Here is a 55,716-nt window from a genome sequence, read left to right on the forward strand (position 1 = left end):
GCGCGGACCGGAAAAGGGCATGGCGAAGAGGGCCGCTGACGGCCATATTCATCAACCTCCCTGCACCGGAGTCGTGTTCGCGCGGGCTCGCGCCGAGGCGACCGTAACAGACCGAACACCGAACCCTCCCGCCCGCCCCCGGCAAACAGCCGCCCGCCGGCACCGGGCCCCTGAGTCAAGGTCACCTCTCGTTGATCGCCCCGCCTGTACCAGAGCGCGTGCGGCCCAGATGATGGCCTCCTGCTCGGCCTGCGGGTCCAGGCCGCGGACATCGCGCAGGGCGATCTGCGCCTCCCGGCCGAACACGAGGGTCAGGGCGGAGATCAGGCGCGCGAAGGACTCCTCGCTCAGGGTGCTGGGCAGCGGTTCGCGCCTGCCCTCCGCGGCACGCGATCAACTCCTCGCGGCGTTGCGCAGCAGGCCGCGCGACTGACCTCGGCGGCTGCCGGAGCGGTTGTGACGGTTCTCGTCGGGAGATGAACGAACGCGCCCCGCGGATGGACGCACCGCCCGACTGTCCTAGGCTGGCCCTTCCAGTTGACGTCCGGCAAGGAGAGAAAATGGCGGGCCCACGCGAACTACCCCCGGACGAGGTTCTGGTGCAGCGCCTCCGCGACGGTGACGAGGAGACGTTCGCCCTGGTCCTGGACTCCTGGTCGGGCGGCATGCTGCGGCTCGCCATGTCGTTCGTGTCGACCAGGGACTCCGCCGAGGAGGCCGTCCAGGACACCTGGCTGGCGGTCATCAGGGGCATCGACGGCTTCGAGGGCCGCGCGTCACTGAAGACGTGGGTGTACCGGATCCTCGTCAACACCGCCAAGGCGCGGGGCACGAAGGAGAGCAGGACCGTTCCCTTCGCCAGCCTGCTGCCGGAGGAGGAAGGACCGACGGTCGACGCCGAGCGCTTCCGCGCCCCCGGCGAGCCGTACGCCGGACACTGGGTCGCCGGGCAGGAGCCGCGTTCCTGGCACGTCCCCGAGGACCACGTGCTGCGCGGCGAGGTCCGCTCGGTGATCGCGGAGGCGATCGACGACCTCCCGCCCCGCCTGCGTACCGTGATCACCCTGCGCGACGTGGCCGGGTACGGATCCGACGAGGTGTGCTCGCTCCTTGAGATCTCGCCCGGGAACCAGCGCGTCCTTCTCCATCGGGGCAGGGCTTTGCTGCGCCGTAAGCTGGAGTCGTACTTGTTCGATGCCTATGGCGTCGCGGGCGGGAGGGAACTCGCGTGAACTGCAACGACTTCGTGGAGCTGGTGACCGAGTTCCTCGACGGCGCGTTGTCCGAAGGGGACGAGCGGCGCTTCATCGAGCACCTGGCGGAGTGCTCCGGGTGCGAGAACTACCTCGACCAGTTCCGTCAGACGATTGCCGCCACGGGCGAACTGACCCCGGACAGCATCTCGTCGGACGCCAGGCAGCACCTCCTCTCCGCCTTCCGGGACTGGCAGCAGGGCGTGTGACGCTCGTGCGGTGGGTCCGCTCGGAACGTCCATGACTCCGCTCAGCAGACTCTTGTTCGGGGCTGGTGACGACCCACCGTCGCCCACCGCGCCCCTCTCCTTGAGGGGGACACGCCATGGGCCTGGTTCCCGGCGCGCCCGGCACCCCGGCGTGCCGCCGCGGCGCGGGCGGCGGGCGCCTCACGAGCAAACGCTGCGCGCGGCGCCCGGGCTGTCGAGCCCGACCCCGTCAGGTGCGCTGCTTCAGCCCGGCCGCACCGAAGGAGACACTGAAGCGCTCGCACCAGATGGTCACCGTTGAGAACGTGTTCAGGTCGGTGCCGGCGGGGATCGCGTAGTTCTGGTTGCCCTCGTTGCCCTTCAGGCCGCCGAGGTCGATGTGCTTGCCGTCGTCGAGGTTGCCGCCGTTGCCCTTCTTGACCGGCTGATCGCTGAGCCACACGTGCAGGGCCGGTCCGTCAGAGGTGCGCAGGTTCGTCAGGCGCAGGGTCGCCTTGCCGTCTGCGAGCTGCTGGACCTCGACCGAGCCGCTGGTCTCGTGCTCGTGCGAGACGAACGCCCCGTTCGCCACCTGCTTGACCGCTCCCGCCTGCCGGACGGCGGCCGCGGGAGCCGCTTCGTCCACGCGGTCAGTGGTGAAAAGCTTCCAGGGCTGGAAGAGGTACAGCCCGACGGCTGCCACGACGACAACGGCGGCGGTGGTGATCCAGAAGGCGTTGCGGCGCTTGCTGCGGCACATGAGGGTTCTTCCGTTTCTTCTCGCATGTTCGTGGGCGCGGTGCGCAGGCGGCACTGGCCCCTGCCCCGGCGCCCTGGGCACTGGTCATTCAGAGACGACAAGAGCGGCGAACGTTACGGATGAACGTCCGCCGCTCCGGTCCGGCTACGACCTTCAGCAGTTCTCGGCGAGGTGTGCCTGCTCAGCGGGGGCGGTCGGGGAGCTCGCGGCCACGGCAGCGGCCACCCGGGAGCGGCGCAGCTCGTCGGCCTCGTCACGAACGGCGTCGAGCCGGACTTCGAGCATCCCGACGCGCTCGCGGTAGCGCTCCAGCTCGGCCCGGACGAACTCGGCGTCGGCGACCTTGTGCGCGGCCTCCTCGCGGATGGCGGTGGTCTCCTGGGCGAACCTCTCGGTCGCGGCGTCGAGCGCGGCGACAGCCATGTCGGCCGCCTCCTCGGCGAGCGTGGCGCGCTCCTCGGCGGCGAGGATGCGCTGGGCGGAGGCGCGGGTGACCGTCTCGATGCGCGCCTCGGCCGCCGCGGAGTCGGTGATGATTGCCAACTCCTCTATGTAGGCCGGGAGGTCGGCCGAGAGCTGCTTGATGAGTGCGACGACGGTGTCGCGGGACTGGGCTCCGTCACCGGAATCGGCCACGGCCATGGAAGCCGCGGCCTCCACCGCCTCCATGCCCTCCTCCACCGAGCCCGTCTCACCCTGCACGGCCGCCGTCCGCGCCTGGGCGGACTCGGCCGTCCCGGCGGCGGGGGCCTGTCCATGCTCCTGGGACACGACCTCGGCCCCGGGTACGGCGGAGGCGGCCCACGAGTGCCCGGCCACCGGTGCCGCCTGAGCGGCTCCCCTCGCCTGCTCCTCGGCCGCCTTCCTGACCGCGGCCGCCGCGCGCTTGTCCTCCTTGCGCTGCTGCCGCTTCGCGCGGAACTTCCGGAACGCGCCGAGGGCGTTGTGGTCGGGGTGGTCGCAGTAGCGGGAGGCCGGGCCCTCCGCGTCGGGAGCCTTCGGCTCGGGCGCGTGGGTGCAGCCAGGGTAGGCGCAGGTGGGAACGGTCTCGATCGTCTCGGCAGTCATGCTTGTCAGCCTTTCCTCGCTGATGTTCTCGCTGATCGGGGAGCCGAGTTCGACCAGGCCCTGCGCATGGCTCTGCTCCGGGCTCTTCGTCAGCGTGCGGTCGGGGAACGGCGCACGCCGGTCGTCATGGCTCATACCCGTCAGTGCCGCCGAACGCCGGAACGTTACAAGGGGCTCGGCAGCCCGGCAGAGCAACCCGGCTCCCAGCAGGCCGCCGGTACGCCGTAGGCCAGGCGGTCTTCTGAACGCTTCGGGCGTGCTCCGGTTCGAGGTCACAGGCCGGGACCCTGCTTGCACCGCGCAGCGCAGCTGTCCGCAGTGGGGGAATGGGGCACGGAAGCGGCGCTCTTTCGTGCGTGCCACACCACTGCCGTACGACAACGGCCGCTACGCGGCCTACACGGCGGCCCGGCATGTCGACACCGGCGAGTGCGTCCCTCACGGTTCGATCACCAGCGCCGTAGCCGACGCCGCAGCGAGCGGACGGTTCGGGCTCTTACGCCTCCGAGGTGCCGCCCACGGCTCCCGGTGCGCCGCGGCCCTCCGTACGGGAACTGCCGCGGGAGGCGTGTGCGACGCACCCGGCCACGCCCTCGCCCGGATCCACTCGCCCGGATCCCCCGAGCACGTAGCGGAACCGGGCGGTCCGCCCCTCAGGCCGCTCCCTCCGCAGGGCCGGCCTGCGCCCGGTACCGGGCGGCGGCGGAGAGGAAGGCGTCGTTCTCCTCCGGCAGCCCGACCGTCACGCGTACCCCGTCCCCCGGGAACGCCCGCACCAGCACACCGTGGCGGGCGCAGAAGTCCGCGAAGTCCGCGGCCCGTCCCGCCAGCGGCATCCACACGAAGTTGGCCTGCGAGGGCGTCGCCGGATGCCCGCCCCGGGTGAGCCGGGCGTACAAGCGGTTCCGCTCCCGGACCACCGCCGCAGCGCGCTGCCGCGCTTCCTCGGGGCGGTCGAGGGCGGCGAGCGCGGCGGCCTGCGCGAGCCTGCTGACCGCGAACGGCACGGACACCTTGTGGACGGCGGACACCACCGAGGGCGCGGCCACGCAGTACCCGATGCGGACTCCGGCCAGCCCGTACGCCTTGGAGAAGGTCCGCACCACCGCCACGTTGGGGCGGTCCCGGACCAGCCCGAGCCCGTCCGGGACCTCGGGGTCGTCGACGAACTCCCGGTACGCCTCGTCCAGGACCACCAGGACCCGCTCCGGCAGGCGGTCGAGGAAGTCGAGCAGTTCGCGGCGGCGCACCGCCGTCCCGGTGGGGTTGTTCGGGTTGCAGACGAAGACGACCCGGGTGGCAGGGGTGACGGCGTCGAGCATCGCCCGCAGGTCGTGCCGGTGCTCCGCGTCGAGGGGAACGGTGCGCACGCCGACCCCCGCGACCCGGGCGAACACGGGGTAGGCGTCGAAGGAGCGCCAGGCGCAGACGACTTCGTCCCCCGGCCCGCAGAAGGCCTGGATCAGGTCCCTGCACAGGCTGGTCGATCCGCAGCCGACGGCGATCCGGGACTCGGGGACGGCGAGGTCGGCCGCCAGCCTGCCGACCAGTGTGTCGGAGAACCACTGGGGATAGCGGTGGCCGTCGAGGGCGGCGCGTGCGATGGCCTCCACCACGCCGGGCGGCGGGGGCAGCGGCCCCTCGTTGGAGTTGAGCAGGACGGCGTCGGGTGCGGTGGCGGGGATGTTGAGGTCGGGGACGGTGACCAGGTCGGCGCGGATCGGTACGGCCACGGGGCTCCTCGGAACGAAAGCGGGGTGGGGTGGGACGGGCAGGGGCGGGGCGGTCGGGACGCGGCGCCGGTCGGCGGTGTCGCTCGGTGGTGGCGCTCGGTGGTGCCGGCCGGTCAGCCGGGCGCCAGTCGGAACACGTCCTCGGCCATCAGCCGGATCCGGCGGTGGTCGGCGAGGAGCTCCTCCCGGCTGTCCCCGGTCAGGAAGACCCGCAGCGGACTCGACAGCAGATCCGTGGTCGGCCGCATCCGGTCCCCGGGGGCCAGCCGCGGCACGGCGAGGTGCACCGTGCCGAGCGCACTGATCCGCGCGAGGGCGTCCTCGTCCACGGCCTCGACCACACCGCCCCGGGTGGTCTGCACGTGCACGACCATCCCTTCCCGGTGCTTGCCGTAGAGGGTGTTGCCGGGGTACCTGCGCGCGAACTCCTCCGGCCGTACGCACACCAGGGCGAGCAGGTCGGCCTGGTTCCCGTCGAGGCAGGAGTCGTGGTGGCCCGGGTCCATCAGGCCGTCCAGCCGGGCGCCCACCTCGACGAGCACGGGCCCGTCGGCCGTCAGCATGATCTCGGCGTGGGCGGCGCCGAACCGGATGTCCAGGGCGTCGAGGACGGTGTCCAGGTACGCGACGAGGGGCGCGACCTGCGGCGCATCGGGGTCGAGCAGCACATCACGGTCGTACACCGGCCGGGACCCTATGAGGGTCTTCTCGTAGCGCCAGACGCCGCACACGCGCCGCCCTCCGCCCGGGCCCCTGACCACGTCCACGATGTACTCGGTCCCGGCCAGGAACGACTGCACGAGGACCTCGGTGTTGTGACGTCCGAAGATGTCGTGGCTGCCGAGGATCTCCGCGACCGCGGCGCGCACCTGGTGCGGGCCGCGGCAGACGGACACCTTGTCGGTCGACGCAGAGCTCAGCGGTTTGACGACCACGGGGTACCCGGTGGCCGCCGCCCAGGCGAGCACCTCGCCGGCGTCGTCCGACTTGAGCTGGTCGGCGCACCGGATGCCCGCGGCGCGCAGCGCCTCGATCATGCGGTACTTGTCGCGGCGCACGGCGGAGGTGGCGGACGGGTTGCCGGGCAGGTCCAGCAGTTCGGCCATCCGGTCGGCCGGCGGGACGCCGGTCTCCTGCCCGGGCAGCACGCCGCAGGGAGCGTAGGAGGCCAATCGGGCCGCGGTGCGCCCCGGGTCGGCGGTGTCCTGCACCACGTTGGCGAGGTAGGGGCGCAGGTCCGGCGGCGGTACGGAGTCCAGGAACGCGGGCGTGCTCTGCAGATGGACGACGTCGGCGCCGAGCTTGCGGAAGGCGGCCGGCAGGTACTTGCCGACCGAGTAGCCGTCGACGATCACGCCGACGGGCGGCCGGCTCGGGCCGGTGGGGGCCGGTGAGGGCATGGAGTGTTCCTTGGTAGGGCGGGGGAGAGGGGAGGGGGACCGGGGTGGTCTCAGGCGGCGGCGACGCTGACCCGGTGGACGGTGCGGGAGACGCCGGCCGGCAGGTCCGTGGCCACGTGGTACGTGGTGGCCGTCTTCCACAGCAGGAGGTCCTGCGGGGTCCAGCGGTGGGTGTAGGTGCGGTCGGGATCGGCCAGGAGGATGTCGACCAGGTCGAAGAACGCCTCGTTCTGGTTGGCGTCGAGGCCGAGGACCCGGTCAGTGTAGGCCCGGGCCGCGTACAGGAAGCGGCGGCCCGTGTGCGGGTCGCGGCGGACCACGGGATGCTCGACGGCCGGGTACTGCCGGGCCACCAGGGCGCGCACCTCGGCGATGGACAGTCCCACGTGCTCGGGTGCGATGCGCTGCTGCTTGGTGAGGGTGTGCAGTGCGGTGCGGTCTTCGAGGAGCGCCTTCCACTCCTGCGGCAGCCGGTCGTACACGTCGGAGGCGGAGGCGAAGACGGTGTGCCCGCAGTCCTGGGGCACGTTGACGCCGTGCAGCACGGTGTAGGCGGACGGGTCGGCTTCGAAGGAGGAGTCCTGGTGCCAGAAGTGGCCGACCCGCTCGATCCCGACGGGGCGGCCGGCCCTGCGTTCGTTCGACGAGACGAGGATCTCGGCGAACTCGGGGTGGCGCCAGTCGGCCAGCAGGAAGGGGATGGGGCGCCCGATGCGGGCGGCGAGGCCGATCTGCTGCTGCGGGGTGAGGTCGATGCCCCGGACGACGACCAGGTCGCGCCGGTGCAGGGAGGCGACGACGTCCTCGAAGACCTCCGGCCGGGCCAGCTCCGCGTGGGAGAGCCCGGTGTACTCGACGCCGATGAAAGGGGTCAGGTCACGCTTGTGCACGGTTCCTCCTTGTGCCAGGTGTACGGGTGGGTGCTGGCTGCGAGCAGGAGCAGGCAGGCGACGCAGACCGCCGCTCCGGCAGCCGCCCACGGGGTGCCCGGGTGCCCGGGGCCCGAGAGGTGCAGGGCGAGCTGCGGGGCCGTGATGAAGGCGAGGTTGACACCGCCGGAATACAGGCCCATGTTGCGGTCGGCCGCAGGACCGGAGACGCGGCTGACGTAGTCGAGCAGGCCGGGGAAGACCACGATCTCCCCGGCGGTCCAGACGAGGGTGGCGAGGACCAGCTCCGGCCCCGTGTCGGCCAGGGCCATGAGCAGGAACCCCGCGCCGGCCAACGCGTATCCGGTCAGCAGGGTGGCCAGGTCCCCGACCCGGGCCATCCGGACGTTCAGCGGGACCTCGAACAGGACGATCCCGAGGGCGTTGACCGTGAAGACGACGCCGGCCCAGTAGCCCGGCAGGCCGAGCCCGACGATGACGTACGCGCCGGCGAAGACCGAGGGCAGGGCGTACGCCAGCTGGACGGGCAGGGACAGGCCGAACACCGTCCAGAAGCGGATCCGTTCGGGCCGCTGGGGCCTCCGCCGGACCCGCGCCCGCCCCTCCGTCCCCCCACCCGGCCCGCCGTCCGGGCCACCGTCCGGGCCGACCGGAACACGGCCGGCCCGGCGGTCGCGGCGGTCGCGGTCGTGCAGGAAGGCGCCCGCGGCCAGGACGCACAGCGCGTTGGCCCAGAACACGGTGTACGGGCCGAGCCCGAAGAGCAGCGCGCCGAACAGGGGTCCTGCCGCCAGGCCGAGGTTGATCGCGAGACGGTGGCAGGAGAAGGCGACCTTGCGCTCCTCGGGCCGCGACCCGGCGATGGTCGCCGCGTACGAGGCGGGCGTCACGATCTCGTACGCGAACCCCCACACCAGCACCCCCGCGACGAGCGCGGGCAGACCGTGCAGCAGCGGTACCACCGCAACGGCGGCGGCGCCCAGCAGGAAGCCGCCCTTCATCAGCGCGTGCGGGTGCAGCCGCCCGAGGAGCCGGCCGGCGGCGAGGTCGGCGACGAGGGCGCCCACGCCGAAGGCGGTGACGGTCAGACCCGCCGAGCCCGCGTCCAGCCCCCCGCCCCGCAGCAGGTGGGGGGTGAGGAAGGGATAGGCCATGGTGCCGGTCCGGAAGACCAGCGTGGTGAGGAAGAGCGTCCGCAGGGAGGGCGGGAGCCCGGCCACGGTCCGCCAGGTCTCAGCGATCACGGTGGATCCCGGGCGCCCGCCGGACGAGCATGCCGCCCGGGTTGAACAGTCCGCCCGGGTCGAGGGCGTCCTTGAGGGCGCGGTGCACGCGCACACCCACCGGGCCCAGCTCCCGCTCCAGCCAGTCCTGCTTGAGCCTGCCCACGCCGTGCTCCCCGGTGATGGTGCCGCCGAGGGAGAGGGCGAGAGCCAGGATCGCGTCGAACGCCGTGCGTGCGCGCGCATACTGGTCGGTGCTGGAGCGGTCGTAGAGGATGGTGGGGTGCATGTTGCCGTCGCCGGCATGGCCCACGACTGCGACGGTCAGCCCCGCGTCGTCGCCTATCCGCGCACAGCCTTCGATGAGTTCGGCGATGCGCGTCCGGGGCACCGCGACGTCCTCGGTCATGCAGGCGCCCCGGGCCTCCAGCGCGGCGAGGCTGACCCGGCGCGCCCGCAGCAGCAGGGCGCCCTCCGCCGCATCCGCAGTGGCGTGCGTGTACACCGCACCCGCCTCCCGGAACAGGCGCTCCAGCGCCTCGAGTTCGGCCTCGCGGGCGGCCCCCGCCGCATCGGAACGGCACAGCAGCAGGGCCTGTTCCCCCTCACCGGCCAGGTCGGTACCGAGGTAGGCGGAGGAGGCCCGCAGCGACGTCGCGTCCATGATCTCCATCAGGGAGGGCACCAGGCCGGCCCGTACCACCCGGTTGACGCTGGCGCCCGCCTGCGCCACCGAGTCGAAGGCGGCGATGACCGTGCCGGGTGCCGCGGGCAGCGGGCGCAGCGCCAGGGTGGCCTGCGTGATGATGCCGAGGGTGCCTTCGCTGCCGACGAGGAGCCGGGTGAGGTCGTATCCGGCGACGCCCTTGACGGTCCGGCGGCCGGTCCGCAGGAGGGAGCCGTCGGCGAGGACCGCCTCCAGCCCGAGGACGTAGTCCCCGGTCACGCCGTACTTGCCGCAGCACAGCCCGCCGGCGTTGGTCGCGAGGTTGCCGCCCAGGGTGCAGCTGTCGAGGCTGGAAGGGTCGGGCGGGTAGAACAGGCCGCGGGCGGCGGCCGCCGTCTTCAGGTCCTGGTTGACGACGCCGGGCTCCACGACCGCGAGCCGGTTGTCCGCGTCGAGTTCGACGATCCGGTTCATCCGGGTGGTGACGAGGACGACGCAGCCGTCGACGGCGTTGGCGGCCCCGGTCAGACCCGTCCCGGCGCCGCGGGGCACGATCGGGACGCCCGCCGCCGCGCAGGCTCGTACGCAGGCCTGCACCTGCGCGGCCGAGGCGGGCAGCACGACCGCGAGCGGCCTGCCGTGCGGGGCCAGCGGCATCATGTCGTGGGCGTAGCCTGCGGCGGCCTCCGCCGAGGTGATCAGCCCGCCGCCGCCCACCGCGGCACGCAGGGCGGCGATGAGGGCGGCGGTCATGCCGGCCGTCCGTCGGGACCGGAGACGAGGATGGCCTGGGCGGGGCAGAGGTCGGCGGCCTCGTGGACGGCGCCGGCGAGCGCCTCGGCCGGCTCGGGGTCCAGGAGCAGGACGACGCCGTCGCCCTCGTCCTGGTCGAAGACCTGCGGAGCGGACAGCACGCAGTGGCCGGCGCCGACGCAGCGCTCGGTGTCGAGGGTGACCTTCACGGGGTCGGCTCCTTCGAGGTATGGGGGGTAGGGGAGGGCACGGCGGCAGAGGGGGAGGCAGAAGCAGAAGCAGAGCCGGATCCACGCGCGATCCGGCCGCTCACCAGGTGACGGGCAGGGCGTGGACCCCGTAGACGGCCATGTCGGACTTGAAGCGGATCTCCTCCACGGGCACGGCGGTGCGCAGCGTCGGGATCCGGCGCGCCACGGCGGCGTACACCTCCTGGAGTTCCACCCGGGCCAGCGACTGGCCCATGCACTGGTGCGGCCCGAACCCGAAGGCGAGGTGGCCGTGCGCGCGCAGCGTCGGATCGAAATCCTCACCGGCGGGGAAGCGCTCCGGGTCCCGGTTGGCGACGTTGATCGCGGCGACCACGCCCTCCCCGGCCCGCACCAGGCGACCGCCCACCTCGACGTCCTCGACGGCGATCCGGCGGATGCCGCGCTGGACCACCGTGAGGTGGCGCAGCATCTCCTCGACGGTCCCGGCGAGCAGATCGGGATCCTCGTCGGCGCGGAGCGCGGCGAAGTGCCGGGGGTGGCGCAGCAGGGTCAGCACGCCCAGGGAGATCATGTTGGCGGTGGTGTCGTGTCCCGCGGTGAGCAGGAGAAGGGCCATGGCGGCGAGCCGGCGGGGGGTCATGGTCCCGTCGGGCAGGTGCCGCGCGGCCATCCGGCCGATGAAGTCGTCCTGCGGGTGCAGCGCGCGGGCGGCCACCAGCTCCTCCAGGTAGTCCTGGAGGGCCTGCCGGGCCGCGGCGGCGCTCTCGGTGCTGCCCGCGACCACGTTCATGGTGTGCGTCAGGCTGCGGAAGAGCTCGCGGTCCTCGTGGGGCACGCCCAGGAACTCGCAGATGACGGTGAGCGCGACGGGCAGCGCCAGGTCGGCCACCAGGTCTGCCTCGGTGCCCGCGAGCATGCGGTCGATGCGGTCGTCGACGACGGCGCGCACGGCGGGCCGCCAGCGCTCGGCCCGCCGGACGGTGAACTCGCCGAGGACGAGGCGCCGTACGGCGTCGTGCTCGGGGTTGTCCATGACGAGCAGGGTCGGTTCGACGGCCGTCTCGGCGAGGGCGACGGCGCTGGAGAGCGGATAGCCGGGGCGGCTCTTGTCGGCGCTGAACCGGGGGTCCGACAGGACGGTGCGGGCGTCTTCGAAACGGGTGAACAGCCAGGGGCGGACCCCGTTCCACAGGGTCACCCGGGGTGTCTCGCCGGCCTCCCGGACGGCGGTGACCTCCCGGGGCGGGGAGAACGGGCACTGCCGGTCCATCGGATAGGGCAGTTCGGCGGTCGGGTCAGTCATCGCGGGTGCTCCGGTCGAGGCTCTCCCACCAGCGGCCGACGATCGCGTCGTCCAGGGCGGGCAGGGTGATGCCGAGGGCGTGCAGGGCGGTGAGGGTGGCGTCGTTGCGGTGGTCGAGACGGCCCGCGTCCGGGTGGTCGCGCAGGTCCCGCAGGTGCTCGCGGTAGGCGAGCGCGGGCAGGGCGCAGCCGGCGGCCGCCGCCTCGTCCAGGCGGTGCAGCCAGCCGTCGAGGGGGACGGCCTGGCTGGTGCGGCCGGTGCGCCGCTCGTGGACGGCGACCAGGTCGGACAGCGGGGTGCGCCGGGGCTGGTGCAGGTGGTGGACTGCGCCCGGGGCGCCCTCGGCGAGGGCCAGGGCCACCAGGGCACGGGCCATGGCGTCGACGGGCAGGGCGTCGGTGGCGAGCCGCGGATCGTCGGGGTGGCAGCCCAGGGCCGCGGAGGTGAGCAGCAGACGGCTGAGGAAGTCGTCTTCGCTGACGGCTCCGCCCGTGCTCCCGCCGGCCCGGCCGAGCCGGTAGATCCGCGCGTCGGCGCCCCGCTCGAGGGCCTGGGCGACGAGGTGTTCCGCCGCCCACTTGCCGGCCGCGTAGCCGCGGCCGCGCGGGTGGCGTTCACCCGTCGCCGGCGTGGCCTCGGTGATGGTGCGCGGCGGCGCGCCGCGGGAGCCGTCCCGGAACACGCCGAGGGTGGAGATGTGGTGGAAGCGGGCCGGCCGGCCCTCCGCGCAGATCCGCAGGAGTTCGGCGGTGCCCCGGACGTTGGCCGCCTCCAGGTGCTGGTAGCCGGACACGTGGTGGACCTCCGCGCCCAGGTGCAGGACGGTCGCCGCCCGGCTCAGCTCGCTGCGCAGGTCCGTGCCGTCCAGGCCCAGGCCGGGCAGGGAGAGGTCGCCGGGGACGGCCACGACGCGCGGGTCCGCGGCGTGGTCGCGCAGCCCGTGGCGGCGCAGGGCGGCGGACAGGCGCCGCCGGGCGGCTCCTGCGTCCGCTGCCCGGACCAGGCACAGGACCGGGCCCGAGGTGCGGCCCAGCAGTTCTGCCAGCACGTGGGAGCCGACGAACCCGGTGGCCCCGGTGAGCAGGACCGCGTCGTCCGCGCGGACGGGACCGGGCCGGGCGGTGAAGACGACGGCGGGATCCAGCGGTGCGTCGCCCGGCCCCACCGGGGCGGCCGCCGTGCCCGGCCCGCGCAGCAGGCCGGCCACCGCGCGTACGGTCGGCGCGGCCAGGAAGTCGGCGACCGGGATCCGGACGCCGTACTCCCGCTCGATGCGGCCGAGGAGCCGGATGACCCGCAGCGAATGCCCGCCGAGCGCGAAGAAGTCGTCGTCCGCGGAGCCCACAGGAGCGCCCAGGACCTCCTCCCACAGGCCGAGCAGCCGCTGCTCCGTCCCGCTGCGCGGCCCGTCCGGGGCGGAGCCGCCCGCAGGCTGCTGCCGCCGGTGGGCGTCCAGCCGCGCCGCCAGCGCGGGCCGGTCGGCCTTGCCGTGGCTGCCCGTCGGCAGGGCCGGGACGGGCACGGCCAGCCGCGGCACCATGTGGCCGGGCAGCAGCCGCGCCAGATGCGTGCGGGCCTCCTGCGGCGTGGCCTGTCCCACGTAGCCGACGGCGAGTTCGGCGTCGGGCCCGCTGCCCATGAGGACCGCGACCGCTTCACGGACCCCGGGATGCTCGGCGAGGGCGGCCTCGATCTCGCCGAGTTCGATGCGGAAGCCGCGCAGCTTGACCTGGTGGTCGAGCCGGCCGAGGTAGTCGAGGGCGCCGTCCGGCAGCCTCCGCACGCGGTCGCCCGTGCGGTAGGCGCGCCCGGCCGCGCCGAGCGCGGGATGGGTGGTGAACAGGCGCTCCGTCCGCTCGGGATCGCCCCGGTAGCCGTCGCCGAGTCCGGCGCCGGAGAGCCACAGTTCGCCGGGCACTCCGGTGGCGGCGAGCCGTCCGCGGCGGTCCACGACGTGGGCGCCCGTGCCGGGCAGGGCGCTGCCCACGGGTACCCGGGCCCGCCGGTCGTCGGGGTGGGCCCGGTGCGTGGTGGCGAGGATCGCGGCCTCGGTGGGGCCGTATCCGTTGATGACGACCCGGTCCCGGGCGAAGTGGCGGGTGTCGTGGACGTCCGCGGGCTCCCCGGCGACGAGCAGGACGCGCACACCGGCCAGGTCGGGGCGGTCCAGCGCCCGCAGCAGTGAGGGCACGGTCACCATGACGGTGACCCCGGCGGTGCGCAGCGTGCGGGTGAGGGCCGCGCCGTCGCCGCGGGTCGCGTCGTCCGCGTACACCAGGGTGGCGCCGCAGACGAGCGGCATGAACTGCTCGAAGGCGGCCACGTCGAAGCCGGGCGAGGTCAGCTGGAGCCAGACGTCGTCCGCGGTGAACGGATGCCGCTCGAGGCAGGCGAGGAGGGTGTTGGCGACCGCGCGGTGCGGGACGCTGACGCCGCGGGGGCGGCCGGTGCTGCCGGAGGTGTAGATGAGGTAGGCCGGTGCGCCGGGGTCCCCCGGCGCCGCAGCCGGAGCGGCTGCTTCCCCGGGGGCGGTCAGGGCCTCCACGTCCAGCACCGGCGGTGAGGGGTGCGCGGCCCGGCCGTGCGGGAACAGCGTGTCCGAGGTGTCCTTGGCGCAGACCAGCGCCCCGGCGCCGGAGTCCTCGATGCAGTGCCGCAACCGCGCGGCGGGGTAGGCCGGATCGAGAGGGACGTAGGCGGCGCCGGCCTTGAGGACCCCGAGGAGGGTGGTGACGAGCAGGGGTGAGCGCTCCAGGCACACGGCGACGTGGTCGCCGGGCCGGATGCCCCGGGCGGTGAGGCGGGCGGCCACGGTGTCGGAGACGCGGTCGAGTTCGGCGTAGGTGAGGTCGGCGCCCGCCCCGACCACGGCGGTCTTGTGCGGGTGGGCCGAGGCCTGCCGGGCGAAGAGGGCGGGCAGGGTGGTGTCGGCTCCCCGCGGTGCAGGCACCGGTCCGCGGAGCAGGCGTTCGTGCTCTCCCGGCTCGAAGAGCGTCACGTCCCGCAGCGGCAGGTCGCCCTCCGTGAGGCGGTCGAGGACGGCGGCCAGCTGGCCGGCCAGCCGCTGCGCCGTGGGGCGCTCGTAGAGGTCGGTGCTGAACTCCACCTCGATGTCGAGGCCGTCACCGGCCTCCTGGAAGGTGAAGGCCAGTTCGAAGGTGGCGGCGCTGCGGTCCCCGGCCTCCCACGGCGTGGTGTGCGCGCCGGGCAGTACGAGCGCACCCGGCGGGCCCTGGCGGTAGTTGACGACGGCCTGGAACGGTACGGCCGCCCGCGCGGCCGTGGCCGGCGCCAGCTCCCGTCCCACCGCCTGGAAGGGAACGTCCTGGTGGTGCAGGGCCCGGGTACACGCGGCGAGGACGCGGTTCAGCAGGGTGGCGACCGTGGTGTCCGCGTCCGCCTCGATGCGGACGGGCAGCAGGTTGACGAAGCAGCCGACGAGGTCCTGCACACCGGCCCCGCCCCGGCCGGCGACCAGGGTGCCGAGGGTCAGGGTGTCGCGCTCGGCGTGCGCGGCCAGGACCGTGTGGACCCCCGCCAGGCACAGCATGTACGGGCTGACGCCGTGCCGACGGGCGGCCTGCGCCTGCCGGGCGCACTGCTGTGGACCGATCCGCAGCCGGACCCGGTCGCCGGACCCGCTGAGCACGGCCGGCCGGGGACGGTCGGTCACCAGGTCGAGGGCCGCCGCCCCTGCGTCGAGCGCGCTGCGCCAGAAGTCCGTCGCCTCGGCGAGCCGCTCGGGCCGCGGGGCGAGGACGCGGCGCAGCTGGTCGGGATAGGTCGTGCGCAGCGGCCGAAGGGCGGCGGCCGGGTCCGCGTACAGGGCGGACAGCTCGCCGAGGAAGAGGTCCAGGGACCAGTCGTCCGCGATGGCGTGGTGGATCGCGAAGTGGACCAGGGTGCGGTGGCGGTCGAGCGTGAGCACCAGGGAGCGCAGGAGCGGGGTGCCCTCGGGGTCCGGGGCGGTCGCGAGCTCCTCGGCGATCAGGGCGCGGGCCCGGCCCTCACGCTCCCCGGCCGGGACGCCGGTGAGGTCGAGGCGGCGCAGCGTGGCGCCCGGGTCGGCGGACAGGCTCTGCCGCCAGCCGTCGGCGTCGCGTCGCACCACGGTCCGCAGTGCGGCCTGCCGCTGTCCCAGCCGGCCCAGAGCCTCCCTCAGGCGCGGCAGGCTCAGCGGCCCCTCGACGAGGAAGCCGCGCCCGATGACGTACCGTGCGGGACTCCCGGCGGCCTCCTGCTCGAACCAGATCCCCTCCTGGCCGGCCGTCAGCGGAAGCCACTCGTCGCTCCCCTGCGGGGAACCGGCCGGGGCCGAAGCCGACGGCGGAACCGCGGCCGGGCCCGCGCCCGCGGTCGCGGCAGCCGCCACACGGGCCGCCAGGGCTCCCGGCGTCGGAGCCGCGAACAGGTCGGCGAGGGTGAGGGCCACGCCCTGGTCGCGTTCCAGGCGGGCCAGGATCGCCATGGCGGACAGCGAGTCGCCGCCCACGGCGAAGAAGTCGGTGTCGGGGCCGGCGGCCCGGCCGAGCACGGCCTCCCAGTGCCCGGTGACGGCCTGCAGCGCGGAGCGTTCCGCCGCGGACGTCCCCGCCCGCACGGTCCCCTGTGCGGCGACCCCGCCGTCCGGGCACGGGGCGGTCGCCAGGGCCGCCCGGCCCGCTGCCCCCTGCTGCGCCAGGTCGGCGAGGAGCCGGCGGTCCGGCTTGCCGTTGGCGGTGGCCGGCAGTGCCGCCACGACGGTGACGACCGCGGGGACCGCCGGCCCGGCCAGGATGCCGGCGGCGTGCGCGGTCAGCGCGCCGGCGGCACCGCCCGCGAGCTCGGTGCCCGGTGCCAGGACCACGTAGGCCGCCAGCCGCCGGTCGTCCGCGGCGCCGTAGGGGACCGCGACCGCCTCGCGGACCGCCGGGTGGGCGAGCAGCGCCCGTTCCGTCTCCACCGGTTCGACCCGGTGACCGCGGATCTTGACCTGGTCGTCGAAGCGCCCGAGGAAGGCGAGCTCACCGCCTGCAAGCAGCCGGACCCGGTCACCCGTCAGATAGGCGGTGCGGTCGGGACGGCCGGGCTCGGGCACGAACCGCTGGGCGCTCAGCTCCGGCCGGCCGCGGTAGCCGCGGGCCACGCCGGCGCCGCCGATGCACAGTTCCCCCTCCTCGCCGGCCGCGGCCGCAGTGCCGTCGGGGCGCAGGACGTGCGCGGTGGCCCCGGCGAAGGGCCGGCCGATCGGCACGTCCTCCCAGCCGCCGTCCCAGTCGCCCGGCCCGTCGAACGTCTGCCAGCACGCGTAGACGGTGGTCTCCGTGGGACCGTAGCCGTTGACGATCCGGCAGCCGGGCAGCTCGCGCAGAGCGGTGCGCACGGCGCGCACGTCGGCCCGGTCGCCGCCGGAGATGCACAGGCGCAGCCCGCGCAGGTCCGCCGTGATGTGCTCCATCGCCAGCCGGAACAGCGGTGCGGCCAGCCGGAGCACGGTCACCCCGTGCCGGGCGCACTCCCGGCCGATGTCGTGCACCCCGGGCCGGTGTGCCTGCGGAAGGACGAGCCGGGCGCCGTGCAGCAGCGCCCCCCAGATCTCGAAGACCGAGGGGTCCACGTGGAGCGGGGCGAGCTGCAGGACGACGTCGTCCGGGCCGAGCCCGGCCTCCGGCGCGTTGGCCAGGGCCAGGACCGAGCGGTGCGTGACCTCGACGCCCTTGGGGACGCCGGTACTGCCCGAGGTGTGGATCACGTACGCCAGGGAGTCCGGGCCCTGCGTCGCGGCGAAATCCCGTATGTCGTACGGCGGTTGCGCGCCGGGCTCCGGCGCGTGCTCCTCGACGGGCAGCACCCTCACCCCGGCGGGCAGCACGGCCCGCAGCCGGCAGACGTCGCCCGCGGCGGCGAACACCGTGCGCACGAGGCTGTCCGCGGTGAGGGCGCGGAGCCGCTCGTCGGGCGCCTCGGGGTCGAGCGGCAGGTAGGCGCCGCCGGCCAGCACCGTGCCGAGCAGGGCGGCGATCGTACCGACCGAGCGGCGGGCGCAGATCCCGACGGGTTCGCCGGGATCCAGGCGGCCGTCGAGCCGGCGCGCGGCCGACGCGGCACGCGCCGCGAGCTCGCCGTAGCCGATCCGCAGATCGCCCTGGACCAGGGCGGTGCGCCGGGGGTGGGCGCGGGCCACGGCGGTGAACGCCGCGCCGAGGGAGGTGGCGGGTGCGTTCACGGGGCCGCGCTCCCCTCCTGCGGCGCGCGGTGCAGGGCCTCGACGACGCTGGCGGTGTCGTAGAGGTCCAGGTAGCGCGAGATGAGCCCGTCGCGGACGGTGAAGACGTTCATCCACTGGGCCTCGTAGCGTGCGCCGTTGGCCAGGACCAGGGTGCGGCTCACGCCCAGGACGACGACCCGGTCCCCGGCGTCGAGGTACTCGTGCGCGATGCACTCCTGCACCTGGATCAGCTCGCGGACGATGCCGAAGAACTCCCGGAAGCCGGTGACGCCGCGGCGGACGCCGGCCCACGGCAGGGAGGCGGGGCCGTGGTAGACCCACTCGAAATCGGGGGCCAGGAGGGCTTCGATGTCGGCCAGCCGACCCTCTTCGAACAGCTGGAAGAAGCGGCGGACCACCTCGACGTTCTGCGTGCTCATGTCGTGCTCCTGGGGTTGCTCGGAAGACGGAAGGGGCCGCGCGGCCTGCCGCGGGACGAGCCGGGGGACGGGCGCCGTGCCAGGCGTTGGCCGAGGCGGAACAGCGCCGCGTGCGCGAGGAGTCGGGCCGGCCCGGTGCGCGAGAGCCTGCGGGCACCGCGCATGACCTGGCGGATCTCCCGTTCGGTGGCGGTGAGCGGCAGCAGGAAGACGTCGTAGACGACGAAGGCGCGGGCGCGCGTGATCCACCACAGGATCAGCGCGTACGTCATCCGCTCGCCCTCGGGCTCGACGAAACGGCCGAGCAGTCCGGGGACCCGGGGCTCCAGCCTGCCGAGCAGACCCTCGGCGAAACGCCGGCCCACGACGCCGCGCGGGCCGGCGTCCAGCGCGGCGAGACCGGAGCGCACCGTCCGCGACAGGGCCGCCACCCGCTCGGGCAGGCCGAGCGCATCGACCTGGGCGACGGCCTGCAGGGCGAAGTGGGCGCCCAAGCCGTGGGCGTGATGGGTGCGCAGCTCCTCCACGAGCCGCGGGTTGGAGCGGCGGGCGGCGTCGTACACCTCCTGCGAAACCAGCGCGGCGCCGGTGGGGAAGCACCCGTAGCTCAGTGCCTTGGACAGGCTCATGAGGTCGACGTGGGGCAGCCGGCCCTCGTGGGCGAAGCGGGTACCGCAGCGGTAGTACGAGGTCAGGACCTCGTCGACACCCACCAGGTAGCCGTGGGCGGCCCGGCCCTCGGTGACGGCGTCCAGGAGCGGCCCCGGGATCGGGGCGTAGGCGTCGGAGCTGCCGTGGACCAGCTCGATCCACACGAGCCCGACGGCCCCGCCGGCCGCCTCCTTGCGGAACTCCTCCACCGCCTCCGGGGCGAAGGGGTCGATGTAGCGGATGTCGTCGTACAGCGGGCCGAACGGCGCGCGCGTGCGCTCGGCGGCCGTCGCCAACAGCGAGACGAGGGTCTTGCCGCCGTAGTTGTGCTTGAAGACGACGATGCGCCGCTGCCGCGGGCGGGCCAGCCGGGCCAGGGTGAGGGCGCTCTCCACCGCCGAGGCCCCGCTGACCGCGGGGAAGGTGCGCGGCAGCCCGGTCTCGCGGGCCAGGACCTCCTCCAGCTCCCCCACATGGTCGCGCGCGGGGTCGTGGGCGCGTACGACGTCGGTCAGTGCGTCGGTGGGATTGTGGCCGGCCACGCCCAGCCCGGCCCCGCACAGCCCGTCCACCAGGTCCAGCTCCCGGCCGGAGTCCAGGCGGACGGTGAGGCGCGAGCCCTTGGCGCGTACGACGTTCAGCGCACCGTGCAGCTTGCGGTGCATGCGGACCGTCATCGGGTTCACGTGCCGGGCGTACAGGTCGAGGGCTGCCTGGCGGTCGGCGGCGGCAGCGGCGAGCCGCGCGTGCACCGGGGCGGCCGCGTCCCAGCGGGGGAGCAGCCGGGCGATGACGGCCCGCATGGCGACGCTGTTGCCGCCGTAGGTGTTGGAGTGCAGGAAGCCGGTCTTCGGGGTGGTCCAGGGCGCGAACACGTCGGGGGTGCCGGTGAACGCGCCGAAGGGGACCTCGTGGCCGGTCAGGGACTCGCCGAGGACGACGAGGTCGGGGCGCAGCGCGCGGACGGCGGGCTCGGCCGGGCAGTCCGGGGCGATGTCGCTGAGGTCCAGGGCGATCCGGGCCCCGGCCGCCCGGGCGCGGCGGGCCAGTTCCGTCACGGCGTCGAGGGCGCCCGCGTCGAGCCGTTCGGGGGCGCGTACGACGAGCCCGCACACGGCGGTGCCGTCCAGGGCCGCGCCCAGCTCGGCCACGCCGGCGTGGGCCAGCAGGCCCGGGGCCAGGGCGCGTTCGGGGCCTTCGCCCAGCGGGTCGGCGCGGCGGGTGAACGTGCCGTCCGGGTCGAGGACCAGGACGCGGCCGCGGTGGGCGGCGTGGGTGGCGGCGGCCCGGTGCCGCAGCAGCTTGACGGCGCCGTGCAGTGCTTCGTAGCGGGAGTTCGCGAAGAAGCTGCGGTAGGGGGTTCCGGCCGGGCGGCCGCCCAGTTCCCGGACGAACTCGCTGATGAGGTGGCCGGCCTGGGCGGATTCGGTGGTCACGAACCAGGACGGCATGGCGAAGACGGGCTGTTCCTGCGCGATGAGGTCGGCCAGGATGCCCAGGGTCTGCGGGCCGGCCGGGCGCAGGTGCGGCTCGGGGCGGGGGCCCGGGCCGGGGGCGGCTTCGGGACCGGGGTCGGGGGAGTTCGGGTGCATGGCGCCATCTCGCTCGTGGGAGGGGCCCGGCGGCAGGGTGGTCCGCGGGACGCAGGAAGGCGGGGGTGCCGAGGGCGGCAGGGTGGGGGAGCGGGCGGCGGGAGGCGCGCTGTCAGGTACGTCCTCCCGCCGCCCGCGTTCTCAGGAGGCCCGGACGCGTGCCGCGTCGGCCTCTTCGCCGGCCCAGGTGAGGGCGACGGGGGTGGTGGACGGCGGTTCGGGGGTGGCCAGCCACCCCAGGAGCTCGCCGTCGCGGGTGACGGCCACCGCGGCCGATCCGGCGGGCAGGTCCAGGACCCAGCTCGCGCCGGTGCCGGTGACCCGGTCGTCGCCCTCGGTGGGGTTGAAGGCGCCGACGATGCGCACGCCTCCCGGCCCGGAGCGGCTCAGGACGCGTGCCCTGCCGTGCGCCGTCGTCCAGCGCGGACCTGCGGGAGCCGGCAGCGCGGCGACGAACGAGGCGACGAAGGCCGCGACCGCTCCGTCGGCGGGCTCACCGGCCGGCAGCGTCAGCACGCCCGGGCCGTCGGTGCCGTCGGCGTGGCCGGCCCGCAGGACGGCCACCGGAGGCCGTACGCCGCCGTCGGCCGGCTCCCCGGCGCCGTCGAGCCAGCCCAGGCCGACCAGCCGGCCGGAGTCGGCCAGCTGCGCGTGCACGGCGTCGGCCAGTTCCGCGAGCACCGTACGCCCGGTGCGCTGCCAGGCACCGGCCTCGGGCAGCGTGCGGTCGACGAGGACCACCGCGTCGCGGTCCGGGGTGCTGGCGAGCAGCAGGTCCCCGAAGCGGTCAAGGAACGCGGCCAGCAGGCGCAGCCCTTCGGCGTTTGCCTGGTGGGCGCCGGATTCGGCGAGCGGCGCCCCGGGGCTGTACGGCGGCGCGTGGAGGGCCGGGTCGACGCCCTCGGAGCGCAGTCCGTCGGGGTCCATGTCCACCTCGGCGCCCCAGTTGCCCGTGGCGCAGGCGGTGTAGACGCTGACGGTCGTGGACCCCAGCAGCAGGGCGAGCAGGGCGTTGAAGACCGGGGTGGCCGGCTGGGCGAAGGTCGCGTCGGTCCAGGTGAAGCCCCAGTTGGCCTCGACCACGTCGGTGTCGCCGAGCAGGATGCCGGCCAGGTGCGAGCCGAACGCGGCGGTGTCGCGGGCCGGGTTGCCCACCCACTCGGTGTGACCGATGTGGTGCCCGGAGCCCTGGACTGCGCGCTGCCGCGCGGCCCAGGCGTCCAGGGCGGCGCGCGGCGCCGTGAGTCCGGCCAGGGACACGTTCGCCAGCCGGGCGGGCCCCGCCGGGAACAGGCCGGAGATCCGGTCCCACAGGTCGACGATGGCCTGTCCGGACCACTGCGACCACAGCTGCCGCAGGGCGCTGCTCCACAGGGTGACGTCCTCGGCGGTGCAGGCCGCCTCGTCGTGCAGGCCGCGCCCGGTCAGCCAGCGGGCGAAGCCCGCGCGGGCCGCCGGTGAGGCGTCCTGCGCGTCGATCGGGAGGTGGGCGTCCCCCGAGGTGCCCTCGTTGCCGAGCTGGAGGGCCACCACGGGGCCCTCGGGGGCCGTGGCCCCGGCGACGACCTCGTCGGCGACGGCCTTCAGCCAGATCTCGGTCTCGGCCTGCACCGCCGGGTCCAGGAGGCTGGGCAGCGGCTTGCCCTGCGAGGTCAGGACGGTGCCGTCCAGCCCGCGGTACGGGGTGTGGCCGGGACCGCACAGCCGGTCGGGCAGGCCGCCGAGCTGGACCTCCGCGTGGATGAAGGGGCCGGGCTTGAGGAGTACGCCGAGACCGGCGCGGGCGGCCAGCTCCAGCAGGCCGACCACATCGCGCTGCGGGTCGGTCTTGCCCGTGAAGTCGAAGGAGCGGTCTGCGCCCTCGTCGATCTCGTGGAAGCGCCACGGCAGGTAGCAGGAGACGACGTCCACGCCCAGGGCGCGCAGTTCCCGCAGGTTGGACGCCCAGTTGGCGGGGTCCGCCCGGTAGTACGGGTACTCGCCGACGACGACCGGGCGGGTGGTGCCGGGAACCAGTGCTCCTGCCAGCCGGGCACGCGGGGCGGCGCTCACCGGTCCGCCCCGGAGTGCGGCGGTACGAGGACGACCTTCAGCGCGGCGTACTCGGCGCCGGGCACGGCGGCCAGGGCCTTGAACGCCTCCTCGTGGTCCGCCAGGCCGAAGCGGTGGGTGACCACGCGCTCCAGCGGCAGCCGGCGGGCCAGCTCGACGGCCTTGGGGAAGATCATGCTGTTGTAGTCGCCGGCGCCGATGATCTGCAGCCCGCGCTGCAGGACGGCCAGCGGGCGCAGGGTGGCGGAGGCGTTGCTGTTGAAGCCCATGATGACGACCCGTCCGCGGACGGCGGCGTAGCCGATGCTCTGCTCCAGCAGATTGCCGACCGAGTCGACGACCAGGTCGCCGCGCTCGACGAGTTCCGGGTCGTCCGGGGTGTGGATGCTGACGCGGTCCCCGAACTCGGGGGCGTCGAAGACCTCCCGGGCGAGCTGCCGGCGGACCGGGTCGGGCTCGACGAGGAGCACCGTGGCCCCGTGGAGCTGGGCGGCCATGGCGGTCACGACGCCCATCGGGCCGCCACCGACCACCACGGCGGTCTCGCCCGCCGCGAGCCGGCCGGCCTCGATGTTGTTCAGGGCGCAGGCGAGCGGCTCGACGACGACGGCCCGGTCGAAGCTCATGCCGTCGGGTATGGCGTGGCAGAAGAGTTCGGGCAGGCGCATGAACTCGGCGAAGGAGCCGTCGTAGTCCAGCCCGACCTCGGTGCCCGCCTTGCGGCTGCAGAAGTTCCAGTGGCCTTCGAGGCAGGTGGGGCAGGTGCCGCAGTACAGGGTGGGGTTGACGATGACCCGGTCGCCAACGGCGAAGCGGGTGACGCCCGGACCGGTGGCGTCGACGACGCCGACGGCCTCGTGGCCCATCACCACGCCGGTCTCGGCGGGGAACTTGCCGACGAGCACGCTGCGGTCGGTGCCGCAGATGCCGCTCTGGGTGACGCGGATGATGACGTCGTCGGCGGCCAGCGGCTCGGGCTTGGGGTGGTCGACCAGGGCGAGCGTGCGGTCGGCGGTGAGCGTCAGGGCCTTCATGATTCCTCACTCGTGGGCGTGGAGGCTCCGCGGCCGAGGTCCCAGCGGATGGACTCCAGGAGCTGCTTGTGGAGTTCGGGGGTGGCGGCGGCGATGCAGGACTTCTGGTTCATCGGGCCGAGGTCCACCAGGGAGGTGCTGCCGAGGTCGTCGCCGTAGGCATCGGTGATGACGACGCCGGCGAGCCGGGCGAGGAACACCACGGCGGCGATGTCGTACGGGAAGAGGTGCAGGATCGAGCCGCGGCCCACCCGCAGGAACTCCTCTTCGGTCTCCGGGTGGTCGCGCAGGATGCGGTTGCCGATGTCGGCGTACGCGTCGAGCTGGCCGGTGATGATCCGGGAGATGGAGAAGGTGCTGCTGTTGAAGACGAAGATGCCGCCGGTGTTAGCCGACCGGTCCACGAGGTGCGCGTAGGCCTCGGTCATCAGGTCCATGGGGTGGCCGTTGAACTCGATCGACCAGAACATCCGGGTCAGGTCGGTGTTCCGGCTCAGCCGCGGCACCGGGGCGGCGAAGCCGCCGCTGTCGAGTCCTGCGACCGCGTCCCCGTAGAGCCACGCACCGCTCTTGATCTCCACCAGGCATGCGGCGTCCACGTCCGCGAGGGTGGGGGCCCCGTCGCCGTACGGGGCGGCCGCGATGGACACCATGCCCATCTCGAGCCCGGCCGAGGTGGGACGGGTGCCGTCGATCGGGTCGACGACGAGGAGGACCTGCGGGTCGGGCGCGAGCTCGATGTAGGAGCCGTCCTCGGTGTAGAGCGCCATCGGTACCTCGGCATGGGCGCGCAGGTAGTCCAGTACGGCCTTCTCCGCCACCTCGTCGACATCGAACTGGGCGTCGCCGCCCGGTGAGTCGCCGTGGACCCGGCGCTCGCGGCCGTGGGCCTCGTAGGCCAGCAGCTCGGAGCGGACGTGGCGGCCGAGGGAGATGAGGAGCTGCTTCAAGGGGTGGGCGTCGGTCATCGTGCCAGCTCCGCCAGGAAGAGGTTCTCCAGCTTGTCGCAGATCTCTTCGGCCTGGTCCATGGTGAGGATCAGCGGCGGACGGATCTTGAGGACGTTGCCGTAGCCGTAGCGCGACGTGCGCAGGATCAGCCCGTGGTCCATGGCCTTGGTGGCGAGGTGGTTGGTGAGCTTCACGGCCGGCTTGCCGTCCGCCTCGGCGATCTCGAAACCAATCATGAGGCCGACGCCGCGGACGTCCACGATGGCCGGATAGCGGCGCTTCATGTCGTGGAGGCGTTCCATGATGTAATCGCCGGTCCGCGTGACATTGGCCAGGAATTCCGGCTGCCGCACGATGTCGAGGGTGACGTTCGCCGCAGCAGCGGCCAGCAGGTTGGCGCCGTAGGTGAAGGAATGGTGGCTGGCGGGAAGGCCGGCGAGCCGCTCGTTGGTGAGGATCGCCGCCACCTGCGCACCCGATCCGCCGAGCCCCTTGGCCGTGGTGATGGCATCGGGCTCGACATCGAAGTACTGGGCGGCGAACATGTGGCCGGTGCGGCCGATACCCGTCTGGATCTCGTCGAAAATGAGGGCGATGTTCTGCTCGTCGCAGAAGGCCCGGAGCTTTTGCATGTAGCCGTCCGGCGGGACGATGTTTCCGCCGTTCCCGGAAATCGGCTCGATGAGGACGGCGGCGACGCGACCGGAGCTCGCGTAGTCGACGAAGTCCTCCAGCCGGTCCACGCACATCATTCCGCAGGTCTCCTTCTGCTGCCCGTAGAAGCAGCGGAAGCAGTACGGGTCCGGCACCTGGAGGCTGCCGGGGAAGAGGGTGGGGAACGGCTCGCGGCGGAACGCGTTGCCCGACATCGATGTCATCATCATCGTCTGGCCCACGTGGCTGCGGAACAGGGTGATGACCTCGGACTTCCCGGTGGCCATCTGGGCCATCTTGATGGCGCCCTCGTTGGCGGCCGAGCCGCCCGACACCTTGGGGTGCACCTTCGTCAGGCCGTCCGGGGAGACCTCCACCAGCCGCTGGACGAGCCCGTTGACCGGGTCGCTCTGGTACGAGGAGGTGATGTGGACCACCTTGTCGAGCTGGTCCTTCATGGCGGCGATCACGGCCGGGTGGGAATACCCCAGGCTCAGGTTGAACGTCGCCGAAGCGCAGTCGAGGTAGCTCTTGCCGTCCTCGTCGTAGAGGTAGACACCCTCACCGCGCGCCATTTTGTAGTCGCTGACGGGGTAATAGATGTGCTCGGTAATGTCCTTGGTTTCCATCGGTCCCTCTCACACGGGTCACGGAAAACATCACGATGTGGACGGTGGAATACAACTCACGTCCAACAGCAGGGGATGGGATGCGGCTTTGATGCCAGTGGGGGGCGGCCCGGAATACTTCACCCGTTGCAGACAGGGATCTCGCGGCAGCGCCTTCTCATTCATACGATCACATTCCAACAGCCCCTGGCAAGAGCGAAATTCGGAATGTGAATCTCCTTTCCCGGACGAGGGCAAGGCCTATCCGGGAAAGGCCAGGGCGGCGGCCGACCCTTCGAGGGAGTCGGACACCGCGGCCGCCGCCCGGGCCGCGGGCACACCGGCGGGTCCCAGCGCGCCCACGGCCCGGGCGGTACGGCGGTGGGCCTCGGCCCGGGTCGTACCGGGCAGCAGGAGGTGGTGCAGCCCGGAGGCCGCGAGCAGGGCGCCGACGGCGACCGCGGTCGGCGCGGCCGCGTCGGGTTCCCGGAGGGCTGAACGCACCCTGCGCAGGGCCTCCGCGGGCTGCATGCCGAGACGGTCGCCGGGTACCGGCCGGCCTGCGGGAGCAACGCCGGGGCGGACCGCGGCCAGCGCCCAGGGGCCCAGGCGGCGTGCCCAGCCGGCCGGCGTCCGGTCACGGCGGGAGGTGCACAGACGCGTCAGGAACGCTTCCAGCAGCGGGTCGTGCGCGGGGCCGTGCCGGGTCGGCCGGACGCGGTCGCGGTGCAGTTCCAGCCGGCCCGCCAGCGCGCCCTGGACCAGCAGCGCGCCGACGAGGCCCCGGCCGGTCTCGACCTCCCGGTGCGCGGGCGGAAAGCAGCCGTCCGCGAGGGCGCACAGGGCGTAGAGCCGGGGAGCCGCCGTCATGGCGACACGGCCTCCAGTAGGGCCCGTAGCTCCTCCGGAGAGGTGAACACGTGTCCTTGGAGGCCGAGTTCGCGTGCGGCCCGCACGTTGTCGGCCCGGTCGTCGACGAACAGGATCTCCTCGGGCGGCAGTCCGAGTGCGCGGATGCACCACTGGTAGGCGGCCGGCTCGGGCTTGGCGCTGCCGATCCGGCAGGAGAGGCCGCGTACCGTGAACCTCTCCAGCCAGGGCTGGGTGGCCTCGTACCGGGCGGCGAGTTCCTCGGGGATGTTGGAGAGGAGTCCGAGGACGGTCCCGCGGTCGGCGAGGAGGCCGAGCAGGTCCACGGTGCGCTGGTCGACCTCGCTCCAGCTGTCGAGGTCGGCGGCGACCAGGTCCGAGGTCAGGCGGTCGCCGAGCGGGATGCCCAGTTGTGCGAAGACCTTCTGCCAGTAGGCGGGGCCGGTCAGTTCCCCGCGGTCGTAGGGGGCGCGCTGCGACCAGTACGCCTCCCAGAAGCGGTCGGGGTCGGCGCCTGCCGTGCGTTCCAGTACGCGCTGGGACGCGGCCGACTGGGTCCGGGCGATGACACCGAACAGGTCGAAGAGAACGGCTTTCACGGTGCGGACTTCCTCGTCTTCTTCATGTTCCTCGTCCTATCGGAAGGTTTCAGGGGGTGGCGACGGCGTCCGTACGGCCGCTCTCGCGGGGGCCGTCCAGCCCGCCGGGATCGGGGGCGTTGCGCCGCAGCCACAGACTCAGGACGCCGCACGCCACGGCGAGCGCGAAGAGCACCAGGGGCACCGTCTTGACCACCATCGTGTCGATGACGGCGCCCAGCAGCGGCGGGAAGGCCACGCCGCCGATCATCGACGCGGCGATCACGTAGGCACCGGCCGCGGCCACGCCGGGTACGGCGCGGTTCAGCCAGGGCAGGCAGGTCGGGAAGATCGGCGCGATCATCAGGCCGACGCCGAAGTACGCGTACGGGGCGAGGGCCGGGACCGTCGCCAGGAGCAGGAAGCCGGCCATGCCCGCACAGCAGACGATCAGGATGGACGGCGCGGACCAGCGCAGACTGAGCGGCGCGACGACGAACCGGCCGACGGTCATGGCCGCCCAGTAGGCGGAGGTCGCGGTGGCGGCGGTGGCGGCGCCGTAGCCGACGGCCTCGAGGTGCGTGGGCTCCCAGCCGCCGACACCGGTCTCGATGGCGACGTGCAGCACGTAGATGCCGATGAAGACCGCGATGATCGGGAGTACCCGGGCGCCGCCCGTCGATCCGCCCTCGGCCGGGGCCGGCCGGGGCTCGCGGGCGGCCACTCCGCCCAGGGTGAGCAGGATCAGCAGGCTGACCACGCCGATGCCGAGGAAGATCTGCGGGTAGTCCTCCGCACCGAGCCAGCCGATCAGGGCCGGGCCGGCGATGGCGCCGACGCCGAAGTGCCCGTTGAGCAGGTTGAGCATGGCGGTGCTGCGCCGGCCGAAGCCGACGGCGAAGAGCTGGTTGAGGCCGTAGTCGATGCCGCCGAAGCCCAGGCCGATGACGAACGTGCCGGCCAGGGCCAGGGCCCAGTCGGGGGAGAGGGCGAAGACGGCTGCGCCGGCGGCCATGAGCACGTAGGAGCCGCCGAGCAGCACCCGGTTGTTCAGGCGGCCCCGCAGCAGGTGGTAGACCAGCACGCCGACCAGCGCGCCGACGAAGTGGGCGCTGAGGCTGAGCCCGGCCACGGCGGGGCTGATGCCGTACTCCTCGCGCAGCGCCGGGATCGCCGGTCCGTAGAGCGCCTGAAGGGCGCCGATCACCACGAACGCCGCGCACGAGGCGACGATCGCAACGGTGGTGAGGAGGGGCCTTCCTGCTTCCGGCAGGTCGGCCCCACGGGTGGCGGACATCGCTCTCCTCGTCGTCCGTAGTCGAATGAACATGTTCAGTGTTCATAGAAGCCTGTGATTCACACTGCTCCGCTCACACTACTCATGCTGCATGTTCGTTACAACAGCTCGAATGATCGAAATGAACATCGGGGCCGCCGCCATGCTCCTTCTGTGCTAAAAGCAGACACATGAACGTGATGGAGAGGCACAAGTTCGTCGTGGGGCTGCTCATGGAGCACAATCGCGCGACCGTGGCCGAGCTGGCCCAGGCGACCGGGGCGTCCGAGATGACCATCCGGAGGGACCTGGAGGTGCTGGAGTCCCGGGGTGCCCTGCGAAGGGTGCGCGGCGGCGCCGTCAGCAGCCTGCCCGGAGGCGTCGAGCCGCCCTACGCCATCCGCGCCATGTCCGGTGCGCAGGCCAAGGAACGGCTCGCCCGCACCGTGGTCGACCTGCTCACCGACGGCGAGACCGTCGCCCTGGACACCGGCACCACCGCCGTCGCCGTCGCCAAGGCGATGGCCGGCCGCCAGTTCACCGTCACCCCCCTGTCCCTGCACGCCGCCTTCGCCCTCTCCGCGCATTCCGGCATCCACCTGGTGATGCCCGGCGGCCAAGTGCGGCCGGAGGAGCTGTCGTTCTACGGTCACGCCCCCGTGCAGACCTTCAAGGACCTGTGCTTCGACACGTTCGTCCTGGGCTGTTGCGGCGTCGACCCCGTGCAGGGCGCCACCGCCTACAACCTCGACGACGTGCAGGTGAAGCGGGCCGCGGTGGCCGCGGCGCAACGGGTGATCCTGGTGGCCACCGCGGACAAGATCGGCCGCACCGCGCTGGGCCGCATCTGCTCGATGGAGGAGATCGCCCTCGTCGTCACGGACGCCCCCGCCGACTCGCCCGCGGTCGAAGGGCTGAGGGAGCAGGGGGTCGAGGTGGTCCATCCGGCGAACGGCTGAACCGTACGACCGGTGGTCTGTGCTTCACATCGGTGCGCCTTCCTGTGGTGCGGCGCGCCCTCCGGCATCGGCGCGCCCCGTTCAGCATCCGTGAGCGGGCCGCCGGCGCCAACCGGCTTCGACCGTCGTCTTCCGGTCTGTCGGAAAGACGACAGCAAGTGCTTGCAGAAACTTTCAGCCGCTTTCGGTGCAGGTCCGGCCAAATATCCGGAGCCCTACCGTCCGTCCGCGAGTCCCACGCCCGTGCCCCAAAACCCCCGCCCCGGGCGGGATTCGAGGCATGCGCCGGCGCCCCCACCCGCCCCAGAAACGTGTCCGATGCACGTTCCCGGCTCCCCACGAGGGGTGGAACGTCTTCTAGCATCGCGGTCGCGACGGATGCGAACGAAAGAGCAGCGACATGGAAACAGCCGCATTGCAGCGCCCGCACGACCGTGACCGACCCAGGGAACTCACCGCCGAGGAGATGGCCCTCTACCGCAAGTTCGCTGAACACGGCCCCCTCCGCGGGAGCGAATTACTCTTCGGTGCGAACTCCGACACCTGCGCCCGCACGCTCGAAGCCCTCCTCGCCGCGGGCCTCGTCCAGCAGGTAGGCGCCGACTGCTTCGCAGCAGCCAACCCCACCGACGTGTCGGAGAAGCTGCTCAAACGCTGGGAGGAACGCGTCCAGGGCGCCCAGCTCGACCTACTGCGCATGCGGGGGCAGTTGGCGGAGCTCGCCATCGTGCACGCCGCCCGCCAGCGCACCCTCCAAGGCCCGCCCTTGGAACGGATCGAGTCCCCGGCCGAACTGCAGCGCATCCTCGACCGGCAGACCGCTGCATGCAGCCGAGAGGTGCTCAGTGCCCAGCCCGGCGGCCCCCGGCCGGCGGATGCCCTGCGCCTCGCGGGCGAGCGGACCCCGCGCCTGCTGGCCCGGGGCGTCCACGTCCGCACGCTGTACCAGCACTCGGCCCGGTTCGACCCGCCGACCGTGCGGCACGAGGCGGAGATGGCGGACCTCGGAGCCGAGGCCAGAACGGTCTCCGGCGGCCTGATCCGCTGCCTGGTGTTCGACCGGACCCTGCTCGTCCTGCCCCTCCAGGACGCGACGGGCGGAGCGCTGCTCGTCCGCAGCCCGGACCTGGTCGCGTTCGCCGCCGAGATGATCGAACTGCTCTGGGCCACCGGCGAACCCCTCAGCAAACCCCGCGAGAAGGCCTTCATCCAGGACGTGGCCGACCAGGCGAAACGATCCATCCTGCAGCACCTGGTGCAGGGCGACGACGACCGCGCCACGGCGCGCGCCCTCGGCATCTCCGTGCGCACCTGCCAACGGCACGTTTCCGCCATCATGCGTCAACTGGGCGCGACGAGCCGCTTCCAGCTCGGCTACCTCGCACACCAACACGGGCTGCTCGGGCCCGACGGCCCTGAGACGGCCGGCGCCACCCCCATGACATCGATGTCACCCGCCACCGAGGCTACACCGCAGGAGACCGGCCCCCGCTCCTCCCCCTCGCCTCACCCCGAAGCAGACCGAACACCCACCCTCGCCCGGAGCTGACGCCCCGCCGGACCGGGCGGACCTGCCCGCCCAGCCATTCCCTTCGGGGTCGTCTCCCCCAAGGATGATCGGCATCAAGAGCGCGAAGAACGGGTCGCTGCGCAGGCGCGCGGAGAAGCGTAGCCGCCGGACTCCGCGATGTTCGGCTCCGCTCCGAACGCGACCGCCGCGTCGGAGACGACGGCCTGTCCGCCGGCCGCGTGCCCGCGTGCCTGGTCTCCGGCGGCCCGGTGGACGGTAACGGTCTGCCGGCCGCTGTCGGGTTCGGAGAAGACGAAGCTGAACGCCAAGTCGGCGCGGTTGTCCCCGCCGGTGTCCACGGTGATCCGTTACACGGCGTCCGGGTGGACGCCTCGCCTTGGGTGGGCGCGAACGGGTTCACGCTCATGATCAGGACAGTGTGTCCGCTCTCCGCAGCGGGAAAGACGAACACGTCCGTCAGGTCGAGACGGGCATCGTCCTTCACTACCAGGCCGGGCTCCGCGATGTGCTGCTCGTCGATCCGCGTCTTGACCGCTGCGACGAGGGGGAACCGAGGCGGTTCGCCGGCGACTTCACGCCCACCCGCACGAGGGAGTGGAACCGGGCTCCGAGTGAGGCACGCCGGGCGGGATGCTGTCGTGCTGTCGTGCTGTCGTGCTGTCGTGCTGTCGGGGTGCGGCCCCCGTCGCGGCCGCGGTGGCCAGGGCCGCACCCCCTACTTCCGAACGTACTCCGTGGCCGGAGGTGTCGGTGCGGCTCTCCATCAGGGCCGGGCCGCGGAGTTCAGGCCGGCTGCGCCTGGAGTCCGGCGAGCGGGGGAGCGCCAGACCATTGCCGACGGAGGACAGCTGCGCCCAGTCGACCTTGGGATCCGTCCGGGGCAAGGTCGTCGACGTGGCCGGCGGCGAAGTGGGGATCGCCCACCCGGTGGGTCCGCCGCCGGGGCGCGGTGCGCTTTTACGGCCTGCAGGTGCTGGCTTTCGGCCCGGACGAGATCGGCGTACCCGTAGGGCCGACGGTCGCCTCGCTGGTGGTTGCGGGAGCCGACGGCGCCGCGCGGGTTCCCGCTTCAAGACCCGCGTTCTCGTCCTGGCCGAGGACCTGGCCGGTGTGGACTGCTTGTCGGGCTGCTCCACCGACGAGTAAGCCGACGCTCTGGCCGCCCTGACGGCCGCGGAGATTTCGAGGCAACCTTGTCCCGGCTGACCGCACCCCGTGCGGCCCGCTCGGGGTGCTCGGCGAGGCCGGCTTGCCGAACGGTTCCGCTCAGGCTCGGGCGGCCTGCGGATCGGGGTGGACTGGCAGGCCCGGCCGCGGGCACCGCCTCGGACCGCCGGGCCGACGGGATGGTCCAGCACGGGACGACGTACGCGGCGCCGCGCCACGGCATGGCTTGCTCCCGCCCAGGGGCCACCTGCTCGACCTCGAAACCCGCCTCCACTTCCCCCCGCCGGACAGCCGGGAGGGATGAAGGGGGTGGGAGGCGAAGTCAGTCCTTCAGGAGTTTGTCGCGTACGGGAATCCACTCCAGGGCGGACCGGATGCCGTCCTCCAAGGACAGCTTCGGCGTCCACCCCAGCAACTCGGCTGCCCGGTCGCTCTTGGTGCAGCCGCCCGGCGACGTCGCCGGGACGCGGGGCGGCGTCCAGGCGTTGCCAGCGTGACTCGCGCTGATGGCTTTGCGGTTACGGTACGCCGGGGACCGGGCGCGGGGAGGGAGCCGCCAGCCGGCGGCGCAGCGGTCGTGGTGCGCGCCGTCCGGCGCGCCCACCGCGCGGTCCCAGCAGCCAGCCGAGGCATTGCACACCACTGCCTCACCACCAGTCCCATAAGTCATCGCATTTCCGAGCGTTCTCTCAGCGGCCCACTCGCAGGATTGAGTCGTCTTCGGAGCGCCCACATGGTTCGTTAATTCTTCAATTATTACGCACATGCGCAGCTCGGATATGTGATCGCGAATCGTGAAAGGACGCCGGATCGCTCTCCGTAGCTGGTTGGCCGCATGGCGCAATCGAACCCTTCACCGCAGCCCGCGCAGCGGCAAAGCTATGGGCCGTAAGCGAGGCGTTGATAACGTCCCCCGCGAACCGGGTCGAACCGAACCGCGACCCGCTCGCATGGACCCGGAACCCCCATCGGAATCGAGGCTGACTGGCACTGAAGCCAAGAACGTCCTGGTCACCGTGACATTCAGAGGCCTCCGCCCCAGGTCCGCACCGCGCTCCCCCCGGTCGTCCCTGGACGGGACGCAGGCGCCGCGCGGGGTTCCGGGCGCATCGACCCGGGCTGATTCCATTCCCTGTAGTCCCTTGTGGTTCCATCTGTTTCAGCGCTGAACGGGCGCCCGGAGCAATACCACCGCGCGCACCATTCCCGCACTTCCTTTCTGCGCCGGTTGACACCACCCGGCCTTGCAGCAACACCGTGCGCCCGTCGAATCAAGTGACGCGAACCGGGCCCCGGTTGTACGTTTCTCCTTACCGAAGGCATATTCCAACCAGCGGTCCTCGCCGTTGAGAGGGACGGGCATGACGAGCCACGCAACCGAAGTCGACCTCGAAGAACTCCTCCGGCGGGCACTGGAATCCACCGGTGCGGACACGCGGTGGACCACCGACACGGACGAGATGTGGTGCCGCCTCACGCCCGAGTCCGCCGACCTCCCCAAGCAGGGCTGGAAACTGCATGTGTCGGCAACGTTTGCCTCCGCGCCGGTGGTCCTCGCCAAGGCGCTGGGCGTCCTGCTGCGGGACGAGTCGGCGTTCAAGTTCGCCCGGTCCCTGGACCAGGTGAGCGCGCTCAACTCCCGCGCCACACCCCGGGGGAGCTCGGGCAAGTTCATCACCGTCTACCCCCGCTCCGACGCCGACGCGGCCCGCCTCGCGCAGGAACTGCACACCGCCACGGCGGGGCTGGCCGGCCCCCGTATCCTCTCCGACCAGCCCTACGCCGTGAACAGCCTGGTCCACTACCGCTACGGCGCCTTCGTCGGCCGGCGGCGGCTCTCCGACGAGGGACTGCTGGTCTGGTACTTCGAGGACCCCGACGGCAACCCCGTCGAGGACGTGCGCACCGGCCAGTACGCACCCCCGTCCTGGGCGGTCAGCCCCTTCCCCGCATCGGTGCCGGTCCCGCCGCAGAAGCAGCAGGCGCCGACGGCCCCGGTCCTGCTCGGCGGCCGCTTCTCGGTCCGCGAGGCGATCCGCCACACCAACAAGGGCGGCGTCTACCGGGGCACGGACGTCACCACGGGCGCACCGGTGGTCATCAAGGAGGCCCGCCCGCACGTGGAGGCCGACGCCTCGGGCGCCGACGTACGCGACTGGCTGCGCGCCGAGGCGCGGACGCTGGAGAAACTGGCCGGCACCGGCCTGGCCCCCGAGCTCCTCGCGATGTTCGAGCACGGCGGACACCTCTTCCTCGCACAGGAGGAGATACCAGGCCTCCCCCTGCGCAACTGGGTGGCCGAGCACTTCCGCGACGCCGGCGCCGAACGCTACCGCGCCGACGCCCTCACCCAGGCCAGCCGGCTGATCGACCTCGTCGCCGCGACCCACGCACGCGGCTGCGTCCTGAGGGACTTCACCCCCGGCAACATCATGGTCCGCCCCGACGGCGAACTGCGCCTCATCGACCTCGAACTGGCCGTCCTGGAGGACGACGAGGCCCTCCCCACGACGGTGGGGACCCCCGGATTCAGCGCGCCCGAACGCCTGTCGGACGCGCCCGTCTCCCCGACGGCCGACTACTACAGCCTCGGCGCCACCCTCTGCCTCGTCCTTGCCGGCAAGGTGCCCACCCTGCTGCCCGAGCGACCCGCCGACCGGTCAGCGGACGAGCGGCTCGCCGAGTGGCTCACCGCCGCCCAGGCAGCGCTCCCCTTCCCGGACGGCCTGCCCGAGATGATCCTCGGGCTGATGAAGGACGACCCCGCCGAGCGCTGGCCCCCGGACGCGGCCCGCGCGGCCCTGCGCCGGACGGCCGGGACGCGGCAGCAGCCGCCCGCCGCCCCGGACGGGCGCCGCCCCGCCGCCCCGCGGCCTGACGCGACACCCGAGGCCGCGGCGGCGGGGATCGTCGAGCACCTCCTCGACTCGATGACCCCGAAGGACGCGCAGCGGCTGTGGCCCGTGTCCACCCGGGCCGGGGAGACAGACCCCTGTACCGTGCAGCAGGGCGCGGCCGGCGTACTGGCCGTCCTCACCCGGTACTTCGAGCTCACCGGCGATCCGCGCCTGCCCGAAGTGATATCCACCGCGGGCCGCTGGATCGCCGACCGGACCGACACCCGCTCCACACGCCCCGGCCTGCACTTCGGCGGCAGGGGGACCGCATGGGCCCTGTACGACGCCGCACGCGCCGTCGACGACCGCGGCCTCGCCGACCACGCGATGGCCCTGGCCCTGGCCCCGCAGGAGTCGACGCTCAGCCACGACATCACCCACGGCCACGCGGGCAGCGGACTGGCCGCCGCCCACCTGTGGCACCGCACCGGCGACCCCCGGCTGGCCGACCTCGTCGTCGCCGCCGCCGACCGGCTGGCCGCCGCCGCGCGGCCCGGGCCCTCCGGCGTGAGCTGGCCCATCCCGGCGGAGGCCGTCGCCACGGAGGCCGGCAAACGCTACCTCGGCTTCGCCCACGGAACGTCCGGCATCGGATACTTCCTGCTCGAAGCAGCCGCCGTTGCGGACCGCCGGGACTACCTGGACCTGGCCGTCGCAGCCGGTGAGGAGCTGGTGGCCGGCGCCGTGCGGATCGGCGGGGCGACCCAGTGGCCGGCGCAGGCCGGCGACGTGCCCACGGCGCCGTACTGGTGCCACGGCTCGGCGGGCATCGGATCCTTCCTCATCCGGCTGTGGCGGACCACCGGCGACGAACTCCACGCCGAACTCGCCCGCGGCGCCGCCCGGGCCGTCGTCGAACGCGCCTCGCGGGCGCCCCTCGCCCAGTGCCACGGGCTGGCGGGCAACGGCGACTTCCTCCTCGACATGGCCTCGGCCACCGGGGACCCCTCCTACCACGCGATGGCCGAGGACCTGGCCCGCCTCATCGCAGCCGAACGGGCGCACCGCGACGGCCACGTCGTCTTCCCCACCGAATACGGGGACGTCTCGACGAGCTGGAGCGACGGATCAGCGGGAATCCTCGCGTTCCTCCTGCGGACCCGGCACACAGACTCCCGGCACTGGACGATCCAGCAGCCGGGCTGAGCGGCAGGGAAAAACCTGCCGCCCACCTCAGAGAGAAGGAGAAAGTCATGGAGAACCGCGACCTCGAACTGCTGGCTCACCTGCACGCCCTTCCCGAGACCGACCCGATCGGCGTCGACGGCGTTCCGTTCGCCGACACCTGCGCGTGTGTCGGTCTCCTGACGCTGCTCAACACCGTCTGTGTGGGCATCAGCTGCGCCTGACCCGCCGACAGGCCCCTGAGGCTCCGCCACTGCACGGCGGCCCTACGACAGCGGTCAGGTCGACGGAACGCTGAGCAGCGGACCCCGGCGGGGAGCACCCCGTACTGCCCGCCAGTGCCGCGCGGGGACGGAACGACGGGGGCCGGAGGACCTCCGGCCGGTGACCTGCCCATGGCGGTGGCCACCGGCCGGAGCACACACCCGCTCCACCGGGAGCCGGGCACGGCCCGTCCGTGCCCGGCTCACCCGTTGCCCGCCCGAGTCCGCAGACCACACCCCTCAGACGAGGACCCGACCATGCAGCCACACGCCGGCGACCACGCTCCTGCCCGGGCCGCCCTCCTGGCCGCCGCCCCCACCGACCCGGACGCCGCGCGGCCGGAGCACGGGGCGTACGCCATCAGCACGCGCGGTCTGGTCAAGAGCTACCCGGGCCCGGACGGCACCGCCGTCGAGGCCGTGCGCGGCCTGGACCTGGACGTGCACCAAGGCGAGACCTTCGCCTTCCTCGGCCCCAACGGCGCGGGCAAGTCCACCACCATCTCCCTGCTGTGCGCCCTCGCCCGGCCCACCGCCGGACGTGCCACGGTGGCCGGCGCCGACGTGCTCGACCAGCCCGACCGGGTACGGCGACAGGTCGGGATGCTCTTCCAGCACAGCGCCCTCGACATGGACCTGACGGCCGAGCAGAACCTCCGCATCCACGCCCGGCTCTACGGGCTGAGCCGCCGCCACGCCCGCCGACGCGCAGCCGAGACGCTCGAGGCAGTCGGACTGGCCGACCGGAACCACTCCCCGGTGCGCACCCTGTCCGGCGGTATGAGACGACGCCTCGAACTCGCCCGCGGCCTGCTGCACGAACCACGGATCCTCTTCCTCGACGAGCCCACCACCGGACTCGACCCCCACGCCCGCGCCCAGGTCTGGCAGCACCTGCGCGCGCTGCGCGACCGGCAGGGCATCACGCTCTTCGTCACCACCCACTACCTCGGCGAGGCCGAGAACTGCGACCGCCTCGCCATCATCGACGGCGGCCGCCTGGTGGCACAGGGCACCCCCGTCGCCCTGAAGGCCGCGATCGGGGACGACCGGGTGGTGCTGCGCACCGGTGACGACCGGGCGGCGCGCGAAGTCGTGAGCAAGGCCGCGCCGCCGGGCACCACCACGACGCTGGACGGCGAGGGGATCTCCCTGCGCCTGCCCGACGGCAGCTCCTGGATCCCACGCCTGTGCGGGGCTCTGATGGCCCACGGCATCCCCGTGCACGCGGCCTCCGCCACCCCGCCGACGCTCGACGACGTCTTCTTCCACCACACCGGCCGCAGCATCCACGGCGCACGCCCCCGCCCGGGGGCCGGCGAGGCCGGCACGCACACCACCACGACGACGAGCGGGGAGGGCCCGTGACCACATCCGCCGTGCGGCCGCCGGACGTCCCGCAGACCCCCTACGCCCCCGACCCCGACCCCGCGCCACTCGTCCGCCTGCGCCGCGAACTGCGCGCCGTCCACGCCCTCGTCCACCGCGACCTGCTGCGCCTGGCCTCCCAGCGCCTCCACACCGCGCTGATGCTGACCCAGCCGGTGCTCTACCTACTGATCCTCGGAGGCGGCCTGGCCGCCCTGATCCCCGACGCGGCCCTGGGCGTCGGCTACCAGACCTACCTGTTCCCCGGCATGCTGATGATGACGGTCCAGACCCCGGCCATCATGGTCGGCATCCGGCTGATCACCGACCGGCAGAGCGGCTACCTGCGCGAACTGCTGATGGCACCCGTACGCCGCTCCACCCTGCTCCTGGGCAGCTGCGCCGGCGGCACCGCGGTCGCCGCGGTCCAGGGCGCCCTGCTGCTCCTCCTCGCCGGGCTGGCGGGCCTGCCCTACGACCCGCTCCTGCTGGCCCTGCTCCTGGCCGGCGTGGTGCTGGTCTCCTTCACCATCACCGCGATGTCCCTGGCCCTGGCCGTCAGCCTGGCCCGCGCCGAGATGTTCCACATGCTGCTCGGCCTGGTGATGACGCCGCTGCTCTTCCTTTCCGGCGGCTTCTTCCCCCTGGCGAACCTGCCGGGCTGGGCACGGACCCTGGCGGCCTGCAACCCGCTCGCCTACGGCATCGACCTGCTGCGCCGCTCCATCGGGCTCAGGGAACCGCAGCAGGCCGCCGTGGCCGGCATCGAATGGTTCGGGCGCCAACCCCCGCTCGCCCTCGAAGCGGCGGGCCTCCTGACGATCGGCGTCCTGGCCCTCCTGTGGGCCGCCCACCGCTTCGGCCGCCCCGAGTAGACGCCGGGCGTCCGAGAGTGGTCGTGCCGGCACGGACGTAGTCGTGGCTGCGGCGTTCGGGAACGCCGGGCATCATCGGCAGAACGGGTTGGGACCGGTCCAGGGCCTGGATCTGCGACTTCTCGTCCACGCAGAGGACCAGGGCCTTTTCCGGCGGGTCGAGGTAGAGACCGACGACGTCACGGCCCCTGTCGATGAACAGCGCGTCCGTCGACAGCTTGAACGTCTGCGACCGGTGCGGGGCCAGGGCGAACGCCCGCCAGATCCGCGAGATGCTCGACTGCGACCTCCCCGTGGCCGCGGCCAACGACCTCGTCGACCAGTGGGTCGCGTTCTTCGGTGTCTCCTCGAGCGTCTTGACGATGACCCGCTCGACATCCGCGTCAGTGATCTTCCGCGGGACACCCGGCCGCGGCTCGTCGACCGTGTCCCGACCGATCCGCAGCCGACGCGACACCTCCGTGATCGAGTGCCCCCGGCGCACTCCAGCACGATCCGCGACCGCTGAGCCAAAGCCTGAGCGGGCGTACGGCGACGTACCCAGCCCTCCAGCACCGCCCGCTGGGCATTCCGACTCAGGTCACTAGGACCGGAGCCCGCTCGCGTAGATGCCGCGCTCCGCTAGATGCGGCACGGATTGCCGCGGTCCGCATATGGCGTTCTCATGGAATTAGGGCGTGCTTTGGCTGGCCCGCCCCAGGAGCCGTCCCTCCGAGGACGGAGCCCCCATGTCGACACGGAACCGCTGCCGATTCCGTGGGGAATTAGCGGAATGCATCAACCGCAGCATCGATCTGGCGACACAGCGGAAAGCGGAAGCAGGAAAGCCCGCGGTGCGCCGAGCTGTGCGGAGTTTTTGCGGGGCGGGAAGTCCGGATTGGCAGAAGCTACGCGTGATGGTAACCGGGTCAGGGAGAAAATATATGGCCGGGATCAATGGGGCTTGGACGTGGGCGAACGGCGTTGTCGGATTCAAGAAGGGCAACCAGGTCCACACCACCGACTGGGGCAAAGGGCGTATGGCCTACGTCCGAGACAGCTTTGAGGGTCTACCCCAAGGTTGGGACGATGTTGACGCCATCTACACATGGCCGGGCAGTGTCAGTAGGTGGGTAGCCATCAAAGGCGTCCACATGTTTGCCAGTTCGTCGGATAAGGTCGAATCCCTCAGTTACTGGGATTCTCTCCCTGACGACTGGCTGGAGAACGGCGGAATCAATGGGGCTTGGTCGTGGGCGAGCGGGGCTATCGGATTCAAGAGGGGCAACCAGGTTCACACCACTGACTGGAATCACGGCGCCACCAGGTCGATCAGAGACGTCTTCGTAGGGCTTCCTGAGGGTTGGGATGATGTTGACGCTATCTACACATGGCCAAAGGGAGACAATAGCTGGGTAGCTATTAAGGGCTCGCAGATGTACGTCAGTTCGTCGAAGAAGACCGAATCCCTCAGCTACTGGGACTCCCTTCCCTACCTGTGGAAGTGAGTCACGGTGGCGACCGTGCGCTGATGCCCGTGCCGCATCTGTACCGTCATGGTCAACCCGGACATCAGTCGGTTGCAACACGCGCCAGTGTCCACTTCCCGGGGCTGGCGCTGGAGCTGCCGGACCGCTCCGCCACCGGCTGCTCCACGGGGCCCTTGCCCGGTTGCGCGACGAAGTCGGCGCCGCGGGCCACCTGAACGACTACACAGAAGGCGTTGTCGGGGTAGCTCACGCCAGCGCCATCGGCGACGAGCGAATCAACCACTTCCCCGGACTCGTCGACGCGGTGCCAGTCTGGCCGGTCCGCGCATCGTCCAAGATGCCGACACTGGTTGATTGAACGAGCCCGAAAGCCTGTACAGCGTACCCATCGGCACCGACATGCCATAAGCCTGCCGACGCCCAGCAGGCCACGGTGTGGTCACGCCCCGTTCGGCCACCGCTCGGCCTGGGGAAGGAGGCAGCCGGCCTCTGACCGGCTGGGCCACGACACAAGGGCATCCGGCTTCAAGGCGTGCTCGTACGCCCGGCCGGAGCCAGTTGCCGACCGGGCGCGGGCCGGCGCTCGCAGGGTTCGCCGTCTTCGCCCGTCTTCCTGGCTGCCTTGATCGTCCCGGCGATTCCGGCGATCGCGATCGGCCTTGCGTTGCCAAATGTCCTGGCTCACGACAGCCTCCCTGGCAAGCGCCCTGGTCGCCTCGTGGTACGCGCCGCCGTACCCGCCGCTGTGTTCCTGACCCTGGGGCTTTCCGGGCCGGCTCTCGCGGAGGGCGGCAAGGCATACCAGATCGACCTGACGCAGCTGAACGGCTCAGGTTCCAGGCATCGTTGCGCCCATCGCCGCCCATCGCCGCCCATCGCCGCCCATGCCGACGGCCGTCAGGCGCTGCGGCCGACCGCGGGCCGAGTCCGCCCGGTGCTATGGGGCGCAGTGGTACGTGAACTCCGCCGCCGCCGTGCGCTTCGTCGGCTCCACCACCTCCAGTTGTGCCTTGGCCGGGTACTCCCCGGGGCCCTGGAAGGTCCACAGCAGGTCCGTTCCGCGATGCAGACAGTCGCCCCGGCCGTCGTACAGCGCTCGTCGTGATCCGGCCCGTGGTCGGGACCCAGCGGCGGTCGTGAGGGCCGTTGACACGCCGCCGCCGGAGAGCGGGATCGCCGTGTCGCCCTCCCCGGCGGGGACTCCTGGCCCGACTGTCGCACCGAGGCGTTACAGTGTGCGCCGCGGTTGAGACGGCTGACCACCGTACTCGCGGGCAGGGCCCGCCGCATCACTCCCTTGACATGCCGTCAAGGGCGCACGGGGGTCGCCGCCCGGCTGTTGCGGCGCGTCCCGTGCGGAATCCGGTAAACAGCCAGGAGAACCATGAGAAAGAGAGCGCGGAGAGCGAGCATTCTCGCCGCCGCCACCGCCGTCGCAGTCACGGGCACGTTCATGGCCGCACCGAGCGCCAGCGCGGGCACGTCCGAGATCGCGAACCCCGGCTTCGAGAGCGGCAACGCGTCCTGGAACGAGAAGGTGACCCCCTTCGCAGGGCACCCCATCAACAACGCCTCCGCGTGGCCGGCCCACTCGGGCACCGGCAAGGCGGAGCTGGGCGGCCAGGGCCTGACCGGCATGAGCCGCATCTCGCAGCAGGTCACGGTCCCGGCGTACCGGGTTCCGGTGCTGTCGTTCTGGGTGCGCAGCGACGTGGTCCACGCGTCTTCGGCGAGCAGCTTCGGCTTCCGTCAGCTGATCGTGGAGGCCACCGCGGAGGACGGCACGCCCTACGAGCTGCACGACCGCATGAACAAGGCAGGAACCGACGGTTCTTACGAGAAGGTGACGGTTACGCTTCCCGGCGCCTTCTACAGCTCGTCTCCGCAGAAGGTGAACCTCAGCTTCACGGTGATCGAGGACGCGGCGAACCGGATGCCGTTCCTGATCGACGACGTGAGCATGGAGTACCGCTTCAAGGCGATCGACCGTCCGGTGGTCATTCCGGGCGGGATCTTCCGGCCCATCGGGGGCTGACCCCCGCCGGGTAGGGCGGCGCGGTCCGTGTGCCACCACGGTGACCGTGCCGCCGCCGTCGTCCGTCGGCGGCTCTCCGTACAGGCGGGGCGGATCCCTGGGGCCGTCCGGCGGCGTTCAGCCCGACGGCCGCACCGTTGGCGGCCTGCAAGGGGTTGAGGAGGATCAGGGCGTACGTCTCGGGAAGACTGGCGGCGAGCCCGGCGCGCACGGCTCCCACCGGGCGTGCGCCCAGCAGGGCAAGGACCACACGGGCCGCGGGTCCGCGCCACCACCCGAGGCGGTGGTCGGCGCGGTCACCGGCACCCGGCAGGGGTCGACCACCGTGTTGCTGGGCCGCTACGACCCGACCGGGCGCCTGCGCTGCGTCGGTCGCACCACCGCCCTGCGTCCGGAGACGGCCCGGGCCTGGCCGGGCGGCTGGCACCGCCGGGGCGTCCGCACCCGTGGGAAGGCCAGACGTTCTCCCGGCGGGGCAGCAGCCACACGCCCGACGTCCGCCGACCTCGCCCGGGTCGGCGCCGGCCACTGGCGCCATCCCGTGCGCACCCACCGCCTGCGCACCGACCTCGGCACGGGGGACGTCCCCCTGATGGGCGAGCCCGACCTGGGCACGCCGCCCCGGTGAGGACACCACGGCGTGCGGCAGGCCGCCCGAAGCGGTTACCTCGGCCATGCCGCGCAGCGGCGTGGCGCTTGGACGGGCTGGACCGCAGGCTTGGCCGACGGGCTCGAGCCGGTCCGAACAGCGGCGAGCATCGCTCCACGCCCCGTGGACGCCCGGGGGCCGGGTAGTTGTCCGGGGTCAGTTGAGCATGTGGGCGGCCTGGACCTGCTGGAGGTGGATGAGGACGTCGTGGGTCTGGGAGAGGCGGATCTGCGGGGCGTCGGCGATGCCGGGGTAGGTGGCGCCGATGTTCTTGATCGTGTGGGGTTCGGCGAGCCAGGTGCGGGCCGCGGAGGGGACGTTGCGCAAATCGACGACGTAGTCGCGGTAGCGGACCTTGTCGAGGGTGTGTTCGGCGGTGCCGGGTGCGGCGGGGGCGGCGGTGAAGCGTTGTGGGGCGCCGTCGTGGTTGAAGGCGTTGAACGTGCCCTGGTTGAAGGTGAGGCCGACGCTCAGGTAGCCGGTGCCCAGTTGCTCGCGCAGGAATTCGCCCTGGACGCGGGGGTGGCTGGCGGGGGCGTAGGTCTTGAGGGCGGTGTGGGTGTTGTGGGCGGAGATCATGATCTTGGTGCCGGTGCGCTGCTGCCACCAGGCGACATTGTCCGCCATGACGCGGTCGCGGTAGACCATGGCGGCGGGGATGTTGTGGGGGTCGTCCCAGTCGAAGGCGTACAGGGTAGTCATCTGGTGGATCGCCGTGGCGTGCTGGAGGGCCCAGGCGTGGGCGTCGGCGTCGGCGCCGGGGTGCTGCTTGAGCAGGTCCACCGCCCGCCCGGTCCGTTCGGCGAGCTCCTTGCGGTCGGCGAGCGGCTTCGAGAAGTAGTCGTCGACGTAGGTGCTGGCGCTGGTGGTGGGCCGCAGTCCTCGGTACAGCTCGGCGATCTGCGCGGCGAGCTCGGGGCTGGACGCGGCCGCGAAGGCGTTCACCTTGTCGTACAGCCCGGGGCCGGCGAAGCCGTTGTCGTCGCCGACGAAGTGCACCGGGTCGTCGGGGTGCCGGACGTTGTAGGCGCGCATCCACTGGAGCAGGTCGCGGCTCTCGGCATTGTTCCACCACCGGTAGGTGCCCTGGAACTCCTCGTCCATGATCTGCTTCAGGTCGCCCTCTCCGCGCGTCAGGTAGGCGTCGATCCGCAGTCCGCTGCTCCAGGCGGCTTCGAAGGCGAAGGTGCGAAAACCCTTCTCCTCCACCAGGTAGCGGAAGACGCGGTGCTTGACGGTGACGAATTCGTGCGAGCTGTGGGTGGCCTCGCCCACGCCCACCACCTTGGCGTCGCCCACCATCGCGCCGAACGGGCGCAGATCGGCCAGGCTGCCCCGGGGTTCGGTGGTGCGCAGCGGGTGAGCCACCCGGTCAAGGGCCGCCTCGGGCGAGCGGAACGCGGCGGCGTCGGAGGAGACCGACGAGGCGGCCGGAGCGGACGCGGCGGCGGAAGCGGTGGGCGTGACGACCAGCGTGGCCCCGAGAGGAACGAGCAGCGCGGCCAGCAGGAACTTGCGCGTGGTGATCATGAGCCCAACTCTCGCCGCACCCCGGCACCGCAGGCCATCCGGTACACCCCCCGACCGTCCTGGGGTTACCCTCACCCGCCAACGGATGGGGCATCGGGCCACGCTCCCCGTCGTGGATGGGAGTCAAGCACGCCGGCCTGCCCGAGCCCAGGGGGCACCGCGACCGGCGAACAGCCCCCACCCGAAGCTCCACCTCCCCCTGTCGCTGAGACATGCCGCAGTCTGGAGAATGACGGGCACCGGGCCCTGTTGTTCACCCCGGCGGGCCCGGGCGGCCGTGTACTGGGTCAGGACCGGCACGGGTCGCATGACCGCCGCCGGGCCACACATGCTCGCCTGCCGGCGGGCCGGTGACAGGTTCCGCCGGTCGGTGGTTCGAGTCACCTGGCCAGGACTCCGGCGAGGCATACAGCGGCCCCGCACACCATAAAGAGGGGGACGAAGCGGCGACGAACGGACTGAGCTGCAAGTCAGGTGCCACGGTGCAACCGTCTCTGGCAGGGTCACCCCATGACCCGTAGACGCCCCGGGCGTGTCCGCGCCGAGCAGTGGCGAGCAGTGCACTCGGTACGGCGGTGAGGTGAGCCCGGCTTGATGGCGCTCCCACGCTTCGTCGATGTCCCGGTGGAACGCGAACGCCTCCTTTACCAGCTCGGTGGGCGCGTCCGGCGCACGCGAGTCAGCAGGCCCCGCTTGTCGTCGTCCTCGCCGATCGATATGTAGGCCCCTCGCAGAAAAGCGGATTCCACCTGGGACCATGAGCGGATGTCCGAGGAACCGAACCCGATGTCTAGCCTGTGGCCGCTCGTGCCGCCTGGGGCCACCGACTGGCTGCTGGAGCTGTGTGGCGACGGCCTCACCGGGTTCATGCCTCCGGCGATGCCTGACGCGGTGTGGGTGCTCAACGCCATGTACGAGCACGAGCAGGGACCAACCGAAGTGTCGTACGACGAGTACCACCAGGCACGTCTTGCCGACGGGAGTACCCAGCCACACGTTGTCGAAGACCTCGACCTCGACGCCGTGAGTATCGCCACGGGGGGAGGTCTGGGCCGTGCCCGGCACCCCGGCCCTGGCTGGCGGCGGCTGCGCTGGACCGAGCTCGCCCGGCGGACTGGCGACCCGATAGTGCCCGACGGGCTAATGCCCTCCTACCGCTGCTTTCCCTCGGCCAAGAAGGAGGGCAGCTGGCCACTGAGCATGGTCCCGCCAACCGAAGGAAGTCTGGACCGGGAGACCTGGAATCGCCTGATCGCCACCCTCACCCAGTACAGCCCCGCAGGCTCGGACACCCGCTGCCTTGCCTACTACAACCCGCTGACGCTCGGAGCCACCGACTTCGACAACCTACATGTGCGCGCGGGCCGGCTCGGCGACGCCGAGCCCCTGTACGACCAGTCCGAAGCAGACTTCAGCCCCTCCAATCTCTGGGCCGATGACCGCTCCTGGGTCCTGTGCACCGACTACGACCTGTGGGCCACCAAGGTCGCCGGTTCACCAGCCCTCATCCACGCATTGTTGAACGACTCCGAGATCGAGGCGGTTCGCCTGCCTTGGGCACACTGATGACGAGCCGCCCTGGCTCCTTTGCCAGCCCTGGAGCGCGAGCACATCCCAGTTCCTGCCCGCTGGGGCCGGACGGCTCTCTACGATCCGGTGCATGCTGGATCCCGAGCTGCTGGAACGGATCACCGCGCGGCGTGCGGAACTGGACGAACTCGAAGAACAGCTGGCCAAACAGCTGGCGGAAGTGCGGGCCTAGCGGGACGGACTCGCCGTCGCCGAACGCCTTGCGGCGCATCCCGGCGCCTCCTTGGTCACCGCGAACTCGCGGCGGCTTGCCAGACGTTGATCGTCACGGCGCGAGCCCGCTCCAGGGGCGACCTCTTGTTCCTCCGCGAGCCCGCGAGCTCTGCGGAAAGATCGAGCCCGTGGAGTGCGCTGGTGTCGCGAACGGCTACTTGAGATGGCGGACCAACGAGTCCTTGAAATTCGTGGCGTACGCGGCGGGGCGGGACTTCGTGTGGGTCGACGACGGCGTCGGCGACGCCAACCGGGCGTGGGCGGAGGCGCACCACCCGGGGACGCGCTGCTCCGCCGGGTGGACGCCCGGGTTGGGCTGGCGGCGGACGACTACCTGGCGGTGGCGGCATGGTTGCGGGATCGGGCGGGTGGGTAGCGGGGGGAAAGGGGGTGTGAAGTGGCGCAGAAGGTAGGCGGGTACGTCGCGGTCGGGGGGTCGGTGGCCGCGGGCGTCGGCGCGGGCGTGCTGCTGTGGAACTGGGCGGACGGGACGCCGTGGACGGCCTGGCCGCTCGTCCTGCTCGGGGCGGGCCTGGTGACGGCGCTGGTCGGGCTCGGGCTCCGGCCGGGTCTGGACCGGTGGGCCGACGCGCTGGCCGCTGGCGGACTGACGGTATTGGTGCTGACCGGGGTCGTGACCACGGGCGGCACGGTGGAGCAGGTCCAGCTGCGGGGGCGGACGACGGAACCGGTGACAATCGAGCTCAGCGGTTGCCGGGTGACCGGCCGGCGCTGGGACGAGGGCGCGGGGCCGGAGGACGAGGTCGAGTGCCGGTACGTCTGGTCGGTCGGCGGACGCACCTTCGACGAGGTGCGCCCGGCGGACAAGGTGCACCCGGACGGGCACCGGATCCGGCTGTGGGCGTCGCCGGGCGGGGAGCTGGACGGGCACTCGTGGCAGACGGTCGCGGCGATGGGGCTGTCCGCGGCGGTGGTGGACGGGCTGGCGCTCCTGGCCGGTGCGGGGGCGTGGCGCCGGGTGTCGAGGCGGCGGGCCGAGCGAACGGGCGTGGCGGCCGAGCCGGTGCTCAGCGCAGGCCGGGCGGGCACTGGCCGCGATCGCTGAGGCGGGGGCCAGTTCGGGACGGCGAGGCATGGCGGTCAGGGTGAAACGGCCCTTCGCCGCAGCTCAATTGCAGATCAACAGATCGGCCGTCCCCATTCGGAAGCCGTCGGTATGCACGGCGCCGGTGCAGGACGTGAGCGCCCGGGCGGCGTGGCTCTCGGCACACCACCCCGGCCGGAGCCGAACTGGGCCGCGGCCCGGCCCGGCTCGGCCCAAGTGGGGCGTCGAGGTCTTGATCCCGGCGAACACCAGCGAATCCCCCAATGGTGCATCGGACCGCCGTCCGCCCAAAAGACGCACCTGGGGTCGGCGTGGCCGCACCCCGGTCGTGACGGTCAGCGGCCGCCGCTCGGGACGCCTGTCGGTGGCCGGGCTCATCGCCATGCGGCCCGACTCACGCACCCGGCTGTGCCACCGCCTGCGCACCCACCCTGCAGGCAAAGGCACACGCCGCAGCATGGGCGAGCGCGACTTCATCGCTCTGATCGACGGCGTCCACCAGCTCGTAAAGGCGCCGATGGTGCTGGTCTGGGACCGTTTGAACACCCACGTCTCCCACGCCATGTGCGAGTTGATCGCCGAGCGCGCCTGGCTGAAGGTGTTCCCGCTTCCCGCCTACTCGCCCAACCTCAACCCCGTGGAGTGAGTCTGGCACACGTCAAACGCAGCCTGGCCAACCTCGCGGTCATGGCCCTCGACCGACCCGAGGCCCTCGTACGCAACCGGCTCAAACGCCTGCAGTACCGACCCGACACCCTCGACGGCTTCATAGCCGGAACCGGCCTGACCCTCGACACCCCCACGTCACCCTGACAAGCCAAGTCAGTAGCCGCTCGAACCTGCTTCACGCGGTACTTGAGCCAGTCGGAGCGGTGTCCGCCCGGTACGGGGAGGTACGTGCTCGTTGGGCCGGGACACGAGGGCACGGAGGGGCCGAGCAACCTGGTCGGGTTCGCTTGACCGGTTCTGCAAGCTCAACGGACGAAACCACAGACCTTGGCGGGTGGGCACGGCCTGCCACCGCCGGGGTCGTTGGTGAGCGCAATCAGGAAGCACACCGCCACCATCAGCAAAAAGCCGCCTATGGCGACCCACAGCGCATTGCGGCCCCACCAAGCCGTCATCTTCTCGCGCCGGATGCGGCGAGCCGGGCCAGCCGCGTCGTGACGGTCACCCGTCATGCTTCCCCCCCCAGGGTTGCTCACTCCGTGGACATGAGTACCCGGGCTATTCCCACCTCTGCCCGACGGCATGCGGATCGCCCGGGACAGTTCACCCTGACTCGCCGACGTCAGTAAAGCCAGCGACCTGGGCCCCGCCCTTGAAGAGGACGAAGGTCGGCACGGCCGCGAGGCCCACCTTGTCACCGACTTCCTCCAGCCCGTCGACGTTCACGGTGTAGAAGCGGACCTTCGAGTTTTCCGGATCTTTCGAGAGGTCCTCACACACTCGACTGATCTGTCGGCTCGGACCGGGCCAAGGCGCCGAGAAGCCCTTGCCCACAGCCATCGCCGCGGTGAGCGCGGCCCGAACGGCTCGGCGCCCGGCTTCGGGACCGCGTTCACCTCATGGCGTACGCCATCGACGGCTGTGCACGGACGAGCCGGGTGCCCAGGGCGCGGGGTGCCCTTCGCCGATGGGGGTTCGCCGGGTCGGGGCATTCGGGTGAAGACGCTTGGGCTGGCCGACGAGGGACGGCCTCTGCGTACGGCGGGAGAGCAGCAGGTGATTGGCCACCCGTACTATTCGGCGGCCGGTACGGGATGCCGGCTCGGCGGAGTCAGCGTGTGGCTGGCGATGACCGCGGCCTGGACGCGGCGTTCGACGCCGAGCTTGGTGAAGAGCCGGGAGATGATGTTCTTGACGGTCTTCTCGGAGAGGTAGAGCCGTTTGCCGATCTCGCGGTTGGTGAGCCCTTCGCTGACCATGACCAGGATCTCCTTCTCCCGGTCGGTGAATCCGGGCAGACCGGGGACCTGCTCCTCCGCGGGGACGTCGCCGCGCATCCTGGCCATCAGGCGGGTGGCGGCTCCGGGGTCGAGCATCGACTGGCCTGCGGCGACGGTGCGCACGGCGGTGACCAGGTCGGTGCCGGTGATCTGCTTGAGTACGTAGCCGGACGCGCCGGCCATGACCGCGTCCAGTAGCGCTTCCTCATCGTCGAACGAGGTCAGCATCAGGCAGGCGAGTTCCGGCATCCGCGAGCGCAGTTCGCGGCAGACGCTGACCCCGTCACCGTCCTGGAGCCGGACGTCGAGGACCGCGACCTGGGGGCGCAGCGCGGGGATCCGGACCAACGCCTGCTCGGCCGTGGACGCTTCACCGACCACGGTCAGGTCGGGCTCGGCGTCCAGCAGGTCGTGGACGCCCCGGCGTACGACTTCGTGGTCGTCGAGGAGGAAGACGCTGATGGGCGTCTTCGCGGTTGACGGGGCGTCGCTGGCGGTCATTACGCAACTCCTTGGCTGGGTTCGTCCGGCACGCGTGCGAACTCCTGCATGGTGCCCCGCACAAGGGGCGATCGGACAGGGCCGAACGGCCCTCCTCCTCGTACCCGCCCGCAGGCCGTTGCGGCGGGTACGAGGAAAGGGGCCGGCCGCCACCACAGCGAAGGCCGCCCGTGGCTCGTTTGTGACCACGAACCCCGGAGGTCCTCCGGCAGCGGAAGCCGTCGATGCGGTCCGAGTGACACCGGTCCGGTGCGGCGCTGCCTCAGGCGTGCGGTACGACCGCGACCGGAGCGGTGGAGTGGTGGAGGACGGCGTGGGCGACGGGCCCGAGGTGCGTGCCGATCGCCGAGCGGCGGACCCGTCGGCCGACGACCATCAGCGAGGCATTCGCCGAGGCCGCGACGAGGTGGCCGGCCGCCCGGCCCACCGAGCACTCCTCCTCGACCCGGATCTCGGGGTACTTGCCCCGCCAGGGCCGCAGCGCGTCCCCGAGCGCGGTGGCCGTACCTGCCGCGATGCCGTCCCGTACCTCGGGGGCGATCAGCGCGGGGTCGAAGCTGTAGGCGGGCGGCATGCTCCATCAGAGGACCACGCGCAGCGGGGCCCGGCGTGCGGCCGCCGCGCCGAAGGCGTACTCGAGGAGCTCGTCACACGGGCGCGCGAGGTCCAGCCCGAGCACGACCGGCCGGTGGGCGCCTTCCTGCGGCCCGCTGCCGTCGGGCGTCGGCAGGTAGGCGCTGTCCATCCAGGAGCCGGTACGTACGATGACCACCGGGCGTTCGGCATGGGCGAGTACGGCCTGGGAGACGGACCCGACGAGGAATCCCGCCATCGCGATACTCGGTCGAGGCCGGGACAGGGGGTGAGGTCCCGGCGGGCGACGCGTAGCCGTAGGGCGGGGCACAGTGCTCCACCGCGTGCAGTAGCTTGAGCGGGAGCCGGCGGAGCCGGGCCTCGTGGGCGGCCCACTCGGCGGCGGCCAGCGATGCGGGGGATCCGTCCAGGCCCACGACGACCATACGTGACATGGTGTTCCTCCAGGAACGTGTGCGGGAGAGCGGCCGCTGTCGGCGGCGCGTGTCCCACCTTCCCGCTCCGCGCGGTGGCGGGAGGATGGTCCGGGCGGCCCTGGGCGCGGGGCCGAACGTCCTTCCGATACGGGGCCGGAAGCAGGCCGTACCGTGCCACCCCGATGCCCGGAGGTGGCCACCGGCGCCCGCCGCAGAACCTCCGGACCGACGTTCCCGACCACGCCTCGATGCCCGCCTGAACCGCAGGCCGGCCGGGCACCAGGCGGGCCGGGCTCAGCCGGGGTCGCGCCCGGGACCATGAACCCGCCGATTGCCGCGAGCAGGGTGCCCATCAAGGGCGCGATGAAGCGGAGGTACTGGCCGTAGCGGATCTTTGCCACGGCCAGGCCGCCCATGACCACGGCCGAGGTCGGGGTGATCAGGTTCACCCAGCCCGAAGCCGACTGGTACGCCGTGACCACCAGGGACCGCCTGACGCCGGCGAAGTCGGCGAGCGGGGCCAGGATCGGCACGGCGAGGGCGGCGTGACCGGACGAGGACGGTACGAGGAACGCCAGCGGGACGTTGACCAGGAACATCAGCACCGCGAAGGCTCCGTGGGACGTGCCCGAGACAGCGCTGTGCAGGCCGTTCAGGATGGTGTCGGTGACGGCGGCGTTGTTCATGATCACGGTGACGCCGCGGGCCAGTATGACGATCACGGCTGCGCCGACGAAGTCCCCGGCTCCACGGGTGACCGCCTCGGCCGTGCCGTGCTCGCCCAGGCCGCCGATCAGGCCGACCGCGACGGCAGCGACGATGAACAGGGCGGCCAGTTCCGGGAAGTACCAGCCGAGCGTCGACAGGAAGGTGGCATCCAGGTCCGCCCACGGGACGACCGCGAAGATCATGAAGAGGAACGTCGCGGCGAAGACGGCGAGGACGGCGCGGTGCCGGCCCGTGAGGGCGACCACCTCCTCATCCTGTTCTGCGAGGGCATGGTGCTCGTCGGTGGACGGGGTCAGCGAGCGCGCGGGGTCGGCCAGGACGCGCTTGGCGTACCGGACCACGTACCAGGCCGCGATGGCCGTCAAGACACCCACATGGCCAGCCGCAGCAGGATGCCGTCACCCGTGCCGATGCCCGCGCTGTCGGAGGCGACACCGGTGGCGAAGGGGTTGACGGTGGAGGTTAGCGTCCCCACCCCGGCACGGACCGCCTCCTCGGCCGAGTCGAACACGACGGCTCCCACGGCGGCTCCCGGCGACGCGGGCGGGAACCCCCGCGCGACCACCTCGCCCACGTCCGGGTCCGAGGTGTCGAAGTGCGGGGACATCAGGTGGGCCGGGCGTCGCCATCGATCCCGGCCCGTGCCTCCTGCGGGGAGATCAGGCCTTCGTCGGCCGGCTGGGCGGCGACTGGGAAGGTGGGCTGGGCGGTGCGCTTGCCGACGCGGGTCTCGAGCATCCACAGCTTCCCGCGCTCGATGGTGAACTCGATCTCGCACATCTCCTGGTAGTGGGCGTCCAGGCGGTCCATGTGAGCGCACAGCTCCTCGTACGAGCCGGGATCGAGGTCCGCCAGCTGTTGGAGGGGCACGGTGTTGCGGATGCCGGCCACGACGTCCTCACCCTGGGCGTTGGGCAGGTAGTCCCCGTAGACCCCTGGCCGCCCGGTGGCCGGGTCGCGGGTGAAGGCGACGCCGCTCCCGGAGTCGGGCCCCAGGTTGCCGAAGACCATCGTCTGGATGCTGACGGCGGTTCCCAGGTCGTCGGGGATGTGCTCGCGGCGGCGATAGATCCGGGCCCGTTCGCCGTCCCAGGAGGAGAAGACGGCGAGGACCGCGCGCCGCAGCTGCTCGGCCGGATCCTGGGGGAACTCCTCACCGGTCTGTTGCGCGATCAGGTCCTTGAAGGCCTCGACCAGCCGGATCAGGTCCACGGTGTCGAGCCGGCTGTCGTCGGCCACCTTGTGCTGCCGCTCCAGACCGCCGATCAGGGCCTCGAAGAGTGCGTTGTCCACCCCCATGACCGTGCTGCCGAACATGTGTACGAGTCGCCGGTAGGAGTCCCAGGCGAACCGCTCGCGCTCCGGCGTCTTGCCGAGCCCCAGGACCGCGAGGTCGTTCAGCCCGATGTCGAGGATCGTGTCCATCATCCCGGGCATCCAGAACCGGGCCCCGGACCGTACGGACAGCAGCAGCGGGTCGTCGACCTGCCCGAGCCGCTTGCCCGCCGCCCGCTCCAGGGCCGCCAGATGCCGGGCGAGCTGGCCATCGAGCTCCTGCGGCGGCGCACCGGTGGCGAGGAACACCATGCAGGCCTCGGTGGTGACCGTGAAACCCGGCGGCACGGGCAGGCCCATGCGGGCCATCTCCGCGAGGTTGGCGCCCTTGCCGCCGAGCAGCCCAACCATCTCCCGGCTGCCCTGGCTGAAGTCGTACACGTAGGTCGTCATCGCGCCTGCCCATTTTTTCGAGGGATGCCGGTCGTCACCTCCACCCTGAGCGCGGGGCGCCCACTGCGGGAGGGCCCAGTGGTCCCCATCGGGGCCCGACCGGTCCCGTCGGCGGTTGCCCCGGGGCCACGGCTTTTCGGGCGCGCTCCGGAGCCGGGCGTCCTCGTCAGTGGGGCCAGGACCAGCCGGTGATCTCCGGGAGGTCGGTGCCGTGGGTGCGGATCCAGTCGTGGTGGCGGATCCGCTGGTCGGCCATGGTCTGACGGAGGGCGGCGGCGCGGCCGGTGGCGAGTCCGGGGACGCGGTCGATGACGTCCATGACGAGCCGGTACCGGTCGAGGTCGTTGCGTACGACCATGTCGAAGGGGGTGGTCGTGGTCCCCGACTCCTTGTAGCCGCGTACGTGCAGGTGCGGGTGGCCGGTGCGGCGGTAGGCCAGCCGGTGGATCAGCCAGGGATAGCCGTGGTACGCGAAGACCACCGGCTTGTCCGGGGTGAACAGGGCGTCGTACTCGGCGTCCGTCATGCCGTGCGCATGCTCCTCGCGGGGCACCAGGCGGGCGATGTCCACGACGTTGACCACCCGTACGGCCAGGGAGGGCAGGTGCTCGCGCAGGAGTGCGGCGGCGGCGAGGACCTCCAGGGTGGGTACGTCGCCGGCGCACGCGAGCACGACGTCAGGCGCGGCGAAGCCGTGGTCCGTCCCCGCCCACTCCCAGATCCCCGTCCCGCGGGCGCAGTGGGTGCGCGCCTGGTCGATCGAGAGCCAGTCGTGGCACGGTTGCTTCCCGGCGACGATCACATTGACCCGGTCCCTGCTGCGCAGGGCATGGTCTGCCACGGCGAGAAGGGTGTTGGCGTCCGGAGGCAGGTAGACGCGAACGACGTCGGGGCTCTTGTTGAGGACGTGGTCGACGAATCCGGGGTCCTGATGGGAGAAGCCGTTGTGGTCCTGGCGCCAGACGTGCGAGGTGAGCAGGTAGTTGAAGGAGGCCAGGGGCGCCCGCCAAGGCAACTCACGTGAGACCTTGAGCCACTTGATGTGCTGGGCGACCATCGAGTCGACGATGTGGGCGAAGGCCTCGTACGTGGAGAAGAGCCCGTGGCGGCCGGTGAGGAGGTAGCCCTCCAGCCAGCCTTGGCAGAGGTGTTCGGACAGGATCTCCATGACCCGGCCGTCCTGGGACAGGTGGCGGTCGGTCGGCTCGGTGAGGGCCTGCCAGGCCTTGCCCGTGACCTCGTACAGTGCGTCGAGCCGGTTGGAGGCCGTCTCGTCGGGCCCCACGACCCGGAAGTCCCGCCGTCCCGCCGTGTCACGCATGACCTGGGTGAGGAGACGCCCCAGCACCCGGGTCGGTTCGTGGAGGGTGGCCCCCGGCTTCTCCACGGGGACGGCGCAGCCGTCGAGCGGGTGAAGGGGGAGAGGCCTCAGCAGGCGTCCTCCGTTGGCGTACGGGCTCGCGCCGAGGCGCCGACCACCCTCCGGCACACACGCCAGCACGTGAGGCAGCGGCCGCCCGTCGGCGTCGAAGAGCTCGTGCGGCCGGTACGCACGCAGCCAGTCCTCCAACTGCTTCAGGTGCGCGGGGCTCTCGCGTACGGCGGTCAACGGGACCTGGTGGGCCCGCCAGGTGCCCTCGACCGGGTCGCCGTCGACGGTTGCAGGCTCCGTCCACCCCTTGGGAGTGCGCAGGACGATCACGGGCCAGCGCGGGCGGTCCCGCCCGAGGTCCGCACCCGCCGCGCGCGCCTCCCGCTGGATCAGCGCGATGCGGTCCACGGCATGGTCCATCGCGCGGGCCATGGCCTGGTGAACGAGGGCCGGATCACTGCCGCTCACGTACAGCGGGTCGTGCCCGTAGCCCCGCAGCAGGGAGTCCAGCTCGCCGTCCGGGATCCGGGACAGTACCGTCGGGTTGGCGATCTTGTATCCGTTGAGGTGCAGGATCGGCAGGACGGCCCCGTCGTGCACCGGGTTGAGGAACTTGTTCGAGTGCCAGGAGGCGGCCAGCGGCCCGGTCTCGGCCTCGCCGTCGCCGATGACGCAGGCGACCAGCAGGCCGGGGTGGTCGAAGGCGGCGCCGTAGGCGTGCGCGAGGGAGCAGCCGAGCTCGCCGCCCTCGTGGATCGAGCCGGGAGTCTCGGGCGCGACATGGCTCGGCACCCCGCCGGGGAAGGAGAACTGCCGGAACAGCGTGCCCATGCCGGCGGCGTCCCGCGTCACCCCCGGGTAGGTCGCGGAGTAGGTGCCCTCCAGCCAGGAGTTGGCGAGGACGGCGGGTCCGCCGTGCCCCGGTCCCCAGACACACAGGGCGTCCAGCGAGCGCTCCTTGATCACGCGGTTCAGGTGGGTGTGCACGAGGTTGAGGCCGGGCGTGGTGCCCCAGTGGCCGAGCAGCCGGGGCTTGATGTGCTGGGGCCGCAGGGGTTCGGCCAGCAGCGGGTTGTCCATGAGGTAGATCTGTCCGGCCGCCAGGTAGTAGTGCTTTGTTAGCTGGTCTTGTCGCGTCGTGTGTGCGGTACTTCGCTGGCTGTATGAGGGCTGGGGAGCTTGTCGCGGTGCGGGGCCGGTTGGAGGAGTTCGCGTCCGAGGTGTTCGCACCGCTGGTGCGGCGGGACCAGCGCGAGAAGGGCGCCTTGTATCTGCGGGGACTGCTGCTGGAGGGCCGGCGGAAGTCGATGCAGCCGATGGCCGAGCGGCTCGGGGTCGATCACCAGCA

General features: G+C 72.3%; 42 protein-coding genes and 6 pseudogenes. 17 read left to right on the forward strand and 31 right to left on the reverse strand.

Translation table 11 applies throughout. The features are described from left to right. Nucleotides 1–560: 560 nt before the first annotated feature. Nucleotides 561–1,232, forward strand: a complete 672-nt coding sequence (locus tag AB0953_RS31820; RefSeq protein ID WP_366863053.1) for a sigma-70 family RNA polymerase sigma factor — start codon at nucleotides 561–563, stop codon at nucleotides 1,230–1,232. Continuing rightward, a complete protein-coding gene (locus tag AB0953_RS31825; protein WP_361910948.1) occupies nucleotides 1,229–1,462 on the forward strand; it encodes a zf-HC2 domain-containing protein in 234 nt (77 codons plus the stop codon). Before AB0953_RS31820 ends, AB0953_RS31825 begins: the two co-directional genes overlap by 4 nt. Before the next feature lie 229 nt (nucleotides 1,463–1,691). On the opposite strand, the gene AB0953_RS31830 is transcribed toward AB0953_RS31825, so the two are convergent. From AB0953_RS31830 to AB0953_RS31920, 19 genes are all read right to left on the reverse strand, one after another. Further along, nucleotides 1,692–2,201, reverse strand: a complete 510-nt coding sequence (locus AB0953_RS31830; RefSeq protein ID WP_366863054.1) for a DM13 domain-containing protein — start codon at nucleotides 2,199–2,201, stop codon at nucleotides 1,692–1,694. Between the two features lie 153 nt (nucleotides 2,202–2,354). Beyond that, on the reverse strand, nucleotides 2,355–3,404 hold the full coding sequence (locus AB0953_RS31835) for a hypothetical protein (protein ID WP_366863055.1): 1,050 nt from the start codon (nucleotides 3,402–3,404) through the stop codon (nucleotides 2,355–2,357). A gap of 518 nt (nucleotides 3,405–3,922) precedes the next feature. Further along, on the reverse strand, nucleotides 3,923–5,002 hold the full coding sequence (gene hisC, locus AB0953_RS31840; protein ID WP_366863057.1) for a histidinol-phosphate transaminase: 1,080 nt from the start codon (nucleotides 5,000–5,002) through the stop codon (nucleotides 3,923–3,925). Between the two features lie 113 nt (nucleotides 5,003–5,115). After that, complete coding sequence (locus AB0953_RS31845; RefSeq protein ID WP_366863058.1) at nucleotides 5,116–6,402, reverse strand: ATP-grasp domain-containing protein; 1,287 nt, start codon at nucleotides 6,400–6,402, stop codon at nucleotides 5,116–5,118. A 50-nt stretch (nucleotides 6,403–6,452) separates the two neighbouring features. Beyond that, on the reverse strand, nucleotides 6,453–7,292 hold the full coding sequence (locus tag AB0953_RS31850) for a TauD/TfdA family dioxygenase (protein WP_366863059.1): 840 nt from the start codon (nucleotides 7,290–7,292) through the stop codon (nucleotides 6,453–6,455). Next, the gene (locus AB0953_RS31855; protein ID WP_366863060.1) at nucleotides 7,274–8,536 is read right to left on the reverse strand and encodes an MFS transporter; all 1,263 of its coding nucleotides are present in this window, start codon (nucleotides 8,534–8,536) and stop codon (nucleotides 7,274–7,276) included. Before AB0953_RS31855 ends, AB0953_RS31850 begins: the two co-directional genes overlap by 19 nt. Further along, nucleotides 8,526–9,935 (reverse strand): FAD-linked oxidase C-terminal domain-containing protein, encoded by a 1,410-nt coding sequence (locus AB0953_RS31860; protein ID WP_366863061.1) that lies wholly within the window; start codon nucleotides 9,933–9,935, stop codon nucleotides 8,526–8,528. Before AB0953_RS31860 ends, AB0953_RS31855 begins: the two co-directional genes overlap by 11 nt. After that, nucleotides 9,932–10,144, reverse strand: coding sequence for a ferredoxin (locus AB0953_RS31865; RefSeq protein ID WP_366863062.1), 213 nt, complete (start codon nucleotides 10,142–10,144; stop codon nucleotides 9,932–9,934). The genes AB0953_RS31860 and AB0953_RS31865 overlap by 4 nt, the downstream gene beginning before the upstream one ends. A gap of 100 nt (nucleotides 10,145–10,244) precedes the next feature. Beyond that, complete coding sequence (locus AB0953_RS31870) at nucleotides 10,245–11,450, reverse strand: cytochrome P450 (protein WP_366863063.1); 1,206 nt, start codon at nucleotides 11,448–11,450, stop codon at nucleotides 10,245–10,247. Then, the gene (locus AB0953_RS31875) at nucleotides 11,443–17,655 is read right to left on the reverse strand and encodes an amino acid adenylation domain-containing protein (RefSeq protein ID WP_366863065.1); all 6,213 of its coding nucleotides are present in this window, start codon (nucleotides 17,653–17,655) and stop codon (nucleotides 11,443–11,445) included. Before AB0953_RS31875 ends, AB0953_RS31870 begins: the two co-directional genes overlap by 8 nt. Beyond that, nucleotides 17,652–18,077 carry a nuclear transport factor 2 family protein gene (locus AB0953_RS31880; protein WP_366863066.1) on the reverse strand — a complete coding sequence of 142 codons (426 nt, stop codon included), beginning with the start codon at nucleotides 18,075–18,077 and terminating at the stop codon, nucleotides 17,652–17,654. The genes AB0953_RS31875 and AB0953_RS31880 overlap by 4 nt, the downstream gene beginning before the upstream one ends. Further along, entirely contained in the window at nucleotides 18,074–20,320 is a 2,247-nt protein-coding gene (locus tag AB0953_RS31885) for an aminotransferase class III-fold pyridoxal phosphate-dependent enzyme (protein WP_366863067.1), read from the reverse strand. The genes AB0953_RS31880 and AB0953_RS31885 overlap by 4 nt, the downstream gene beginning before the upstream one ends. Before the next feature lie 141 nt (nucleotides 20,321–20,461). Continuing rightward, complete coding sequence (locus AB0953_RS31890) at nucleotides 20,462–22,372, reverse strand: beta-galactosidase (protein ID WP_366863068.1); 1,911 nt, start codon at nucleotides 22,370–22,372, stop codon at nucleotides 20,462–20,464. Then, a complete protein-coding gene (locus tag AB0953_RS31895; RefSeq protein WP_366863069.1) occupies nucleotides 22,369–23,406 on the reverse strand; it encodes an alcohol dehydrogenase catalytic domain-containing protein in 1,038 nt (345 codons plus the stop codon). The genes AB0953_RS31890 and AB0953_RS31895 overlap by 4 nt, the downstream gene beginning before the upstream one ends. Continuing rightward, a complete protein-coding gene (locus AB0953_RS31900; RefSeq protein WP_366863070.1) occupies nucleotides 23,403–24,374 on the reverse strand; it encodes an inositol monophosphatase family protein in 972 nt (323 codons plus the stop codon). Before AB0953_RS31900 ends, AB0953_RS31895 begins: the two co-directional genes overlap by 4 nt. Beyond that, nucleotides 24,371–25,639: an aspartate aminotransferase family protein gene (locus tag AB0953_RS31905; RefSeq protein WP_366863071.1), complete on the reverse strand. Its 1,269-nt coding sequence runs from the start codon at nucleotides 25,637–25,639 to the stop codon at nucleotides 24,371–24,373. Before AB0953_RS31905 ends, AB0953_RS31900 begins: the two co-directional genes overlap by 4 nt. Nucleotides 25,640–25,879: 240 nt before the next feature. After that, the gene (locus AB0953_RS31910) at nucleotides 25,880–26,488 is read right to left on the reverse strand and encodes a GPP34 family phosphoprotein (RefSeq protein WP_366863072.1); all 609 of its coding nucleotides are present in this window, start codon (nucleotides 26,486–26,488) and stop codon (nucleotides 25,880–25,882) included. Beyond that, the gene (locus tag AB0953_RS31915; protein ID WP_366863073.1) at nucleotides 26,485–27,087 is read right to left on the reverse strand and encodes an HAD family phosphatase; all 603 of its coding nucleotides are present in this window, start codon (nucleotides 27,085–27,087) and stop codon (nucleotides 26,485–26,487) included. The genes AB0953_RS31910 and AB0953_RS31915 overlap by 4 nt, the downstream gene beginning before the upstream one ends. Nucleotides 27,088–27,136: 49 nt before the next feature. Further along, nucleotides 27,137–28,363, reverse strand: a complete 1,227-nt coding sequence (locus AB0953_RS31920; RefSeq protein ID WP_366863074.1) for an MFS transporter — start codon at nucleotides 28,361–28,363, stop codon at nucleotides 27,137–27,139. Between the two features lie 170 nt (nucleotides 28,364–28,533). Between AB0953_RS31920 and AB0953_RS31925 the strand changes: the two genes are divergently transcribed. Beyond that, nucleotides 28,534–29,301, forward strand: a complete 768-nt coding sequence (locus AB0953_RS31925; protein ID WP_366863075.1) for a DeoR/GlpR family DNA-binding transcription regulator — start codon at nucleotides 28,534–28,536, stop codon at nucleotides 29,299–29,301. Nucleotides 29,302–29,701: 400 nt separating this feature from the next. Further along, nucleotides 29,702–30,850 carry a LuxR C-terminal-related transcriptional regulator gene (locus AB0953_RS31930; RefSeq protein WP_366863076.1) on the forward strand — a complete coding sequence of 383 codons (1,149 nt, stop codon included), beginning with the start codon at nucleotides 29,702–29,704 and terminating at the stop codon, nucleotides 30,848–30,850. Between the two features lie 74 nt (nucleotides 30,851–30,924). On the opposite strand, the gene AB0953_RS31935 is transcribed toward AB0953_RS31930, so the two are convergent. After that, nucleotides 30,925–31,170 carry a hypothetical protein gene (locus tag AB0953_RS31935; RefSeq protein WP_366863077.1) on the reverse strand — a complete coding sequence of 82 codons (246 nt, stop codon included), beginning with the start codon at nucleotides 31,168–31,170 and terminating at the stop codon, nucleotides 30,925–30,927. 2,190 nt (nucleotides 31,171–33,360) lie between these two features. Between AB0953_RS31935 and lanL the strand changes: the two genes are divergently transcribed. From lanL to AB0953_RS31955, 4 genes are all read left to right on the forward strand, one after another. Next, nucleotides 33,361–36,042: a class IV lanthionine synthetase LanL gene (lanL, locus tag AB0953_RS31940; RefSeq protein ID WP_366863078.1), complete on the forward strand. Its 2,682-nt coding sequence runs from the start codon at nucleotides 33,361–33,363 to the stop codon at nucleotides 36,040–36,042. Between the two features lie 47 nt (nucleotides 36,043–36,089). Then, on the forward strand, nucleotides 36,090–36,245 hold the full coding sequence (locus AB0953_RS31945; RefSeq protein ID WP_198959863.1) for a VenA family class IV lanthipeptide: 156 nt from the start codon (nucleotides 36,090–36,092) through the stop codon (nucleotides 36,243–36,245). 297 nt (nucleotides 36,246–36,542) lie between these two features. Next, on the forward strand, nucleotides 36,543–37,652 hold the full coding sequence (locus tag AB0953_RS31950; RefSeq protein WP_366863079.1) for an ATP-binding cassette domain-containing protein: 1,110 nt from the start codon (nucleotides 36,543–36,545) through the stop codon (nucleotides 37,650–37,652). 77 nt (nucleotides 37,653–37,729) lie between these two features. Continuing rightward, nucleotides 37,730–38,527 (forward strand): ABC transporter permease, encoded by a 798-nt coding sequence (locus AB0953_RS31955; RefSeq protein WP_366863092.1) that lies wholly within the window; start codon nucleotides 37,730–37,732, stop codon nucleotides 38,525–38,527. A gap of 13 nt (nucleotides 38,528–38,540) precedes the next feature. On the opposite strand, the pseudogene AB0953_RS31960 reads toward AB0953_RS31955, so the two are convergent. After that, nucleotides 38,541–39,106: pseudogene (locus AB0953_RS31960) on the reverse strand (IS630 family transposase); the annotation flags it as partial. A gap of 344 nt (nucleotides 39,107–39,450) precedes the next feature. Between AB0953_RS31960 and AB0953_RS31965 the strand changes: the two are divergent. From AB0953_RS31965 to AB0953_RS31975, 3 genes are all read left to right on the forward strand, one after another. Next, nucleotides 39,451–40,014 carry a hypothetical protein gene (locus tag AB0953_RS31965; RefSeq protein WP_366863080.1) on the forward strand — a complete coding sequence of 188 codons (564 nt, stop codon included), beginning with the start codon at nucleotides 39,451–39,453 and terminating at the stop codon, nucleotides 40,012–40,014. A 163-nt stretch (nucleotides 40,015–40,177) separates the two neighbouring features. Then, complete coding sequence (locus AB0953_RS31970; RefSeq protein ID WP_366863081.1) at nucleotides 40,178–40,354, forward strand: hypothetical protein; 177 nt, start codon at nucleotides 40,178–40,180, stop codon at nucleotides 40,352–40,354. A 1,026-nt stretch (nucleotides 40,355–41,380) separates the two neighbouring features. Next, entirely contained in the window at nucleotides 41,381–42,031 is a 651-nt protein-coding gene (locus AB0953_RS31975) for a hypothetical protein (protein WP_366863082.1), read from the forward strand. Nucleotides 42,032–42,170: 139 nt separating this feature from the next. On the opposite strand, the pseudogene AB0953_RS31980 reads toward AB0953_RS31975, so the two are convergent. Next, nucleotides 42,171–42,290: pseudogene (locus tag AB0953_RS31980) on the reverse strand (DUF2267 domain-containing protein); the annotation flags it as partial. Nucleotides 42,291–42,314: 24 nt separating this feature from the next. Between AB0953_RS31980 and AB0953_RS31985 the strand changes: the two are divergent. Next, nucleotides 42,315–42,659, forward strand: a complete 345-nt coding sequence (locus AB0953_RS31985) for a hypothetical protein (RefSeq protein WP_366863094.1) — start codon at nucleotides 42,315–42,317, stop codon at nucleotides 42,657–42,659. Nucleotides 42,660–42,836: 177 nt separating this feature from the next. Here the strand turns inward: AB0953_RS31985 and AB0953_RS31990 are convergent, their stop codons facing one another. Further along, nucleotides 42,837–44,210, reverse strand: coding sequence for an erythromycin esterase family protein (locus tag AB0953_RS31990; RefSeq protein WP_366863083.1), 1,374 nt, complete (start codon nucleotides 44,208–44,210; stop codon nucleotides 42,837–42,839). Between the two features lie 765 nt (nucleotides 44,211–44,975). On the opposite strand from AB0953_RS31990, the gene AB0953_RS31995 reads away from it, so the two are divergent. The 4 genes and pseudogenes from AB0953_RS31995 (at nucleotide 44,976) to AB0953_RS32010 (ending at nucleotide 47,892) form a co-directional block, all read left to right on the forward strand. Beyond that, complete coding sequence (locus AB0953_RS31995) at nucleotides 44,976–45,776, forward strand: hypothetical protein (protein WP_366863084.1); 801 nt, start codon at nucleotides 44,976–44,978, stop codon at nucleotides 45,774–45,776. A 428-nt stretch (nucleotides 45,777–46,204) separates the two neighbouring features. Beyond that, nucleotides 46,205–46,389, forward strand: a pseudogene (locus AB0953_RS32000) (hypothetical protein); the annotation flags it as partial. Between the two features lie 21 nt (nucleotides 46,390–46,410). After that, nucleotides 46,411–47,079: a hypothetical protein gene (locus AB0953_RS32005; RefSeq protein WP_366863085.1), complete on the forward strand. Its 669-nt coding sequence runs from the start codon at nucleotides 46,411–46,413 to the stop codon at nucleotides 47,077–47,079. A 328-nt stretch (nucleotides 47,080–47,407) separates the two neighbouring features. Then, nucleotides 47,408–47,892 (forward strand): annotated as a pseudogene (locus tag AB0953_RS32010) (transposase). A gap of 161 nt (nucleotides 47,893–48,053) precedes the next feature. Here the strand turns inward: AB0953_RS32010 and AB0953_RS32015 are convergent. From AB0953_RS32015 to AB0953_RS32050, 8 genes and pseudogenes are all read right to left on the reverse strand, one after another. Continuing rightward, a complete protein-coding gene (locus AB0953_RS32015) occupies nucleotides 48,054–48,260 on the reverse strand; it encodes a hypothetical protein (protein WP_366863086.1) in 207 nt (68 codons plus the stop codon). A gap of 91 nt (nucleotides 48,261–48,351) precedes the next feature. Beyond that, nucleotides 48,352–48,588, reverse strand: a complete 237-nt coding sequence (locus AB0953_RS32020) for a thioredoxin family protein (protein ID WP_366863087.1) — start codon at nucleotides 48,586–48,588, stop codon at nucleotides 48,352–48,354. Nucleotides 48,589–48,821: 233 nt separating this feature from the next. Then, the gene (locus AB0953_RS32025; protein WP_366863088.1) at nucleotides 48,822–49,529 is read right to left on the reverse strand and encodes a response regulator transcription factor; all 708 of its coding nucleotides are present in this window, start codon (nucleotides 49,527–49,529) and stop codon (nucleotides 48,822–48,824) included. A gap of 262 nt (nucleotides 49,530–49,791) precedes the next feature. Further along, on the reverse strand, nucleotides 49,792–50,103 hold the full coding sequence (locus AB0953_RS32030; RefSeq protein WP_366863089.1) for a universal stress protein: 312 nt from the start codon (nucleotides 50,101–50,103) through the stop codon (nucleotides 49,792–49,794). 73 nt (nucleotides 50,104–50,176) lie between these two features. Continuing rightward, entirely contained in the window at nucleotides 50,177–50,557 is a 381-nt protein-coding gene (locus AB0953_RS32035) for a universal stress protein (protein ID WP_366863093.1), read from the reverse strand. A 377-nt stretch (nucleotides 50,558–50,934) separates the two neighbouring features. Next, nucleotides 50,935–51,779, reverse strand: a pseudogene (locus AB0953_RS32040) (TIGR00366 family protein); the annotation flags it as partial. Then, a pseudogene (locus AB0953_RS32045) lies at nucleotides 51,762–52,996 on the reverse strand (PEP/pyruvate-binding domain-containing protein); the annotation flags it as partial. The pseudogenes AB0953_RS32045 and AB0953_RS32040, both read right to left, overlap by 18 nt. A 166-nt stretch (nucleotides 52,997–53,162) precedes the next feature. Beyond that, nucleotides 53,163–55,598 carry a phosphoketolase family protein gene (locus AB0953_RS32050; protein WP_366863090.1) on the reverse strand — a complete coding sequence of 812 codons (2,436 nt, stop codon included), beginning with the start codon at nucleotides 55,596–55,598 and terminating at the stop codon, nucleotides 53,163–53,165. Here AB0953_RS32050 and AB0953_RS32055 point away from each other — a divergent pair. Next, on the forward strand, nucleotides 55,532–55,716 hold a 185-nt coding region (locus AB0953_RS32055; RefSeq protein ID WP_366863091.1), incomplete at its 3' end, for a transposase. The genes AB0953_RS32050 and AB0953_RS32055 overlap by 67 nt on opposite strands.

Source organism: Streptomyces sp. NPDC046866 (genome assembly GCF_040704625.1).
Lineage (GTDB): Bacteria > Actinomycetota > Actinomycetes > Streptomycetales > Streptomycetaceae > Streptomyces.

Coding starts and splice junctions, on each gene's coding strand:
- AB0953_RS31880 (WP_366863066.1), bottom strand. CDS start 18,077: ATGAGCACGCAGAACGTCGAGGTGGTCCGCCGCTTCTTCCAGCTGTTC.
- AB0953_RS31905 (WP_366863071.1), bottom strand. CDS start 25,639: ATGGAAACCAAGGACATTACCGAGCACATCTATTACCCCGTCAGCGAC.
- AB0953_RS31835 (WP_366863055.1), bottom strand. CDS start 3,404: ATGAGCCATGACGACCGGCGTGCGCCGTTCCCCGACCGCACGCTGACG.
- AB0953_RS31900 (WP_366863070.1), bottom strand. CDS start 24,374: ATGACCGACGCCCACCCCTTGAAGCAGCTCCTCATCTCCCTCGGCCGC.
- AB0953_RS31845 (WP_366863058.1), bottom strand. CDS start 6,402: ATGCCCTCACCGGCCCCCACCGGCCCGAGCCGGCCGCCCGTCGGCGTG.
- AB0953_RS31860 (WP_366863061.1), bottom strand. CDS start 9,935: ATGACCGCCGCCCTCATCGCCGCCCTGCGTGCCGCGGTGGGCGGCGGC.
- AB0953_RS31830 (WP_366863054.1), bottom strand. CDS start 2,201: ATGTGCCGCAGCAAGCGCCGCAACGCCTTCTGGATCACCACCGCCGCC.
- AB0953_RS31990 (WP_366863083.1), bottom strand. CDS start 44,210: ATGATCACCACGCGCAAGTTCCTGCTGGCCGCGCTGCTCGTTCCTCTC.
- AB0953_RS31885 (WP_366863067.1), bottom strand. CDS start 20,320: ATGCACCCGAACTCCCCCGACCCCGGTCCCGAAGCCGCCCCCGGCCCG.
- AB0953_RS31965 (WP_366863080.1), top strand. CDS start 39,451: ATGGCCGGGATCAATGGGGCTTGGACGTGGGCGAACGGCGTTGTCGGA.
- AB0953_RS31870 (WP_366863063.1), bottom strand. CDS start 11,450: ATGACTGACCCGACCGCCGAACTGCCCTATCCGATGGACCGGCAGTGC.
- AB0953_RS32025 (WP_366863088.1), bottom strand. CDS start 49,529: ATGACCGCCAGCGACGCCCCGTCAACCGCGAAGACGCCCATCAGCGTC.
- AB0953_RS31945 (WP_198959863.1), top strand. CDS start 36,090: ATGGAGAACCGCGACCTCGAACTGCTGGCTCACCTGCACGCCCTTCCC.
- AB0953_RS31975 (WP_366863082.1), top strand. CDS start 41,381: ATGAGAAAGAGAGCGCGGAGAGCGAGCATTCTCGCCGCCGCCACCGCC.
- AB0953_RS31995 (WP_366863084.1), top strand. CDS start 44,976: ATGTCCGAGGAACCGAACCCGATGTCTAGCCTGTGGCCGCTCGTGCCG.
- AB0953_RS31930 (WP_366863076.1), top strand. CDS start 29,702: ATGGAAACAGCCGCATTGCAGCGCCCGCACGACCGTGACCGACCCAGG.
- AB0953_RS32035 (WP_366863093.1), bottom strand. CDS start 50,557: ATGTCACGTATGGTCGTCGTGGGCCTGGACGGATCCCCCGCATCGCTG.
- AB0953_RS31895 (WP_366863069.1), bottom strand. CDS start 23,406: ATGAAGGCCCTGACGCTCACCGCCGACCGCACGCTCGCCCTGGTCGAC.
- AB0953_RS32020 (WP_366863087.1), bottom strand. CDS start 48,588: ATGGCTGTGGGCAAGGGCTTCTCGGCGCCTTGGCCCGGTCCGAGCCGA.
- AB0953_RS32015 (WP_366863086.1), bottom strand. CDS start 48,260: ATGACGGGTGACCGTCACGACGCGGCTGGCCCGGCTCGCCGCATCCGG.
- AB0953_RS32030 (WP_366863089.1), bottom strand. CDS start 50,103: ATGCCGCCCGCCTACAGCTTCGACCCCGCGCTGATCGCCCCCGAGGTA.
- AB0953_RS31920 (WP_366863074.1), bottom strand. CDS start 28,363: ATGTCCGCCACCCGTGGGGCCGACCTGCCGGAAGCAGGAAGGCCCCTC.
- lanL (WP_366863078.1), top strand. CDS start 33,361: ATGACGAGCCACGCAACCGAAGTCGACCTCGAAGAACTCCTCCGGCGG.
- AB0953_RS31950 (WP_366863079.1), top strand. CDS start 36,543: ATGCAGCCACACGCCGGCGACCACGCTCCTGCCCGGGCCGCCCTCCTG.
- AB0953_RS31925 (WP_366863075.1), top strand. CDS start 28,534: ATGAACGTGATGGAGAGGCACAAGTTCGTCGTGGGGCTGCTCATGGAG.
- AB0953_RS31910 (WP_366863072.1), bottom strand. CDS start 26,488: ATGACGGCGGCTCCCCGGCTCTACGCCCTGTGCGCCCTCGCGGACGGC.
- AB0953_RS31820 (WP_366863053.1), top strand. CDS start 561: ATGGCGGGCCCACGCGAACTACCCCCGGACGAGGTTCTGGTGCAGCGC.